At 56.8% G+C, this 57,671-nt stretch carries 47 protein-coding genes and 1 tRNA gene (2 of these 48 only partly in view); 28 read left to right on the top strand and 20 right to left on the bottom strand.

Features of this window, described 5'->3' with window-relative positions; genetic code table 11:
* On the bottom strand, nt 1-710 hold the start of the coding sequence (locus Pan181_RS22210; protein WP_145250357.1) for a DEAD/DEAH box helicase. The gene continues 1,711 nt to the left of window position 1, outside the view; the window shows 710 of its 2,421 coding nt (coding positions 1-710); its start codon is at nt 708-710; its stop codon lies beyond the left edge, outside the window.
* 238 nt (nt 711-948) lie between these two features.
* Here Pan181_RS22210 and Pan181_RS22205 point away from each other — a divergent pair, with 238 nt between their 5' ends.
* Nucleotides 949-1,368 carry a GlsB/YeaQ/YmgE family stress response membrane protein gene (locus Pan181_RS22205; protein ID WP_145250354.1) on the top strand — a complete coding sequence of 140 codons (420 nt, stop codon included), beginning with the start codon at nt 949-951 and terminating at the stop codon, nt 1,366-1,368.
* A gap of 188 nt (nt 1,369-1,556) precedes the next feature.
* Nucleotides 1,557-2,165, top strand: a complete 609-nt coding sequence (locus Pan181_RS22200) for a hypothetical protein (RefSeq protein ID WP_145250352.1) — start codon at nt 1,557-1,559, stop codon at nt 2,163-2,165.
* Nucleotides 2,166-2,279: 114 nt separating this feature from the next.
* Here Pan181_RS22200 and Pan181_RS22195 read toward each other — a convergent pair whose 3' ends face one another.
* Both Pan181_RS22195 and Pan181_RS22190 read right to left on the bottom strand, forming a co-directional pair.
* Nucleotides 2,280-2,993, bottom strand: a complete 714-nt coding sequence (locus tag Pan181_RS22195) for an FKBP-type peptidyl-prolyl cis-trans isomerase (RefSeq protein WP_145250349.1) — start codon at nt 2,991-2,993, stop codon at nt 2,280-2,282.
* Nucleotides 2,994-3,103: 110 nt separating this feature from the next.
* Nucleotides 3,104-3,703: a peroxiredoxin gene (locus Pan181_RS22190; RefSeq protein WP_145250346.1), complete on the bottom strand. Its 600-nt coding sequence runs from the start codon at nt 3,701-3,703 to the stop codon at nt 3,104-3,106.
* Between the two features lie 341 nt (nt 3,704-4,044).
* Here Pan181_RS22190 and ffh point away from each other — a divergent pair, with 341 nt between their 5' ends.
* Both ffh and Pan181_RS22180 read left to right on the top strand, forming a co-directional pair.
* On the top strand, nt 4,045-5,505 hold the full coding sequence (gene ffh / locus Pan181_RS22185) for a signal recognition particle protein (protein WP_145250343.1): 1,461 nt from the start codon (nt 4,045-4,047) through the stop codon (nt 5,503-5,505).
* An 84-nt stretch (nt 5,506-5,589) separates the two neighbouring features.
* On the top strand, nt 5,590-6,837 hold the full coding sequence (locus tag Pan181_RS22180; RefSeq protein ID WP_145250340.1) for a hypothetical protein: 1,248 nt from the start codon (nt 5,590-5,592) through the stop codon (nt 6,835-6,837).
* A gap of 54 nt (nt 6,838-6,891) precedes the next feature.
* On the opposite strand, the gene Pan181_RS22175 is transcribed toward Pan181_RS22180, so the two are convergent.
* Complete coding sequence (locus Pan181_RS22175; RefSeq protein WP_145250337.1) at nt 6,892-7,581, bottom strand: J domain-containing protein; 690 nt, start codon at nt 7,579-7,581, stop codon at nt 6,892-6,894.
* Between the two features lie 24 nt (nt 7,582-7,605).
* Nucleotides 7,606-8,862, bottom strand: coding sequence for an endonuclease/exonuclease/phosphatase family protein (locus Pan181_RS22170; RefSeq protein WP_197528597.1), 1,257 nt, complete (start codon nt 8,860-8,862; stop codon nt 7,606-7,608).
* Between the two features lie 175 nt (nt 8,863-9,037).
* On the opposite strand from Pan181_RS22170, the gene Pan181_RS22165 reads away from it, so the two are divergent.
* Both Pan181_RS22165 and Pan181_RS22160 read left to right on the top strand, forming a co-directional pair.
* Nucleotides 9,038-9,625, top strand: coding sequence for an SAM-dependent methyltransferase (locus tag Pan181_RS22165; RefSeq protein ID WP_145250331.1), 588 nt, complete (start codon nt 9,038-9,040; stop codon nt 9,623-9,625).
* Between the two features lie 975 nt (nt 9,626-10,600).
* A complete protein-coding gene (locus Pan181_RS22160) occupies nt 10,601-11,116 on the top strand; it encodes a PH domain-containing protein (protein WP_145250328.1) in 516 nt (171 codons plus the stop codon).
* A gap of 16 nt (nt 11,117-11,132) precedes the next feature.
* Here Pan181_RS22160 and Pan181_RS22155 read toward each other — a convergent pair whose 3' ends face one another.
* The 4 genes from Pan181_RS22155 to Pan181_RS22140 all read right to left on the bottom strand — a co-directional run bounded on the left by Pan181_RS22155 (nt 11,133) and on the right by Pan181_RS22140 (nt 15,076).
* Nucleotides 11,133-12,005: a S1 family peptidase gene (locus Pan181_RS22155; RefSeq protein ID WP_145250325.1), complete on the bottom strand. Its 873-nt coding sequence runs from the start codon at nt 12,003-12,005 to the stop codon at nt 11,133-11,135.
* A 1,092-nt stretch (nt 12,006-13,097) separates the two neighbouring features.
* Nucleotides 13,098-14,090: a 3'(2'),5'-bisphosphate nucleotidase gene (locus Pan181_RS22150; RefSeq protein WP_145250322.1), complete on the bottom strand. Its 993-nt coding sequence runs from the start codon at nt 14,088-14,090 to the stop codon at nt 13,098-13,100.
* Nucleotides 14,091-14,217: 127 nt separating this feature from the next.
* Nucleotides 14,218-14,289: transfer RNA gene (locus tag Pan181_RS22145), tRNA-Gln, on the bottom strand.
* Between the two features lie 124 nt (nt 14,290-14,413).
* On the bottom strand, nt 14,414-15,076 hold the full coding sequence (locus tag Pan181_RS22140; RefSeq protein ID WP_145250319.1) for a redox-sensing transcriptional repressor Rex: 663 nt from the start codon (nt 15,074-15,076) through the stop codon (nt 14,414-14,416).
* A gap of 442 nt (nt 15,077-15,518) precedes the next feature.
* Here Pan181_RS22140 and Pan181_RS22135 point away from each other — a divergent pair, with 442 nt between their 5' ends.
* Nucleotides 15,519-17,090: a hypothetical protein gene (locus Pan181_RS22135; RefSeq protein ID WP_145250316.1), complete on the top strand. Its 1,572-nt coding sequence runs from the start codon at nt 15,519-15,521 to the stop codon at nt 17,088-17,090.
* A gap of 112 nt (nt 17,091-17,202) precedes the next feature.
* Here the strand turns inward: Pan181_RS22135 and tadA are convergent, their stop codons facing one another.
* Entirely contained in the window at nt 17,203-17,667 is a 465-nt protein-coding gene (gene tadA / locus Pan181_RS22130) for a tRNA adenosine(34) deaminase TadA (protein ID WP_145250313.1), read from the bottom strand.
* 180 nt (nt 17,668-17,847) lie between these two features.
* Between tadA and Pan181_RS22125 the strand changes: the two genes are divergently transcribed.
* The 8 genes from Pan181_RS22125 (at nt 17,848) to Pan181_RS22090 (ending at nt 22,857) form a co-directional block, all read left to right on the top strand.
* Complete coding sequence (locus Pan181_RS22125; protein WP_197528596.1) at nt 17,848-18,207, top strand: VanZ family protein; 360 nt, start codon at nt 17,848-17,850, stop codon at nt 18,205-18,207.
* 314 nt (nt 18,208-18,521) lie between these two features.
* Nucleotides 18,522-18,635, top strand: coding sequence for a 50S ribosomal protein L36 (rpmJ, locus tag Pan181_RS22120; protein WP_145250307.1), 114 nt, complete (start codon nt 18,522-18,524; stop codon nt 18,633-18,635).
* Between the two features lie 135 nt (nt 18,636-18,770).
* Nucleotides 18,771-19,142 carry a 30S ribosomal protein S13 gene (gene rpsM / locus Pan181_RS22115; protein WP_145252395.1) on the top strand — a complete coding sequence of 124 codons (372 nt, stop codon included), beginning with the start codon at nt 18,771-18,773 and terminating at the stop codon, nt 19,140-19,142.
* Between the two features lie 75 nt (nt 19,143-19,217).
* Nucleotides 19,218-19,613 carry a 30S ribosomal protein S11 gene (rpsK, locus tag Pan181_RS22110; protein WP_145250304.1) on the top strand — a complete coding sequence of 132 codons (396 nt, stop codon included), beginning with the start codon at nt 19,218-19,220 and terminating at the stop codon, nt 19,611-19,613.
* 84 nt (nt 19,614-19,697) lie between these two features.
* Nucleotides 19,698-20,327, top strand: a complete 630-nt coding sequence (gene rpsD / locus Pan181_RS22105) for a 30S ribosomal protein S4 (RefSeq protein WP_145250301.1) — start codon at nt 19,698-19,700, stop codon at nt 20,325-20,327.
* A gap of 91 nt (nt 20,328-20,418) precedes the next feature.
* Complete coding sequence (locus Pan181_RS22100) at nt 20,419-21,411, top strand: DNA-directed RNA polymerase subunit alpha (protein WP_145250297.1); 993 nt, start codon at nt 20,419-20,421, stop codon at nt 21,409-21,411.
* Nucleotides 21,412-21,446: 35 nt separating this feature from the next.
* Nucleotides 21,447-22,124: a bL17 family ribosomal protein gene (locus Pan181_RS22095; RefSeq protein WP_145250294.1), complete on the top strand. Its 678-nt coding sequence runs from the start codon at nt 21,447-21,449 to the stop codon at nt 22,122-22,124.
* A gap of 238 nt (nt 22,125-22,362) precedes the next feature.
* On the top strand, nt 22,363-22,857 hold the full coding sequence (locus Pan181_RS22090) for a hypothetical protein (protein ID WP_391483966.1): 495 nt from the start codon (nt 22,363-22,365) through the stop codon (nt 22,855-22,857).
* Between the two features lie 44 nt (nt 22,858-22,901).
* Here the strand turns inward: Pan181_RS22090 and Pan181_RS22085 are convergent, their stop codons facing one another.
* The 4 genes from Pan181_RS22085 to Pan181_RS22070 form a co-directional block, all read right to left on the bottom strand.
* Nucleotides 22,902-24,290: a sulfatase family protein gene (locus tag Pan181_RS22085; protein WP_145250288.1), complete on the bottom strand. Its 1,389-nt coding sequence runs from the start codon at nt 24,288-24,290 to the stop codon at nt 22,902-22,904.
* A 123-nt stretch (nt 24,291-24,413) separates the two neighbouring features.
* Complete coding sequence (locus Pan181_RS22080) at nt 24,414-26,093, bottom strand: arylsulfatase (protein WP_197528594.1); 1,680 nt, start codon at nt 26,091-26,093, stop codon at nt 24,414-24,416.
* 17 nt (nt 26,094-26,110) lie between these two features.
* Nucleotides 26,111-27,886 (bottom strand): FecR domain-containing protein, encoded by a 1,776-nt coding sequence (locus tag Pan181_RS22075; RefSeq protein WP_145250282.1) that lies wholly within the window; start codon nt 27,884-27,886, stop codon nt 26,111-26,113.
* 81 nt (nt 27,887-27,967) lie between these two features.
* Complete coding sequence (locus tag Pan181_RS22070) at nt 27,968-28,516, bottom strand: sigma-70 family RNA polymerase sigma factor (RefSeq protein ID WP_261342240.1); 549 nt, start codon at nt 28,514-28,516, stop codon at nt 27,968-27,970.
* Nucleotides 28,517-28,979: 463 nt separating this feature from the next.
* Here Pan181_RS22070 and Pan181_RS22065 point away from each other — a divergent pair, with 463 nt between their 5' ends.
* From Pan181_RS22065 to Pan181_RS22025, 9 genes are all read left to right on the top strand, one after another.
* On the top strand, nt 28,980-31,013 hold the full coding sequence (locus tag Pan181_RS22065; RefSeq protein WP_145250275.1) for a sulfatase-like hydrolase/transferase: 2,034 nt from the start codon (nt 28,980-28,982) through the stop codon (nt 31,011-31,013).
* The gene (locus tag Pan181_RS22060) at nt 31,010-32,251 is read left to right on the top strand and encodes a LamG-like jellyroll fold domain-containing protein (protein ID WP_145252393.1); all 1,242 of its coding nucleotides are present in this window, start codon (nt 31,010-31,012) and stop codon (nt 32,249-32,251) included. The genes Pan181_RS22065 and Pan181_RS22060 overlap by 4 nt, the downstream gene beginning before the upstream one ends.
* A gap of 69 nt (nt 32,252-32,320) precedes the next feature.
* Nucleotides 32,321-33,265: a PEP-CTERM sorting domain-containing protein gene (locus Pan181_RS22055; RefSeq protein WP_145250272.1), complete on the top strand. Its 945-nt coding sequence runs from the start codon at nt 32,321-32,323 to the stop codon at nt 33,263-33,265.
* Nucleotides 33,266-33,338: 73 nt separating this feature from the next.
* The gene (locus Pan181_RS22050) at nt 33,339-36,437 is read left to right on the top strand and encodes a dockerin type I domain-containing protein (RefSeq protein WP_197528592.1); all 3,099 of its coding nucleotides are present in this window, start codon (nt 33,339-33,341) and stop codon (nt 36,435-36,437) included.
* A gap of 28 nt (nt 36,438-36,465) precedes the next feature.
* A complete protein-coding gene (locus Pan181_RS22045; RefSeq protein WP_145244956.1) occupies nt 36,466-36,930 on the top strand; it encodes a helix-turn-helix domain-containing protein in 465 nt (154 codons plus the stop codon).
* The gene (locus tag Pan181_RS22040; protein WP_145244957.1) at nt 36,918-37,565 is read left to right on the top strand and encodes an IS630 family transposase; all 648 of its coding nucleotides are present in this window, start codon (nt 36,918-36,920) and stop codon (nt 37,563-37,565) included. Before Pan181_RS22045 ends, Pan181_RS22040 begins: the two co-directional genes overlap by 13 nt.
* Before the next feature lie 106 nt (nt 37,566-37,671).
* The gene (locus Pan181_RS22035; RefSeq protein ID WP_145250266.1) at nt 37,672-38,745 is read left to right on the top strand and encodes a DUF1559 domain-containing protein; all 1,074 of its coding nucleotides are present in this window, start codon (nt 37,672-37,674) and stop codon (nt 38,743-38,745) included.
* Between the two features lie 55 nt (nt 38,746-38,800).
* Nucleotides 38,801-39,238 carry a transthyretin-like family protein gene (locus Pan181_RS22030; RefSeq protein ID WP_145250263.1) on the top strand — a complete coding sequence of 146 codons (438 nt, stop codon included), beginning with the start codon at nt 38,801-38,803 and terminating at the stop codon, nt 39,236-39,238.
* A gap of 87 nt (nt 39,239-39,325) precedes the next feature.
* Complete coding sequence (locus tag Pan181_RS22025) at nt 39,326-41,920, top strand: glutaminase family protein (RefSeq protein ID WP_231943669.1); 2,595 nt, start codon at nt 39,326-39,328, stop codon at nt 41,918-41,920.
* 30 nt (nt 41,921-41,950) lie between these two features.
* Here the strand turns inward: Pan181_RS22025 and Pan181_RS22020 are convergent, their stop codons facing one another.
* The gene (locus Pan181_RS22020; RefSeq protein WP_145250233.1) at nt 41,951-42,838 is read right to left on the bottom strand and encodes a hypothetical protein; all 888 of its coding nucleotides are present in this window, start codon (nt 42,836-42,838) and stop codon (nt 41,951-41,953) included.
* Nucleotides 42,839-43,194: 356 nt separating this feature from the next.
* Between Pan181_RS22020 and Pan181_RS22015 the strand changes: the two genes are divergently transcribed.
* Both Pan181_RS22015 and Pan181_RS22010 read left to right on the top strand, forming a co-directional pair.
* Nucleotides 43,195-44,340 (top strand): hypothetical protein, encoded by a 1,146-nt coding sequence (locus tag Pan181_RS22015; protein WP_145250230.1) that lies wholly within the window; start codon nt 43,195-43,197, stop codon nt 44,338-44,340.
* Nucleotides 44,341-44,745: 405 nt separating this feature from the next.
* The gene (locus Pan181_RS22010) at nt 44,746-45,687 is read left to right on the top strand and encodes an IS5 family transposase (RefSeq protein ID WP_145244898.1); all 942 of its coding nucleotides are present in this window, start codon (nt 44,746-44,748) and stop codon (nt 45,685-45,687) included.
* A gap of 480 nt (nt 45,688-46,167) precedes the next feature.
* On the opposite strand, the gene Pan181_RS22005 is transcribed toward Pan181_RS22010, so the two are convergent.
* The 5 genes from Pan181_RS22005 to Pan181_RS21985 form a co-directional block, all read right to left on the bottom strand.
* Complete coding sequence (locus Pan181_RS22005; RefSeq protein WP_145250227.1) at nt 46,168-46,632, bottom strand: hypothetical protein; 465 nt, start codon at nt 46,630-46,632, stop codon at nt 46,168-46,170.
* Between the two features lie 34 nt (nt 46,633-46,666).
* Nucleotides 46,667-47,323, bottom strand: a complete 657-nt coding sequence (locus Pan181_RS22000) for a cysteine peptidase family C39 domain-containing protein (RefSeq protein ID WP_145250224.1) — start codon at nt 47,321-47,323, stop codon at nt 46,667-46,669.
* Complete coding sequence (locus Pan181_RS21995) at nt 47,320-47,931, bottom strand: DUF6931 family protein (protein WP_145250221.1); 612 nt, start codon at nt 47,929-47,931, stop codon at nt 47,320-47,322. The genes Pan181_RS22000 and Pan181_RS21995 overlap by 4 nt, the downstream gene beginning before the upstream one ends.
* 9 nt (nt 47,932-47,940) lie before the next feature.
* Nucleotides 47,941-48,195, bottom strand: a complete 255-nt coding sequence (locus tag Pan181_RS26695; RefSeq protein ID WP_261342260.1) for a PAAR domain-containing protein — start codon at nt 48,193-48,195, stop codon at nt 47,941-47,943.
* A 63-nt stretch (nt 48,196-48,258) separates the two neighbouring features.
* On the bottom strand, nt 48,259-51,603 hold the full coding sequence (locus Pan181_RS21985) for a type VI secretion system Vgr family protein (RefSeq protein WP_145250216.1): 3,345 nt from the start codon (nt 51,601-51,603) through the stop codon (nt 48,259-48,261).
* Between the two features lie 376 nt (nt 51,604-51,979).
* Here Pan181_RS21985 and Pan181_RS21980 point away from each other — a divergent pair, with 376 nt between their 5' ends.
* Both Pan181_RS21980 and Pan181_RS21975 read left to right on the top strand, forming a co-directional pair.
* Nucleotides 51,980-56,785, top strand: coding sequence for a vWA domain-containing protein (locus tag Pan181_RS21980; protein WP_231943667.1), 4,806 nt, complete (start codon nt 51,980-51,982; stop codon nt 56,783-56,785).
* A 53-nt stretch (nt 56,786-56,838) separates the two neighbouring features.
* Nucleotides 56,839-57,671: the 5' portion of a carboxypeptidase-like regulatory domain-containing protein gene (locus Pan181_RS21975; protein ID WP_145250210.1), read on the top strand. 3,769 nt of this gene lie beyond the right edge of the window; only the first 833 of its 4,602 coding nucleotides appear in the window; it begins with the start codon at nt 56,839-56,841; its stop codon lies off the right edge, out of view.

Genomic DNA, 57,671 nt, shown 5'->3' with positions numbered 1-57,671 from the left:
CTCACCAGTTCGCCAGGATTAGCGATCGTTGCGCTGGCCGAAAGGTAAACGGGATTCGAACCATAGTGCCGACAGATTCGGTCGATTCGTCGCAGCACCGCGGCCACGTGGGCGCCGAGAATACCGCGGTAGGTATGCACCTCGTCAATGACGATGTACCGCAAGTCGGCGAACAGCGTTGCCCACTTGGGATGGTACGGCAAGATGCCTGCATGCAGCATGTCGGGGTTGGTTAGCACCAAGTTGGCTTCGTTACGAATGCGCCGCCGCTGGGCGGTGGGGGTGTCGCCGTCGTACACACCAGGGCGGACCCTCGCGGCCATCGCCTGATCGCCTTGCACGAGCGACAGCAGTCCCTTGAGCTGATCTTGTGCCAGGGCCTTGGTGGGAAACAAATAGAGCGCCCGCGCGTCGAAGTCGTTGGTCACCGCTTCGAGAATCGGCAGGTTGTAGCACAAAGTCTTGCCGCTAGCGGTGCCGGTGACCACCACCATGTCGCGATCGTTGCGGGCGGCTTCGAGCGATTCCACCTGGTGTGTGTAGAGCGACTCGATGCCATGGCGATCCAGCAGCGACGCAACCAGCGGCGACAACGGTTTACTGGGCTCGGCGTATTGCCCCTCGCGGGCGGGGAGATGCTCGAGGTGTTCGAGTTGCCCCGCGTAGTCTCGACGGCTTTGCATCCGCTCGAGCAATTTTTCAACATCCATGGCAGCTTTCCTGGCCTTGATAATCGGTTGCTCCCTCCCGCACTCGATACTGCACAAGCGTCAACCTTAACATGGGGACGCCAGCATCGGCAAGGTCGGGAGATCGCCAGACTCGATGGCCCCCACAGGGAGCCAAAGTGTCTATTCCCCCTATTCGCCCGACTTGCACTCACCTTGCTCGAAATTCGCCGAATCTGTAGAAGCAGTGGTCGAAACTCCCTCGCTTTCCCCTCATCGAATGAACAGGGTTCCCAACATGGATGGCTGGCAACTCTCACCTGAAATATATCAACTAGTAAACGACATCTTCGTCTGGATTGGCTTTGGCACCGTGGTCGGCGTGGTTTCGCGGGCGTTGATGCCTGGGCCTGATCCAGCGGGTGCTATCACCAACCTAGCGCTCGGCGTTGCCGGCACCGTGATTGGTTGCGGCTGCGTGGGATTCTTCGTCGACAGCGGACGAGTGATGCCCACCAGCCCGCTCGGCATGATCTCGGCCGTCCTAGGGGCGTTTCTGCTGCTCGGCTGCTTTCGCATGTATGGCGATCTGCTCCCTTGGAATCTGCCGGATCCTCACGGGCCGAGCGATGCCTCGGGTTCGCGTACTGCGTACGACGCCTACCGACCGCGTTACGGGTCGGCCGATTACGAAGATTAACCGAGCTAGCGGCAGGCCGCTGGAGTGACAGCTGCGCCGATTGTACCTATTGCGCGACGTAACCTCTTATTATTGCTAAGGTTAGCGATACCGCTCAGGTCGTGTTTATTTGCCGCTGACGGAGTTGCTGATTAGAATTAAGTCGACGGACTTCGTTAATCACCACTCCGCCCGAAAAGGCAATTTTGATGTTGTACAAAAGCACGTACCTACTGGCTGTTGTGTTGAGCCTCGGTATTGCCGGTATCACTCATGCGCAAGAGTTTGACTTCGGAAGCAGTTCCGAGGCGAGTCGCTACACCAACAACTTGCAGCGAAATTTGAAAGGCGACTCCTTCAAAACCAACCTCTTGTTGAACGACGTTGCCGTGAACAACGGTTTCGGCGTGGCCTACACTCGTGCTCCGAAATCAAGCGTGAACCTCGACAAGGGTTCACAACTGGCCGCTCCTCGACAGAGCGCCTCGTTTGGAGTTGGTTCCTCCAGTACGCCGAAGCCATTCTCGTCGGTCTCAGCGGATCCAACCGTGAGTCCCTATTTGAATATGTTCCGCGACAGCCTCGATGGTTCTGACGACCTGAATTATCAGACCCTCGTTCGCCCGCAGTTGCAGCAACGCTCGATTAATCAACAGGTCGAGCGGCAAGCGCAGGCGATCAATCGCCAAATTACCGCTCTGTCGGCCCGCAACGCTTACAATACGACTGGCGATGCGAACGCGATGCCTACAGGTCACACATCGGCGTTCCTCTACCACTCGCACTTCTACCCTCAGAAGGCCCGCAAGAAGAAGTAACACCGCGAGCAGCAAACCAAAACAACAGCGGCGGCAAACTCATAGGGAGTTTGCCGCCGCTTGTTTATTGGTGGTTGAGTCACTCTGTGCAGCGACTCTCGTGTAGCTCGCTGGCTACGGTAGCTGTCCGTCGGCGACTTTTAGCAGCTCGATATCAAAGATCAGCGTTTCGTTGGGACCAATACCGTCGCGGCCATTCTCGCCATAAGCCAAGTTGCTGGGGACGAAGATCCGGTACTTGGCTCCTTCTTTCATCAGCTGCAGCGCTTCGGTCCACCCCGGGATCACTCGGTTCAGCGGAAACTGAGCTGGCTGGCCCCCTTGAGTGCTATCGAAGACCGCGCCGTTGATGAACGTTCCATGGTAATGGCACACAACCACGCTAGTAGCTTTTGGTGATTTGCCAGTGCCTGGCTTAAGTACTTTGTATTGCAGGCCGCTGGCGGTGGACTTCACCGCAGGGTCCTTGGCGTTCTTGGCCAGGAATTCTTGCCCAGCCTTGAGATTATCGGCAGCCATTTGCTTCTGAATGCGCATGGCGAAGACCATCATCACTTGATTCATCTCTTCGTCGGAACGCTGCGCCGGCTTGCCGGCTTCCACTTCGTTGATGCCGGTTTGCAGGGCCCGCATATCGAGCTTCACCCCAGCCATCTTGGCGTCCTGACCGATGGAGCGTCCTAGCGAGTAGCTTACGATCTGCGAGAACTGCTCGGGGGTCAGGTTTTCGGCCGGGGCGGGAGATTGGCCGGGGGGCAAGGTATCCTGCGCATTAGCAGCGAAAGGTAACGCAACAAGCACAGCAAGGGCAGCAAGCAAGCGAGTCATGCCGGGGGGCTCCAAAAAGGTAGGCGGGTAAAATGCGTCAGGCCATGACGAGCACCAACGTACCACGTCATGGCCTGACGGTAGATTGTAACGCAAACCTGCAGACGGCACTAAGCGCCGGCGCCGTAGGTCGACGAGAAGAATTCTTTGCTTCCTTCGGGGTCGGCTTTCATGCTCTTTTCGCCAGCCTTCCAGTTGGCGGGGCAGACTTCGCCGTGCTCTTCGTGGAACTGCAACGCGTCGACCACGCGAATCGCTTCGTCCACGTTACGACCGAGCGGCAGGTCGTTGATCAGTTCGTGGCGAACAATGCCTTCTTTGTCGATCAGGAACAACCCACGCAGGGCAACGCCACCGGAGAGCAGCACGCCGTAGTCTTGCGAGATTTGCTTGTTCAGGTCAGCTACCAAGGGGTACTTGATCGGTCCGATACCGCCGGCTTCGCGGGGAGTGTTGCGCCAAGCGAAGTGCGAGTAGTGGCTGTCGACGCTAGCACCGATGACCTGCACGTTTCGCTTTTCGAACTCTTCCATTGCTTCGCTGAAGGCAATGATTTCGGTCGGGCAGACAAACGTGAAATCGAGCGGGTAGAAGAACAGCAGCACGTACTGGCCGCGGTAGTCCGACATCTTCAGTTCTTTGAACGAACCGTCGGGCATCACAGCTTGCGCGGCAAAATCGGGGGCTTCGGTCTGTACGAGATGGGCCATGGTAGTTCTCGCTTATCGAGGGTGAGTAAAGTGTATTGGCGACGAAGGACGCTAGATTCTACGGCGATGCTGGCGACCTCTCAAGCCAGTGTAGGGCGGTTTGCCATGCATACTACCCCTGAAATATGCATGGTTGTGATGCAATCTGTGCATTGATTTTCCAGTAGTGCTTGCGTACGTTTCCCTAGCCGACGAGCCAAGTCTCGTTGGACGCCTACCCGCACCTGGCGTAGCTCGTCGGCCAAAACAGAGCCCCATTTCAAGCCTCGCCCCCACCGCGAAACTGCGTTAGAATACGGGTTTCGACCCATCTCGCCCCCAACCCCGCACCTGTATTCCTTATGTTCGAATCCCTCCAGGATGGACTTTCGTCGGCCTTCAAATCGCTGCGTGGGCAGGGCAAGCTGTCCGAATCGAACATGCGCGACGGGCTCAAGCTGGTCGAGCGTTCGCTGCTCGAGGCCGACGTTAGCTTCGAGGTCGCCCGCCATTTCATGCGGAATGTCACCGAGAAGGCCATCGGCGAAAAGGTGCTGAAGTCGCTCAACCCGCAGCAGCAGGTTGTCGGCATCGTGTACGAAGAGCTCAAAGAGCTCATGGGCCCGGTCGATCACTCGCTGCACCTGAAGAACAAGAAGGACGTCACGGTCCTCATGATGTGCGGCCTGCAGGGTGCCGGCAAAACGACCACCTGCGGCAAGCTCGGCAAGCTCCTGAAGGATGGCCAGCGCAACCCGATGCTCGTCGCGGCCGACTTGCAGCGTCCTGCAGCGATCGATCAGCTGCACGTACTTGGCGAGCAGCTCGGCATTCCCGTTTATAGCGACCGCCAAGAGAAAGACCCGGTGAAGGTCTGCAACGACGCGGTCAAGGCGGCCAAGAAGCAGGGTGCCGACGTCGTGATTCTCGACACCGCTGGCCGACTGCACATCGACGACGAGCTGATGAAGCAGCTCGAGCGGATTGACAAGCAGTGCCATCCCGAGCAAATCTACCTGACAGTCGACGCCATGACCGGTCAGGACGCGGTGAACAGCGCCAAGGCCTTTAACGAGGCCTTGGAAATCGATGGCGTGATCATCACCAAGCTCGACGGCGACGCCCGCGGCGGTGCCGCCCTGTCGGTCAAGCATGTAACCGGCGTGCCGATCAAATTCATGGGCACCGGCGAGAAGCTCGACGCGCTCGAGCAGTTCCACCCCGAGCGCATGGCCCAACGCATTTTGGGACAAGGCGACATCCTCTCGCTGTTCGAAACGGCCCAGAAAGAGTTCGACCAGGAGCAGATGCGGGAGCAGGAGGAGAAGCTCAAGAAGGGCGAGTTCACCCTCGACGACTTCCGCAAGCAAATGGCGATGATCGCCAAGCCTGGGCTGATGCAAAAAATGATGGGCATGATGCCTGGCATGGGCGCGATGCGCGACGCGATGAGCAGTTTCGACGAGTCGGAACTCAAAGGCCTGTTCGGCATCATCGACTCGATGACTCCGGCTGAAAAAGCCAATACCAAGCTCATCGACCAAAGCCGTCGACGACGTATCGCCGCTGGTGCGGGTTGCGAGCCGCATCAAGTGAACGAGCTGATCAAGCAGTACGACGCCATGGCCCAGGTCATGACCAAAATGGTCGGCGGCAGCATGCGCGACCGCATGAAGATGCTCAACGAAGTGCAGGCCGGCATGGCCTCGGGCGGCGGCCTCGGCAAGCAAAAGCAGGGAACCGGCAAACGCCTGTCGAACGCTCAGAAGAAGAACAACAAGAAGAGTAAACAAGCCGCGATGAAAAAGCGGAAGAAACGATAGCAGCCAGCACCCTGTCACTGCTTACAATTGAAGACAACCCACATGGTTAGGTTGTCCAATACTCGTTCGCAAATATGGGTCATCATGCGTCTACTCTACTGCTTTCTGGTGCTATTCGGCCTTCTAATCTCAAATGCCCCTGCCTTCGGTCAGGAGTCGTCCGCTGTTGATCCGCAAGTTCAAGCATTTGCAGAGCACGTTGCGGAGTTGATTAAACAAGGAGACCCGAAGGCGATTGAAGCAGTATGTGATATTAAGTACGACTTCAGACAAATTGCCGGAGATACTGAGTTCCATTTCCAAGATAAAGAGAAGTGGATCCAATCGCTGACGGAGAAAGCCAAACTCCTCCCTCCTCTCCATACTCCACTGTTGTTTCCAGAACAGACCGTAGAGTCGTGCCAACTTATAAGTGTCAGGAAGGTGAAAGACTCCCACCTGGCGATCGAGCGCGTATTCACCGACGACGGAACCCTCACTTACCTCTGGTTGACGATCTCTCCGAAAGAAGCGGGCAGCTTTGCCGTCGTAGCATGCGAGAGCACCTTGAGTGGCGGCGAAATATCCGCATTCATCAGAATGCTTTTAACCCGATACGCTCCCTGGGAAACCCCCGATGGAATGATATCGGATCAGGCCGAAAATGCACCAGCTCTTAGCTTAGAGAAGAGATATGTGTATGGGATGCTTCAGGCTCTCAAAAAAATGGATCTCCTGTCAGTAACGCAGTTGTACATGCAATTGCCACCGGAGATTCAAGACCTACAGTCACAACCATTGATTGCTATGGTTGCATTGCAATCTGCCCTTAAGTTAAATGAGGTCGCCCAGTCGCAACAGATAGAAGGACTCAAACAGTTCTCTGCGAACACCATCCAGCGTGCGGTTCAGCAGTGTCCGAAGTCGCCATCCATTGCATTTTATTCCTGGGACTGGTTCCTCGAAAACGGACAGCCCGATGTGGCACTGGAACAACTTCAGGTTCTAAAGCAGGAGATTGGTAACGACCCTTACCTTGCGCTGAATGAAGCCGAAGTGCTAGTTGCGAAAGGAGAAACTCAAGAGGGGTATGAACTGGTAAAGCAAGCCATGAAATCGCTGGGCGACATCCAGACCTGCTATCTGATTGCAGCGAGCATTTACGCCCGAGGGGGCGACTACAAGTCGACAACTCACTGGCTCGAACAAGCTGAAATCAAGTTCGATACAAAATACCATCTCGACGACCTCTCAGACACCGCCTGGAAATCGTTTATTGAAAGCCGTGAGTACCAAGAATGGCAAAGCAAGAGCAGCAAACCAGCAGCAGGCGACGAATCGAGTGAGCCGTAAGCTATAGCCAATCAACAACTTGCCTCATCGATTCACGGGTAAGCCCAGCTTCCCCTACTCCATCCGCTTGCGAATCGTCGCGACAATCCGGCGCTTGGTCCACCAGCCGACTTTCGTGTCGCTGATGTCGAGTTCCATGAGCGATGGCAAGCGGTTCACCAGCGATTGGGCAGCGGCCGAGCTAATCGCGTTGCCTGTCAGGTTCAATCGCTCAATGCCTTTGAACACGGTGATCTTGTCGACCGCTGCGTCGCCGAGTCCGCAGTGGGGTAGCTCGAGTCGGGTGAGTCGGTGCATGGCGGCCGGCGCGGCGGTCATCGAGGTCAGTACCGCATCGGCGGTTTTCGGCTCGGCGTTCTTTAAGCCCACCGCCAGGATGGTCTCGGTCAGCTCAGCAAAGTCGCCAAACGATCGCCGAAGCCAATCGATGCTGGCCGTCTGCACGGTGGCCCCCAACTCTCGCAGCTGTGAAGCCAGTACGCGCGACTCCAGGTACTCTTCCATGTGGTTGCCGATCCACCGCAGCGAGTCCCCTTTGATGCTCAAGAACTCTTGCGCCTGTAGGTAGGCTTCGTGCACTTCGCGAAACGCTTGCGGGTCGCCCCCCAGGTCGGGATGCACCTCTTTGACCTTCGACAGATAAGCGTGCTTCACGTCGTCGGGTGCGTAGGGGGGAGCCAGCCCGAGCTTCACCATGAAATCAGGGCGACCATCTCTGTTGCGATGTACTTCCGCTGGACGCATCAGGGGAACCTCAAAGGGATACTTTTAGAGAGAGTGGAAACGCTTGGGGAACCTCGCCAGCGCCTTGGCGGCGATTCCCACGGTCGCCAGAAACACAGCTAGCATTATACCATCCGGCTCCGGAACGGCCGCTATGCCATTGGTCATTTCGGCCCAGGCGGCACTCCCCTGCTGGTCGATAAACGCCCGCTTGAACAGCGAATAATCGGCAAAATCGTTCCGATAGTCCCCGTTCAGGTCGCCGAGCGCACGGGCTTCGTCGAAGGAGAGTCCACTCAAATCGGCCCGCTGATTGTCGCGCAGGATCACCCAATCGGCGGTGTCGAGCAGGCAGTCGCCGTTTAGGTCGCCGAACACGAAGCAAAAGTCGGAGTCGATCAGGTACTCGACCACCACTGCGCGGTGATCCGCGTTGTAGCCGGCGACTTCGATATCGGAGATGCCATCGCCGTAGTCGGGGCCGATGATCTCCGCAGTGCTCGGCGTCACCCCTATGCCGCTGTGGTAGACGATGTCGATGCGGTCGTGCACTTCGTCCCTCGACTGATTCGGCGGCGGATAGCCAGGAGTCCACGTATACCCCGGGTCGTTCACTTCGTCGGGCCGCACCGCCCGAAACGAGTCGGTCATGCCCGCGGCGACGATTTTGCTCGACGCGGGATAAGCCACCTGCAAGTCGTAAGGCCGCAAGGTAGCTGTGGCTGCCTCGGCGGTCCAATCCAAATGGGAGGGCTCGTTGAAGTCGCCAGTGAAGAACACCGGCTGGCCGCTTTGGAGGAGCGATTGCATCTCGCCCAGGTAGCTATCGACCGTCGCCCCGCGGGCTGCCTCGGCCGCAGCAATCACGGCCGCTTCGTCCATCGGCAACGCACCATCGCGAAGGTCGTAAGGCTGATAGGGATAAGCTGCCAGGTGCGAGTTGAACAGCCAGACGTCGGTTTGCTCGGCGAGCGAAATCTGCACCCCGCGACCCGAAGTGGTTGTATTGACGATCGGGAAACGGCTAAGCACCTGAATGTCACCGCCCGACTGCTGTTGGTAATACATGCCCAGCGCGCTGGCGACCTGCTGCCCTGCGGTGTTGCCCATCTCCTGCAACCCAACAATGTCGGCCTGGCTGGCTTCGATGATCTCGACCAGCTTATTGCGCCCGCCCGTCGTATTTTCGCCCGACCACACATTGAACGTCATGATCCGAAGCGGCTGCCCCGCCGCAGGCTCATCGGCCTGGATACAACGGCAAACCATGATGCAGCAGAGCAGAGCGAGTGTTCGGAGCATGGCATTCATGAAGGGCTATCGAGAGGCATTCAGCTAGTTTCCGTCCGAAACCACTTCGGACACCGGTTACCACGATTGTACCGCGGGTTGCTCCCTCGATAAAATCCACAAACAAGCACCACGAGCCACACCGCCGCGGATGGAAACAGCCGCCGAACTCCCTGGGAGCAACCACATGTGGGACGAACGATTTGACACGCCGGAGTATGCCTATGGCAAGCAGCCGAACGACTTCCTGGCCGCCCGCTACCAGGCAATCCCCCTCGGGCGGGTGCTGAGCCTGGCCGAGGGCGAGGGCCGCAACGCCGTGTTTTTGGCCTCCCAAGGGTATCAGGTCACCGCGGTCGACTCGTCGAGCGTCGGGCTGGCCAAGGCTCGCGAGCTAGCCGCCGAGCGTCAGGTGACGATCGAGACCGCCGTCGCCGATCTGGCGACCTACGACCTCGGCGAGAACCAGTGGGATGGCATCGTCTCGATCTTCTTCCCCCTGCCGGCTGAGATGCGCACCGACATGCACCATCGGATCGTCCGCTCCCTGAAGCCCGGTGGGGTCTATCTGGTCGAAGCCTACACGCCCGAGCAACTCAAACACGGTACCGGCGGCGGTCCCTCGGCCGACAATAAGCTGACCAAGCAGCTGCTCGAAGCCGACCTCGCAGGCCTGACGTTCGACCACCTGGAAGAACTCGAACGCGAAGTGATCGAAGGCACCTACCACACCGGCCTGGCCGCAGTGGTACAAGCCGTGGCACGGAAGGGGTAAGTGAAAGCAGTATTAGTGCTATCGATGGGTGCGGTGCTTGCACCCATCGATTGGTGGAACAAGGAAATGGGAAATGATAATGTCATCACAACTCATCATCGAATTCCCAATGCGCATTCTCGCAGAGTACAACGGCGGTCTTAGCAACCTCGATGAGACTTTGGACGATAATATCACGTGGTTACTCGGCCGGCCATTCGACGAAAATGGTACACCCTTTCAGGTTGAATGTTTAAACAGGGTACCGGCAACACCCGATTGCAATGATCCGCTTGTGCGATACAACGTGCAGGTGGAACACGAAGATGCCAGACTCTGCGCAAGCCAAATTGTCGCAACTCTGACCGCCGAAGGATACGTACGGGGGTGCACGATTCGGACCCTAGATGGTCAAGTGTTACATGTGGATTCAGATACGGCAGACATCCAACTGCGACGGCAACTTCGCAGAGATTCGAAATAGCAGGCGCGAGAATCGCCGCCCCAGGCACCATTGCCCCTTTCCGCCTTTCGGATGCCACTGTCCAACCGGCCAGCCGCGGAGCGGCGCGCTAACTATAGCCCAGGGCAAGTGGTCGGCGAGTTCCACGAGCCAATCACGCAGCCCTGGGTAACCCACGCGAGAACCATCAGCGGTCGAGCGAGCGACGATCCACTAGTCGGAATGACGCCGAGACCGCAACTCAGCCGCGATGAATCGCTTTCGTCACGTGCCCTGCAGATCCAACGACTCGGTAAGATAAGTCTGTCGTTTCCATACACCGGGCTACGCCAAACGCCTGTGATTACAGAAAGCTCCGTGCCGCAGGCACCCTTGCATCTCTCTCTTACAACCTGCTCCCTGCACCCGCCTACCAGGACTACTTGTACCACACCGATCCGAGCGTTTACCTTAGATTATCCGGCAGATCCCTAGCTTGGTGCTAGCAGAGCGTCGGGCGGTGGCTTGTTTTCCGTGCATTCGCAGAGAGTTCGATGAATCAAAACCAACCGATCCGAGAAGTCCAACCGGTGGTGATTCCAGCGCAGTACTTTGTGTTTGGCCCGCTGGCCTCGGCCTTCTTCGCCTTGTTTCCGGGCTTCTTCACGTTCATCATCAGCAACATGATCGCCCGGTCGTTTGATCCGGTCATCCAATATGGCTTGATCGTCTATGTCTTGTCGTTCCTCGGTTTCATGTGGCTGATGTACCTCAAGTGCTTTATCGAGCCGCAGAAAACGGTCTATCGCATCTACGAAAACAAGCTCGAGTATAGCGAAGGCTTTCTAAACCGGCAGCAACGCACGGTGGTGTTCGACCAAGTGGTCGACGTTCAACTCAACGAAGGCCTACTGCAGCAGACCAGAGGAGCAGGCAGCATCACCCTGACGACCCAGCAACTCATTTCGACCGGCGAAGGCAAACTCACCAACCGCAGCGTGGTGCTCAGCAACATCCCGAACCCGCAAGAAATCTACGACCTGTTGCGCGACCTGGCGATCGGCGAGTAGTGGGGAAATTCCCCGCTCATTCGCTCTCGCCTTGCTCCCCAGCTTTCTCCTCCGTTAGCGGCTCCGACTCCTTAGCCGGTGTTTCTAGCTGCTGGATGGTTTCGCGAACGTAGCAAGCATGCAGCACTCCGCCGAGGTGCATGGGGTGGTGCACCAGTTGCTCGCCATATTCGTTGGTGGTCCGCACGTCGTAAAAGTTTCGCGTGAGCACCATGCCGACGACGAGCGGAGTTTGCTGCTCGTTGGTCGCAATGAACACCGGCCCGCCGCTGTCGCCGGCGAAGGTGATGAAATCGGCCAGGAACGTGGGGTGGAGATCGGTCGGCAACCGAGGCGAGCTGGCGAACATTCCTTTCCGCGCGACCGAGAAGCCGGCCTTGTTCGCTTCGAAACGCCCCGGATAAGTCAGCACATACAGCGGGCTGCAGACATCCACGCCCGAGGCCGCTAGCTGTTCACTACTGGCCAAGCACGACATCGGCAGCGGAGCAATCGGCACTGGCACCTCGTCCGGCAACCGCAGCACCGCAACGTCTTGCTCGGCATGGCGAGTCCACAGCGGGGTGTCGCCCTCGCGAATCTTCACGGTGAAGTCCAACCGCTCCCAGTCTCCCGACTCCAATTCCTTCCGCAGCACCAGCGTGGCGGTCGGGCCTGAGGTTCGCTCCAACGTGTGCGCGGTGGTCACCAGATAGTAGCCGGCCGACCCGTCGCTACCCTGCACGAGGAAACAGGTGGAGGTCGAATCGGGATGGTAGAGCTTGAAAGTCGCTGCGTACATCTGAGTGGCAAAGTTTTCGGCCCACAGCGGCCCGCCATAGCCAACCGCACAGAACACCACCAGCCAACTCCCCCACGCCCCGCGAACCCCGTTTAACAGACGAATCATGGTTGCCTCGATCGTAAGAACCCATCACCGCAGGATGCCCAGCCCACGATAAGCGATTGGGGCCTTGGCATCGTTTGAGCATAATCCACCGCCGAGGAGTTTGCCATTCGCTGGGGAAGCTCTCCCTCCAGCCGCGGAGCGGCGGCAGCGCGTCGCCTGGGACGCGAGTCCCAGGTAACAGTTTCCTTCTAGCCACGGATGGACACCGATTTTCACGGACGGGGTAGCCTGTCGACCTGTTGGGCTACGCCCACCGACAACTGGGCGTGGTGCGTTTTTGCGAAGTGGCCATGCGTCATGCGCCCAGCTGTCGGTGCTACCCAGTTGCCGAATTTGAAACAGTAAGGAGCGTTCTCCGCTTCCCACCTCCCCGGGCCTGATAGCCCGACCCTCCGCCAGCGGAGGGTGAATTTGGTGCTTAGATTCTCTCCATTTTTCACTGGGAATTGGCCACCTATGGTGCTCTAATGGACAGGTACTTTATAGCTGTCGGCTATCAGCTATCGGCTGTTGGCTTTTTAGTGATTGGAGGTGAATTAGATGTAATGTTTATTTTCATGTCAGACTACTAGCTTCGCGCAGGTGAAATGGTTGCTTGCGTGGGCGTTCGCTGCTGCGCGGTTGGTAAAGCGGTGGTGGGGCTGCGTCGCTGGAAGCTTTATTGGCTCTACTCTTTAGGCTGTAAGCAGTAGGCTAGATCCTTCGGGTCGCTGGAAGCTCCCGTCAGGATGACATCCCGCATTCAGAACTCCCAACTTCCACCCCCCAACGTCCAACCAGAATAGTTACCCACCCATGGGAATCTATTTTGGGCACTTTCGCAGGAGGTATTGATGCAACTCATTGCTGGCAAACGACTTGCGATAGATTCCCAGCGAGAAAATAGATTCCCACTCGATGCGTTTTTGGGAATGGGAATCTATTCCGTTGTGAAAACCACTGGTTTTATAGCGTGGGTGCAGATTCAATTTTCCCATCGGTGGGTAATTTGGGAATCTATTGCCCAGTGTTGGGAATCTTTTTTGCACAGCGATGGGAAACTACCTCCCGCAGAGGGGGAGTGTTGGGCTGCTGACCGGTGGCCGGGGGTGGTTACGCGCCGATCGATTGCAGGGCGTCGAGTGCCGCTTGGTGCACTTTGCCGTTGGTGGCCAGCACTCCGCGGTTCGTCGCCAGCGTGGTTCCGTGGGCGAAGTCGAGCGGCTTGCCATCAAGGTCGGTCACGGTTCCGCCTGCTTCTTCGACGACGATCGAGCCGGCTGCCTGATCCCAGATGCGTTCGCGGTAATCGGGGCGACTGTGCGAGAGCAAGCGGACGAGCATTTCGCCGCCGCCGGCCGCGAGCACTGCGTACTTGGCCTGGCTGTCCATCGGAATCGGCTCGGCAGTGACGCCCATGGCGGTCGAGAGTTCGCCGAGTTGCCCGGTGTTGGTGTGAGCGGTTTCGACCGAGCGGAAAATGCGAGTCTGGGCGACGTCGTCGGTGTCGGCCACTTGGAGTTGCTGCCAGGTGTCGTCGGCCGGATCGAGCGACGACGCCCAGGTGCCTTGGCCCCGCAGGGCGACCAGCAGCGAGCCGGGCCCGGTGAGGTTCACCTGGCAAGCCGACTCGAGTCCGGGGCAACCGAGCACGCCGAGCACGACCTGACCATCCTCGATCAGCGCCAGGGCGACCGCGTATTGTTCGCCGCGCAGGAAGCCTTTGGTGCCGTCGACAGGGTCGAGGGTCCAGTAGGTGCCGGTTGCTTGGGCGTTGCCATGGTCGATGAGCCGGCAGACTTCGTCGGTGGTGATGCCAGGCACGTTTTCGGCGACGAACGACTGGATGTCGGCCAGCGTCTGGCGTCCTTCGTCGGACGTGGTCAGGTCGCCGGCATCTTCCTCGCCGACCAAGCGGGCTTCGGGGAAGGTCTCGGCCAGGCGTTTGGCAACGATGGCCTGTGCCGAGAAGTCGGCCACGGTGACCGGCGATTTATCGCCTTTGACCAAGGCGGGCGAAACGAGTTGCTGCTGCACCCGACGGGTGAGCAAGGCTGCTTCGCGAACCGCGGCAATGGCAAATTGACTTTCGGCAGTGGAGAACATGGGCAGTGCACTCAGGGATGGGTGGAGCCAGGCAAGCGTGTGATGGAGAGTCCACCAACAGAGCGTGCAAAGGGGCTGGCAGTGCCTGGACGTGAAGCCGGGCCCCGGACATCTCCGCAAAACAAAGCTACCCCGCCAGGACTTGAACCTGGAATGAGGGAATCAAAATCCCTAGTGTTACCGATTACACCACGGGGTATCGAGGTGAGATGCCTATTTTAAACGAGCAGACCAGTTTATCGAAAGTGCCCCTCGTAGCTAAGGGCAACTTTCGGCAGAGTTTGGGCAAGAAATTGACGAATCTTGCCCGGAACTCTCTGTTTCTAGTCTTCGGGAGTCCGATTGGCCACCGAAAAACAGAGCTGCTCCAGCTCGGTAGCCAAGTCTACTCCTATGTGACTGACATTGTCAGGAAGGTTCAGGGTAACTGGGGCAAAATTCAAAATGCCGGAAACGCCTGCCTGAACCAATCGATCGGCCGCCTGCTGGGCGTTCTTGCCCGGCACGGCGAGCAGCCCGAGTTCAATTTGTTTTTCGCGAACCACCAGCTCCAACTCGCCGAGCGAGTAAACCTGCACCCCTTCGACCAGGCGGCCAACTTTCGAGCTATCGACGTCGAACGCAGCGACAATGGTAAAGCCTTGCGAGCTGAATCCTCGGTATCCGAGCAACGCTCGACCAAGGTTACCCACGCCGACCATGGCGACGCGCCATTTGCGATCGGTGCCGAGGATGCGGCGAATCGCGTCGATCAGTTCGTCGATGCGGTAGCCGACGCCGGGCTGGCCGAAGTGGCCAAAATAGGCCAAATCTCGGCGAACCTGAGCGTCGCTGAAGCCGAGTTTCTGGCCGAGCGTACCGGAGCTAACGGTCGATTCGTTGAGCCGGAGATGCTGGAGTTCCCGGAGATACAGACTCAACCGGCTGACCACCGCCTTGGGCACCTCCTTGGGATCGACCAGTTCGTTCTTACGGCGGTTGGACATACTTGGTGGATCGCAGGGGAGGATGCGGAGGGAGTGGTGGTCGCCTGTACGTCGTTCAAGGGTGCCGCACGGGTACCCCAATCGTCAAGGCGTGATGGTCGGATTCGCAGGAATTGGGCCGGCTTAAGAGGACTGACCCCGATCATCGACGAGCGCGGCACTTTGAGCAAGTTCGCCACATTCGATTCGACCGGTACGACCCGCCCCCCTAGGTAGCTGAATCGAGTGTAGCGAGCAGGCGCTAAGTGCTTATAAGGCAATGTGTTACGACTCGGAAAAGGCCTCCGAAAAGCAAAAACAGGAACAACAGGAAGGAAGTGGAAAACAGGAGGTTTAGCTAAGGGATGCTGGCACTGACTCCCGAATCTAATACGGACGGGCACCACCCGCTTTGACCAACCTACCCATACTTCCCATTTCGTTGCTGAGGAGGCAAGAAACCATGAAACGCGCTATGAGTGCGCCGCTTGTCGCGGTGCTTCTGTGGGCGGCCGCTTCGCAAGCTGGCGCCGACTGTTGTGGAGCGTCGAGCTACGAGGGTTGCGACCCTTGCTGCCAACCCCATTACCACACTGTGTACCGTACTCGTTACAAGACCGTACACGACAAAGTGGAAGAAACCCGTTACCGCACTGTGTCGGAACGAGTTCCTTACCAGAAGACGGTGACCTACACGAAGCACGTGAAAGAGCAGCGTCAAAAAGAAGTGAACTACACGGTTATGGTCCCCACCTACGAGACCAAGACCCGTACCTATACCGTCAATAAGCCGGTTTGGGAAACTCGCCAGAAAGAGATTAACTACACGGTCATGCGTCCCGTTTGGGAAACCAAGACCCGCACCTACACCGTGAACAAGCCCGTGTGGGAAACTCGCCAGAAAGAGGTGAACTACACGGTCATGGTCCCGACTTACGAGACCAAGACTCGCACTTACACTGTGAATAAGCCGGTTTGGGAAACCAAGACCCGCACTTACACGGTGAACAAGCCGGTCTGGGAAACTCGTCAGAAGGAAGTGAACTACACGGTCATGCGTCCCGTTTGGGAAGAGAAGACCCGCACCTACACCGTGAACAAGCCGGTTTGGGAAGAGCGTTCGCGCGACGTAACCTACTACGTGCGTAAGGCTGTTCCTTACACCAAGACCGTCACCTATAAGACCGGTCATTGGGAAACCCAGCAGTACACCGTGCCTGGTCCTACCCGCACCAAGATGGTCCGCACTCCGGGCAAGTGGGTTTGGAATCCTGACACCTGCAGCTGCTGCTACCAACCTGGTTGCTGCGAGAAGGTGTGCGTGCAATGCCCACCCAAGACTTGCTGCAAGAAGGTTTGGGTTTCGGAATGCAAGACCAAGGACGTATGCTGCACCAAGTACGAGTGTGAAGCTCGCACCAAGACTTGCACCTACAAGGTTTGCAAGATGGTTCCTGAATGCAAGACCTGCACTTACAAGGTCTGCAAGATGGTTCCTGAGTGCCGCACCAAGACTTGCTGCTACAAGGTTTGCAAGATGGTCCCCGAATGCAAGACCTGCACTTACAAGGTCTGCAAGATGGTACCCGAATGCAAGACTTGCACCTACCAAGTTTGCAAGATGGTTCCTGAATGCCGCACCAAGACTTGCTGCTACAAAGTTTGCAAGATGGTTCCCGAATGCAAGACCTGCACTTACAAGGTCTGCAAGATGGTACCTGAGTGCCGCACCAAGACTTGCTGCTACAAAGTTTGCAAGATGGTTCCCGAATGCAAGACCTGCACCTACAAGGTCTGCAAGATGGTACCTGAGTGCCGCACCAAGACCGTGTGCTACAGCGTCTGTGTTCCACAGACCTGCGAAAAGACGGTAACTTGCTACAAGACCGAATGCCGCAAGGTTCCTTACACGGTAACCAAGTGCGTACCTCGCAAAGTTTGCGAGCAGGTCCCCTGCAAGGTGCTGTGCACCAACCCAGCTTGTGCTGGTCAAGAAGCAGCTGTTGCTCCTAGCAGCGACTGCGGTTGCAACTAAGCAGTAGCAACACGACAATTGCCTCGCTTCTGTTGTAGGGAAGAGAGGTTGGTCAATGACACCGACAGCGGTCCGAATCCATCTGGGTTCGGACCGCTTTTTCCATTGATGCTTACTTGTTACGGCGAGCTCGGAAGAACGCGCGAAGCAAGTCGCCGCACTCGCCGGCCAGCACGCCGGAGGTCACGGCCGACTCGTGATTCAGTCGCGCGTCGGTAAGCAACTGGTAAAGCGACTCGACCGCGCCGGCCTTGGGATCGATCGCTCCGTACACCACACGAGGGAGTCGCGAGTTGACGATCGCGCCTGCACACATCGGACAGGGCTCGAGAGTTACGTACAGCGTGCAGCCAGCCAGCCGCCAGCTACCCAGCGCAGCAGCGGCCTGAGTAATGGCAATCATCTCCGCGTGAGCGGTTGGGTCGTGCAGCGTCTCTCGCTGGTTGTGAGCGGCCGCAACGATGTCGCCATCGCGAACGACCACCGCACCGACCGGGACCTCGCCCACCTCCACAGCGGCCGCGGCCTGGCGGAGCGCTTCCCGCATGAATCGCTCATCCTCGGAATTCAACAACATCGAATCGACACCCTCACCCACAGCTCGCCAGGAACTAGAATCAAACATGGCCGAACCCGGCCTGACTGTGCATTGTACTGATTTGAACCACTCCCGGTTAACGGCCGCGGCCTGCTCTCCATGACGCCCCCCTCCCCTACCGCTGCAGCAGCAAAACGAAGCACCCCGCCTGCAACTCGCATGGCGGCCCTTCTCTTCTATCTGCTGCTGCTCACGCTCGTCACGCACTGGCCGCACTGGGAAGGCATCCCCAGCCCGCCGAGGTTTGAATTCTGGGATAAAGTCGTCCATTTCACCGCCTATGCCATCCTGGCGTACCTGGTATCCTGGCGGTGGGCGCCCGACACATCCGAGCGCTGGGGCAGCTGGGGAATTTGGGCAGCCCTGGCAATTATCTCGTGGGGAGTTTTCGACGAACTCACGCAACCCTACTTCAATCGCACCTGCGATCCGTACGATTTACTTGCCGACGCACTTGGCACATGCACCGGCTTGGCAATCTATCAAGTTCGCCACATCGGCACGGGAGAAAAGACGTAACCTATTTACCAGTAGCATGTTACAACCACCCGAATCACGGATGCACTCAAGCCGCACTGGCTGCTCCAGCCCTGCTAATCAGCACTTTTTACCCTTTCCACAGCCTCTGGTAGCGTGATAGCAACTGGATGGCAAAAAACGTACCGCTGCTCCCTTGCAGTCCCTAGCAAACGCCAATATATTCAAGCGTTTCCCCTCGTAGGGACATTCCCGCCCGGGCTCCACCTTTTCCATCGGTGCCCGGTGGTTACAGTTAGCGATCATCCGCGTGGCATAAGTATTGTCAGCGGAACCTTTAGTGGAGGCATGGCGCGATGAAAGTCCGAGCCAGCGTGAAGCGTATTTGCGATAAGTGCAAGATCGTCCGTCGCCGTGGCGTGGTACGCGTGGTTTGCGAAAACCCGCGTCACAAGCAGCGTCAGGGCTAGTCGTCGCTGAGCATTCTTGCTGAGCAGGATCGTCCTGCAGCCAGAATGACTCGCGGGCGCCCGCAACGCAACCTCCCCACCGATATACCCATTTAGTACACCGTTCCAACCAGGACTCACGTTATGCCACGTTTGTTGGGTGTCGACATCCCTGCCAACCGGCCCGCTGCGATTTCGCTGACTTACCTCTACGGGGTAGGCAACAAGACGGCTCGCGAGCTTTGCAACAAGGCTGGCATCGAGCCGACCGTTCGCGCTTCGGAGCTAACCGAAGACGAAGTCGCCCGCTTGGCCGCGTTGCTCGACAAAGACTACGTGGCCGAAGGTCAGTTGCGACGCCAGGTTAGCCAGAACATCACCCGTTTGCGTGACATCGGTTGCTACCGCGGCATTCGCCACCGTCGTGGCTTGCCGGTCCGTGGCCAACGCACCAAGACCAACGCCCGCACCCGAAAGGGTCCGAAGAAGACCGTGGCTGGTAAGAAGGGCGTGAAGGACCTGCGTTAGTCCTGATAACAGCAAACTCAAACAAACCACTACACAACAACGTTCATTCGTTACTAACACGGAGAACATTGGCGCATGGCCAAGCAATCGAGCAATTCCAAGACCAAGAAGCGTGTCAAACGCAACGTGGCTGTTGGCGTCGCCCACATCGTGGCAACGTTCAACAACACGACGGTCACGATTACCGACACCAAAGGCGATACCCTCTGCTGGGCGAGCGCTGGTACCAGCGGTTTCAAAGGCAGTCGCAAAAGCACTCCCTTTGCCGGACAGTGTGCTGCCCAGCAAGCGGCTGAAAAGGCCAAGAAGTTCGGCATGCGTGATGTCGACGTCAAGGTACGTGGTCCAGGAAGTGGCCGCGAAAGTGCGATCACCGCACTCGAAGCAGCCGGCTTGAAGGTAAAGAGCATCGAAGATGTGACTCCCCTGCCCCACAATGGTTGCCGTCCTCGCAAGAAGCGGCGCGTGTAGTACTCGGCCTGTGGTCTTTTATTTTCAGGCCAGCAGCACGCCATACATTTCCCACATCCAAGACCCAAGACCCTATACCCATTCATGGCCAGGTACACCGGACCCGTTTGTCGACTCTGCCGCCGCGACGGCATGAAACTGTTCCTCAAGGGCACTCGTTGCGATACCGCCAAGTGTGCGTTCGAACGTCGTGATTCGCCCCCAGGCATGCAGCAGACTCGCCGTGGCAAGCTCACCGACTATGCGATTCACCTTCGCGAAAAGCAGAAGGTCAAGCATTACTACGGGGTGCTTGAGCGTCAGTTCCGTCGCTACTATTCGGAAGCAGAGCGTCTGAAGGGTAACACCGGCGACAATCTGCTGACGTTGCTCGAACGTCGCCTGGACAATGTGGTACACCGCCTTGGTTTCGGCTTGAGCCGCTCGGCCGCTCGCCAACTTGTAAACCATGGTCACATCACGGTGAATGGCCGTGCGGTAGACATTCCAAGCTACCAGGTACGTCCTGGTGACGTGATTCGCGTCAAGAACAAGGCCAAGAGTCTGGATCGTGTTCGCCAAGCTTTGGGCGAAGGTAGCGGTCGCGACATCCCTGATTACCTGTCGGTGGATTCCGAAGGAGTTCCCGAGGGTATCGTGGGTCGCTTGCCGAGTGCCGACGACGTATCGTTGCCAGTACAAACGCAACTGATCGTCGAGCTCTGCTCGCGTTAATCGCAACTGGAACATAAGACACAAGGTTGGTCGGGACTCCGACCAGACACTAGGACGCTACTTTCTGTCCCCTACTTGTGGGAGGTTATCGATGCATATTCGTTGGCGCGGACTGGAACTCCCCAGCGTTGTTGAATGCGAACAAGAAACGCTCACCGGCACTTATGGCAAGTTCACGGCTGAACCGTTCGAGCGTGGTTTTGGCACAACGGTTGGCAATGGACTGCGACGCATCCTGCTGTCCAGCCTCGAAGGTAGCGCGGTCACCCAGATCAAGATCCAAAATGCCCAGCACGAGTTCACCACCGTGCCTGGCGTGTTGGAAGACGTGACCGACGTTGTATTGAACGTAAAATCGCTGGTGGTAAAAAACCACAGCGAGTCGACCAAAGTGCTGCGTGTCGAACGCAACACCGCGGGCGAGATCAAAGCTGGCGACATCGTAACCGACGAATCGGTTGAGATCATCAACAAAGATCACGTACTGGCAACCCTGACAGACGATGTACCGTTTGTGATGGAAATGGTCGTCGAGAACGGTCGTGGTTACGTGCCCGCTTCGGAGCACAGCGACAACGTTCAAGAAGTCGGCATTATTCCGATCGACGCTATCTTCAGCCCGGTGTTGCGAGTGCGATACCAGGTGGAAGAAACCCGCGTTGGTCAGAAGACGAACTACGACAAGCTGACCATCGAGATCACCACCGATGGTTCGGTTGGTCCCGAAATGGCTTTGGTTGAATCGGCCAAGATTCTTCGCAAGCACCTCAATCCGTTTGTTCAATACTCGAGCCTGGGCCCGCAAATCCGCACCCCGGTTCGTACGCCTTCGAACGACGGAATCGATCCTGGCTTGGAAGCCAAGCTCAATCTTCCGATTGCTGAACTCAAGCTGTCGGTACGAGCCAGCAACTGCCTGGAAAGCGAAAACATTATGACGGTTCGCGAGCTAGTAAGCCGCAGTGAGGATGCACTGTTGGAAGTTCGCAACTTCGGCGAGACAACCCTCACTGAAGTTCGTGCGAAACTATCGGAGTTGGGACTGCACCTTGGCATGCGTGTCCCCTCGCCCGCGAGCGTTTAGTAATTTGAACACCTTTATTTGCAAAGACTAGAGTCATGCGACATCGCCGCCAAGGCCGCAAACTAGGCCGCAATCCGAAGCATCAACGTGCTTTGCTCCGCAGCCTCGCCTGTGAATTGATCTTCACCGAGCGTAGCAAGGAGCACGTACTGTTCGATAAGTCGCTGGATCCCAACGCTCCGAATCCACCTGCAGTCGCTGGTCGTATCACGACGACCGTGCCGAAGGCAAAGGAAGTTCGGCCGTTCATCGAACGCTGCATTACCATTGCCAAGAAGGCTCAGGCCCCCATGGAAGCTGCGGCTGCCCTGGAAACCAGTGCCGACTATCGCAGCAGCGAATGGCAAACCTGGCGCAAGAGCGACAAGCACAACGAGTGGCAATCGGCGATCGCACCCGTCGTGGCTGCACGCCGCCGGTTGATTCAACTGCTCGGCAACCGCGAAGCGGCGAATCTGCTGATCGAAGAGATTGCTCCTCGCTTTGTTGATCGCGACGGTGGCTACACCCGCATCATTCAACTTGCCAAGCCTCGCTTGGGCGACGCAGGTGCTCAAGCCATCATCGAGTTTGTCGGCAAGAACGATCGCGTGGTTCAAAAGGCGGAACGCCCGACTTTCGACGAGGGTGAAGAAGCCGAAGAGACCGCACCAGCCCCTGCTGCCGAAGAAGTAGCCGAGACGGAATCGGAAACCGAAGAGGAAAAGAGCTAGCACTGCTATTTCTGGCATCTGCTTTTAGTTCATTTGCTCTGGCGTGAGCCACGCGAATTGACCATAACCAAACACGACCAACTTGCTAAAAGTTGGTCGTGTTTTTTGTTGCTCTTAGGTGATTCAGCCAGCTATGCCGCGCAAGAGATCCGACCGTTCTGGATTCCACTTCACGAGTGCGATACGAGCGATCTGCGACGACATGACACGTCGCGTTCCGCTTCTTTCCCATATCGACATGCAACGCGTTGCTGTGGGCTTTTGCCAAGCCCGCAAGCGGGTTCCTCACGGACTGCAAGCGTCCCTCACGCCATTACGATTCGAAGGCGGAGCTCGCACCAAGGTCACGCGTGGGCGGCTATACACTTGCGAGACGATACTCGATGCGTCCGGGCGGGAGTACTTGTACTTGCTGCAGTTCTATTTGCCGCGGTTTTTGGATCATTCGCTCGGCGAAAAGCTAACGACCGTGGTTCACGAGCTATGGCACATCAGCGAAGAGTTCGACGGGGATCTTCGCCGCCATGACGGGCGATGCTACGTACATGGGCCATCGCAACGGGAGTTCGACCGCACCGCCGCCCGACTGGCAGGCGAGTGGCTGGCTTCGGACCCACCGAGCGAACTCTATGCTTTCTTGCGGTACAACTTCAAAGAACTTCTTTCGCAGTACGGGCAGGTATTCGGCGAGCGCTATCCGGCACCGAAATTGATCCCCGCTAAGTCGGCTTAGTTAGCATGAATGGATAAGGCGTTTCAGTGGTTGAGCTCGCTTGCTTACGGGCTCACCAGCCCAGCATCACCTTGCTGCTTCATCCACTCAGCAAGCTCTTTTTTCAGTTGGGCAATCCGTTCGCTCTGGTCGGTTGATTCGATTAGATTGGTGAGTTCCCACTTATCTTCCGACACGTGGTAAAGCTCCCACTCGGGGCGATGATGGTAGCGGTCGATGATCGCTTGCGCATGAGGGTCGGTCTTGGCCAAAGCGTACCATTCGTTCCAGTACTCTCCAGCCAGTGGCTTACGGTTGAGATCTGAATGGTTGGTGTGCTGGCGTTCGGGTGCGAGGTTGTGAATCAGCTTCCACTCACGTGTTCTCACGCTCCGCATCGGATACTGATTCATCTTGCCATCGGCCGTGTGGGTGGTAAAGATTCGCTCACGGTGCTCTTGCTCACGGCCCAATAGCACGCCCGCAAACGAGCGGCCATCGAGACCAGCCGGAACTTCTCCGCCGCCGAGTTCAATGAGCGTAGGGATCAGATCGATCCAACTCACCATGGCATCGCTGGTGATGTCGGCTTCGATATGCTGGGGCCAGGTAACGATGAGCGGAACGCGAATGCCATAGTCGTAGACATTCCACTTACCGAACGGCCATTGCGAACCGTGATCGCTGGAGTGGACGAACACGACGTTCTCACCAAGTTGCTCGCGGGTTAGCTGGCGAAGATCACCAAGGTAGTTGTCCAAGCGTTTGATTTCTTCGTAGTAGGCGGCCCGATGATCGCGAGTGCTTGGGGTGTCGAGATGATGCGGAGGGAACTCCACCTCGGCAGGATCGAACGTACTTTTCGCTGCCCAGGGAACGTGTGGATTCGTGGTTCCCACGAACAAGCAGAGGGGTTGCTCTGATTCGCACTGCTTCAGATACTTGGCTACCACTTGGCGGAGCCGCCCCAACTCGTGCACTTGTTCCGCGTGATCGAATCCGTAGAGAGCTTGCGTGTTGTAATGGGCGACCTTTCCAAAAGCGACTACCTCGTAGCCAGCTTGTTTCAAATCGGCAACCAAACTGTGCGTTCCAGGGCGCGGTACCGAGTGGTTTGCTTCAGCTCCGTTGCGTGCAGGGCACAATCCCGTAAGCATGGCCGCCCGGCTGGGAGCACAGGAAGGCGACGCGACAAATGCGTGCGTAAAGGTCATGCCCTCCTTGGCCATCCGCTCAAACTCAGGTGTAGGGATGTTGTCGTTGCCGTAGAGGCTCGAATCGAACTGCGAGTGATCGTCGGACAGGTAAACGACCAGGTGAGGAGGATTTGCCGCCGCCTGAACACTCGGGAATAGAGCGAACGCTAGCAGCATCCAAACAATGTTGGCAACGATTTCAGACAACCGTCGCAGCGACTCCGTTACGAAGGACTCATTACTACGTACAACACTCACGTTATGGCTCTCTTGGAGAAGGTCAGGTAATGAACGACTGCTTCAACATGAGTTGTGAGGAGCGCAAGCTACGCGCAGCGATGCCGAAGGCATCTGCCCCCCTGCTGAATGGCGATTGTTCGCCTAGTTGCCGGCGGTCGAGACTTCGGTGGTCGATGCTTCCTCTTCACGAAGCGAATCTTGCCAGTCGGACCAGGCACCGACGAGTTCCTCGAGTTTGCGAGGCTCGGTGCTTGCCAGGTTGTTGGTTTCGCCGGGATCAGCAGCCAGATTGAAAAGCTCCCAATCACGTCCTGCCCGCTTCGAGGCCTTCCAGTCGCCGAACCGCACGCCGGCACCATCGCCGTGCTGGAAGAACAGATGACGTTCGTCAGAACGTTCTTGTCCAGCCAGTACGGGGGCCAGGCTAACACCATCTTGAAGTGTCGCAGCAGCGGGCTCGACGCCCGAGAGTTCGTAGAAAGTGGGGGCGATGTCGATCACATGCCCCACCTGGGGCACAAAGCCTCCGGTCGCTGACTTCAGGCCTTTTGGCCAATGCACAATCATCGGCGTGCGACAGCCACCTTCGTACGATTCCATCTTCCAGAACCGCAGCGGAGTGTTCGTAGCACTGGCCCAGGTGTGGCCGATGCCGGTGTAGCTTTGGTCGCTGCCGAGTTTATCACGATTCTCTGCATCGCGAAGCTCATGGTCGCGCATCGCTTTGTGACCATCGCGAGTTCCGCCATAGCGATCGTAGCCTGGGCCGCCTGGGATTTCAGGCGAGGCTCCGTTGTCGGTCAAAAACAGGATGCAGGTGTTCTCGTAAGCGCCCGACTGCTTGAGCTTGGCAATCAACTGACCGACGCCTTGATCGACGCAATCGACCATCGCTGCGTGCACGGCCATCTTGTCGGCTTCGAACGCTTGCTGTTCGCTGGTAAGCTCGCTCCATGCTTTGTTGTCGCCGGATAGTTCCCCTAACGCGACGGAACTATCAAATAGGCCCATCTCTTTTTGTCGGGAGAAACGCGATTCCCGGAGGGCGTCCCAACCTTCGGAGTACTTACCACGGTACTTTTCAATCGTTTCGGCAGGCGCCTGGATCGGCCAGTGCGGAGCGGTATAAGCAACGTACAAGAAGAAAGGTTTGTCGGTGGAGGTTGCCTCGTCGATGTACTGCATTGCGTGCTGCGTAATCGCTTCGGTGGCGTAGTAATCGTCAGGGACTTCGCGGACCGGGGTTTCGCCCTCGGTCAAACTAAAGGGATCAAAGTGGTTCACCACGCCCCACACGATGCCATAAAACTTGTCGAAACCGCGACGGGTGGGGTAAGTGTTGATGTTACCAAACGGCACATTGAGCTGCAGTTCGTGATTCATCCACAGGATGCGTTTCGGGCCAGTCGGACGATCGGGCAGGCGAGTCAGATGCCATTTGCCCGACATTGCCGTGGTATAGCCTCCGCGACGCAGGTTCTCGGCCACGGTAGGCACTTGCGTATCCATCGAGCGGCCGAAGTCACGCATGCCAACCCGCTCGGGATAGGCTCCCGTAAGCAAGCTGGCACGGGTTTGGCAACAGCGCGAGCAGTTATAGAACTGGGTGAACCGCAGCCCGCCGTCGGCCAATTGGTTGAGATTCGGCGTATCGACTTCGCCGCCGTAGCAGCCGAGGTCGGAATACCCCATGTCGTCGACCATGATCACGACAAAGTTTGGCCGAGACTCGCTGGCCGAATCTTCGGCCTTGGCGAGGGAATCACCAACGAAGGGGAAAACAACGATTGCGAGAAGAGCTAGCCTGACAACCTGCAACATGGAACACATCCGCCTAATTAGTCGCTAGAGGCAATATTCTTGCCTTTGGGAGGAGAACGATACTTTTCGCTAAGCCATTGATGAATGCCGAGCACGTCGGAATTGGCAAGCGGCTTATCGAAAACAACAAACTCTGAGATTAAACCAGTGAAGCCAAAACCTTGACGTTCGAAGTGAGCCCCCAAGAATCGAGGGGCTGAGGTCGATTGCAGCTTCGGGGCATCGTGCGATACCGCAACGGTCTCGCCATCGAGCCAAAGCGTGGCCTGCGAGGCTTCCGCATCGTAGGCATAGGTGACTACATGTACCCCATTATCCAAAGGTTGCATCGTACGAATCGTACCAACGTCGACCGGATCCAACTGATCTTTCAGGAACCCACGGTGCACCCGCGATTCGAGCGTTAAGTTTTGATTGACCTGCAGTACGGTATGGGGAGGCCCGTTAAGGTTGAGTAGCTGAACCCCTAGGTGTCTGTATTCTTTGCGGCTGCGAATGTGGTCTATGGCTGCTTGAGAGTCTAACCGGAAGACAACCACCGAGGTGCTGGAAGAGCCGAGCGTCAGCGGTTCGGTAACCATGCCTTCGTTGCCGGTGAACTTCAGCGAAGGATGCCCATTCATTCTGTCGGCCAACCATCGCGGCCGCTTGCTGGCTTCCACTTGCCAGGCGTCGATGGCCTTGTCGCCGGCAGCTGGTGCCAAATTACCCCAAGCGTATGCCCTGCCAGCGGGGTCGCACTGAATGGCTTGGCTCGCATCGAACCATAGCACCAATTGGTCAGTCACGGGAATCGCACTCGTGTCCCGCGTGCCCTGGTTGGCAAGCGTCCGCATGAAGCGTTGGGGATCAGAAACTCCTTCTACGTCCACTCCGCCCGGCTCGAGCCGAGTCCACGCCTGCCCTTTATTGAGCAGTACATGCTCAGCGGCTTTTGATTTTGTCGAGGTCGGTTCGGCGCGAACTTGCCCTTCGAACACGTGGGTCTCGACGCTGCCATCTTCGCTGATGATCATGCCGAATTCCGTACCAAGATCGATGAAGTCGCCCGCGTGTGTTTCGATACGAAAACCGCGCCCCTGTTCTGGCACACGAGCACTTAGCGAGCCTTGAATCAGCTGACCACTCTTATCCGAAGTCGCGACGAAGGCCGTACGTCCGCTAAGTGTGACAATCGGGCCGGAGTTAAACTGAAGCACGAGCATGCCGCGCGAGAGGTTGATTTGCTGACCAGCGTGAATGGCTGCCGAACTCGAAGTGCTCCAGCGATCCACCTCCCAGTCGCAATCGACCTTGCGAATTACCGTAGCGACACTATCGGCGGGCGTATTGGCGACCACTGGCGATGCCGTAACACCCTGCGAGGTGTCAACCGTCCTGACCGGTGGTTGTTGCGGAATAAGCACGAACGCCAGCATGGTAGCCAGCGATGCGACTGCAATGCTCCAGGCTAGCACATTCGAGCGGTGGCTCGCCTTGCGGGCTTTCTCGACACTGCCTGGGGTCGCGTGTACGTATACCCCGTCGCTGCCGGGGGTTTGATATTCGTCCGACGGACGCACGTGCTGATCGAATTTCTCGTCGATCGCCTGCATCGCACGCAACTCTTCGACCGAGAACGCGCGCACGGGAGCCAGCGACTCGGCCAAATCGGCGTGAACCTGCATCAGCTGCAAGTACTTTTCCACCGCTTCGGGGTCGTTCTGCAACCACTCCTGCAAGGCTTCGATATCAGCAGGATCGGCCTGCTGCTCGATGAGCTTGTTGATGAGTTGGTCTTTGCTGACATCCATAGCAGATCTTTAACCCAAGGAAACTCTAACTTTGCCTGTAAACTCTGATCGATTTTGTGTTTTGTCTGTCACCCGAACTACTTACGATTCTGCCGATCGCTGGGCGGCCTGCACTCCGCGTTGCACGCAATCGGCCAAGGTACGCCTGATTCTGGTTAGCGACTGCGACACGCTGTTTACTGGTCGACTCATTTTATCCGCTAATGCGTTCACCGAATTGCCTGGCTGGTAACGAGCCATAATGAGCGAGCGATCGCTTTCGCGGAGCTTTCGCAAGCACTCACCCAGCGCATCCAAGCGATTTGTCGATTCGGCCGAGGCATTGGAAAAACGAATCGCCAATTCCTCGAGCATCTGCGGATCAAGGGTGGCAATCTGACGAGCACTGCTCCGACGGTAGTTCAGCACGGTTCGGCGAGCTACGCCGCGTGCCCACGCCAAAAAAGGCAGATTCTCGTCGTAGTCCGCAAACCGCTTCCACAACACAATGTTCGTTTCTTGCAATAAATCCGCAGCGACATTCGGGTCGTACACCAGGGCAAGAATGTAGGCGTGCAAGGCCCGCTGAGTTTGCGCAAAGAGCCTGACAAATCTTTGCTCTTGCGGGGTTCCTGCCTGGTCGCCACCCATTCTTGCCTGCCCTGGGGATGCGGTTAATATCGCACAATTGAGGAGTGTTTGCGACCGCATAATGACCCGACTGCGATGCAATCCTTCTAATAATAGCTTGTATCCAGGTCCGCGAATCTGATTGGAATTTCTAAGAATATCCTCGGAATGCTACCTGCGATGGCAGATTTAGGGTGCGACATGCTCCTGTCTAGAAATCTTGAGATTTTCACAAAACCAGACTCAGAATCTGGCAACTTGCCACCAATAGCTTGTTAACCGAGGCCATAGCACGGCGAGCACCTCTCGTCGTGATGGTTTGCTTCGGCCATGAAATCCAAAGGCTTTAGGCGGCCTCATCTGCAACACCTTTAAAGGGTGTTTCAACTCCTTATTGGCGGAACTCGTGTTTATCTACCTTGGATTACTCCATCATCGGCTATGCGCCGGTCGGTGGATTGTTGCGGCTATCGGCTGTCTGCTTATGCTCTTTGCACAAGTAGCCAGGGCGGATGAACGTCCGAACGTCCTGGTGATCATGGCCGACGACCTCGGCTACTCCGACACTTCGCCCTTCGGCGGCGAGATGAATACCCCCGCACTCGAGAGCCTCGCCTCGAATGGCGTGCGGATGAGCAACTTCTACGTCACCCCGCGGTGCTCCAACACCCGCGCTAGCCTGCTCACAGGGCAGCAGTCGCACGCAGTGGGACTCCCGAACCTGGCGGGGGATGGAACGCAACTACCGAAGAACCACGTGTTCATCAGCGAGGTACTCCAAGCATCCGGTTACAACACTTATATGTCGGGCAAATGGCACCTGGGCAACACCGAGAACTTTGGTTCCGTTCCCGATGGTCATGTTCGCGACCCACGGGTGCGCGGGTTCGACCATTACTGGGGCTACACCGAAAACCATAGCCAAGACAACTTCCAAGGCAATTACCGATTGCTTTCCGACGAGATCCAAGAACGCAGCTACACTACCAGCGGCGACGGCCCTGGCGAGCCTGGCACCTTCTACCAAACCGACGCGATCGGCGACTATACGCTCGATTTTCTGCAGCACAGTCGCGACAAAAATAGCAGCGACGGCACCGATAACCCATTCTTTACCTACGTCGCGTTTGGCTCCCCCCACTTTCCCCTACAAGCCCGCGACGAATGGGTCGATCCCTTGGTCGAACGCTACGAAGTCGGCTGGGATGTGTTGCGCGATGAGCGACTTACCCGCATGCAGGAACTTGGGCTGATTGACGAGAGCGTTGCCCTCTCCGCCCGCAGCGATGTTGCCAACACCAATCATGGGGAAACCCTGCATCAGATTCGCGCGTGGGACAGCCTCGACAGCGACCGACAATCCGATCTGACTCGACGCATGGCGATTTACTCCGCCATGGTCGAACGAGTCGACTACAACGTGGGGCGTATTCTCGACGACCTCGAAGCGCATGGCGAGCTCGACAATACCATCGTCGTGTTCCTTTCAGATAACGGAGCCGACGGCGAGTGGCACGAGTTTGGCAAGAACGCCAGCGAAACGCCTCGCACCGGGGCAGCCCTCGATAGCATGGGGACCACGACCAACAGTGCAGATAAAGACATCTTCTATGGCACTGGCTGGGCCAATGTTGGTTCGACTCCTTACCGAAATTACAAGCACTACACCCACGAGGGTGGAATCAAGTCGCCCGCGATTATCCAGTGGAACAACGGGCTCAACGCTTCGCTGGCAGGGCAGATCAGCACGCAAGTTTCCGATGTGCGGGACCTGATGCCAACCTTGCTGGCATTGACTGGCAACGAGTATCCCGACGAGTGGACCGATCTCTCTGGAACCACCTACCAGACGCAACCTTTGCTGACCGAGAGCCTGGCCGACTTCCTGACCACCGGCGCGTCGCTCGACGATCGCCAACTTGGCTGGGAACACGAAGGGAACCGTGCGTTTCGCGTTGGCGATTGGAAGCTAGTCTCCAGCAACTTTGGCAGCACCTCTGGCGGGGCTGGCATCAACGAGTGGGAACTCTACAACCTGGCAGACGATCCAACCGAAGTGAACGACCTGGCCGGCAATGCAGCATACCAGGAACAGTTTGACTACATGCTGGCGGGCTACGAACGCTGGGCTTACCAGAACAAAGTCACCACCACGTTGCCTTGGTCGGCAGCCGACTTCAACCTGGATGGTGAGCTCACCACGGAAGACATCGAAGCCTTTGTTAGCGGCTGGCTCAAGGTAGCCGCTCAAGGAAGCATGGAGACCTTCGCCCGCGGCGATGTCAATCTCGATGGCGATACGGACATCGATGATTTCCTCCTGATGCGGAAGGCATTCGAACTCGGCGGTCAGGGGCAGCTGATCGCCGAGTTCGATGCGAACCAGCAAGTCCCCGAACCCTCGTCCGTGGTCATGGCCTCCGCCCTTCTGGCAGGCCTTCTTTTGTGCACCCGCGTGGCACATGAGCACAACCAACAACGTCTTATTGAATTGAATCCTCAAGGAGTGGCACAATGAAGACAGCTACTTGGCGGAACGCATCCTCAGTGCTGGGTGCGTTTGTTTTCGCTTGGCTGGCACTTCCCACACTATTTGCCGGGGCCGACTACACGCTCGACCGCTGGTATCGCCTGGGCGACGATCCGAGTGAAGGTGCTTTTGCAAACAGCAGCGTGTCGATCACCTACGACAGCTCGGGCTTGCTGGGCCAATCTCCTTCGCAATTGGCCGACCTCGAAGCGATTGGCTCGCCGCTCTATGTCGACATCTCGGGCGATCGCCCCCATGCGAATGCGACGCTTGATAACTACGCCATTTCGTTCGACGGTGCGACTCAGTACCTGCATGGTCCGAATCTGAACATTCCGTACGAATCGACCAAGCCCAACTTCTCTTACACCGGCACCGACGATCGAGGCTATCAATTGTGGTTCAAAATCAACACTGTCAGCGATGCGTACCAACACATGCTCGACGATGGCGACGAGCATTCGGCGATCATCACCCCCGCTGGTGATTTGGGCTTTGAGATGCGATCGAACGATGGTGGCCAAGCGAGCGTTGGCAGCCAAACAGCCGCTGTTGCTAACGAGTGGGTTCACTACGCCCAAATTCGTCCCGATGGAGCCAACGGTGGTGCTCTAGGTTATATCAATGGCCTGGCAGCCGTATCGCAGTCGGCTATCTACGACAGCTCAAGTCTGGAACTTGCCATTGCTGCGGATGCCGAAGACGACACCCTGGGTGGCACCGCCTTCACACCGAGCTACAACGGGCTGATCTCCGATATCGAGATGTTCGTGTTCGGCGAAGGTTATGGCGACTACAGCTATACCACCGACAACGGCTACTTTACCGACGTCTTTCTGCCCAGCACCGCTGGCTATTCTTACACCGACTCAAACCAGGATGGCCACAACGACAACGCCTGGATCGCTGGCGACATCAACTTTGATGGACAGCTGAACGTCGACGACGTGATGGCCTTTATCGCCGGTTGGAACTCCGACAACGCAGGCACTATCAACGGAAACGGCCCCTCGTTCGGCGATTACCAAACGCTCGGACTTGGCGACCTCGATCTCGATGGCGATACCGACGTTGACGACTGGCTGGTCCTCCGTGCAACCGGAGTTACCGCGGGAGTGGGCTCGCTTTCGGATTTGCTGGAGGGAGCAACTGTTCCCGAACCAACCAGCCTGGTTTTGCTAGCCGCCGGACTATTCGCGATGGCCTGCTATCGCTCACGAGTTTAGCTCATACCGCATTGTTCTTATCGCTTGATTGGCATACTTCACTTTTCTGCAGCTTGGGAGATGACGCTAATGTTCAACACCTGGAAAACCTACCTCAGCCTACTAACCCTTGCATTCACTTTACCTGTTGCCTCGTCGCAGGCCGCGGTGGTGTTTATGGACACTTTTGACCGCGATACCGAATTCAACCTCAACGGCTCCATGACCGGCATCACCAACAACACAAACGACGCTTTTGCCGAAGGGGTGTACGCCAACGGTTTTGTCGACGCGAACTATCCTGGAGCTGGCGCAGATGGAATTGCTTCGAATGGTGGATCCGCAAAGATCGACTCGAACGAACTACGGCTAGCAGTCGGCCCCGGAACTTCCAATACGTTTGTGAATCACAATTTTGTCAACCTCGATTCGACTGTCTTTAATGTATCTCTCGACTTAACCGGCTACGGTGGCGGCGCTACCAGCGGTCATGGCGGTGGATTCGCCATCGGCATGAGCCTCGACGAAGCCCTTAGCACCGGCGACGCTCAGAATGGCAATACCGCGGCCGGCGATGGCGACTTCAAGATGCAGGATGGGTTGCAAGATGGCGGCAACGAAGTGTCTGACGTGTCGGTAAGCGACTTCTGGGCAGTACTGCGTGGCGATGGCTTTCTGCAGTGGGGAACTAAAGGTGCGAACTTCCCGAAAGTAGATGGTGAGTTTGGCGAGGGGCACTTGGGGAGCGTTGGGGTCGATGCCAACACCGGCACCATCGAAGCCACGTTCATCGCTCCGGATTTCAACGACGGCACAAACGTTCGCTACTTCCTGTCGTTCAACGACACGATTGTCGACGCCGGTTCGTTCGTCTGGACCGGCACCAATGAGAACTACATCGGCATCGACGCCCGCCATGGCAGCTACGTCGGTTTCGACAATTTCTCCGTTAGCGTGCCTGAACCTTCCACGCTGCTAATCGCAGCCGTCGCGGCTTTTGGCCTGGTGGGATATGGCCGCTGGCACACAAATTAACAACTTACCTAATCACAGATACCTATTCACTGATCTTCCAGAATGGCGACGACGCCGCAGAGGATTACCGAAAATGACCCGCACGAGTAAATCACTTTCAACCTTCGCTGTTGCGGTAGTTGCCGTACTGGCGATCAGTGCGAACCACGCGAATGCAGTCGTGTTGTTCTCCGACACATTCAACCGTACGGATGCGAACGACTTGAACGGAGAACTCACCGGCATCACCAATAACACCGGCGATGCCTTCGCCGCTGGCGTTTACGGGCACGGCCATGTCGACCCCAATCAACCCGGCGTTCCCGACGGAGTCGCCGCGAACGGGGGTGGTGCTTCGATTGCCTCGGGTGAAATGCACTTGGCGGTAGGTGCAGGCACTTCGAACGCCTTTGTGAATCACAACTTCATCGACTCTGCCATTCTCACCGATGGCGGATTCAGCATTTCGATGGACATCACTGGCTACGGTGGTGTCACCTCGAGCGCGGGGCACGGCGGGGGCTTCGGCATCGGCATGAGTCTCGACGAAGTGCTAAGCACCGGCGATGCACAAAACGGCAACACCGCCGATGGCGAATCGGATTTCAAGATTCAGGATGGTTTGCAGGATGGTAGCAACCAGGAATCGGACGTGGCCGTCAGCGATTTCTGGGTGATGCTGCGAGCCGACAACCTGCTTCAGTGGGGCACCAAAGGCCACAACTTCCCAGGCAACGCCGGCGTGTTCGGCCCTGGCCATCTAGGCAGTTTGAACGTGGGACAACAAACCGGCACTCTGCGTGCCGATTTCACCGTGTCGGACTTCAACGACGGCTCCGAGGCAATCTATCGGCTTTACTTCGAGGAATCGCTCATCGACACCGGTACCTTCCAGTGGACCGGCGCCGACGAAAACTATATTGGATTCGACGCCCGCCACGGCAGCTACGTTGGCTTCGACAACCTTGTGGTCGAAAGCAAGGAACCGCCACCACTGCCAACGCTTACCGTGAATCGCGACACCGGAAACGTCACCCTTACCAATCAAGATCCTTCGTCACAACAATCGTTGGTCATTTATTCCATTCGTACCGAGACCGGTGGTTTCGACCAGAGCCAGTGGTCCACGATCGAATCGCAAGGACTGGATACCAACGACACCTGGTTCTCGCTCACCGATGAGAGCGCTACTTACCCCACGGATATCTCCGAAGGAACTCTCGGAGCCTACTCCCTAGGAGCTAATGGAACTTCGAACGATTCCATCGACTTTGGCAACATCTGGGTACCAAGTCCCTACGAAGATCTGACGATTGAGGTACGCGACGAGAATGGCATGACCGTTCCCGTGGTGGTCGTCTACACCGGCAACGATGGCGAGTCGCTTACGCTCGGCGATTACAACCACAACGGCGAAGTCGACGCGCTCGATTGGCCGACAGTTCGCGACAATCTCATCTCTGACGTTTCGGCACTGTCGCTTTTTGAGCGCTATCTGAATGGCGATCTCAACAATGATGGCAGAGTCGACCAACTCGACTTCCGTCGATTCAAGACGCTTTACGAAGCCGATCAAGGAGAAGGTTCGTTCGCCGCACTAGTCGCTGGCACTTCCGTTCCTGAACCCACAACCGTGGCCCTGCTGCTGGGGTGCTTGTCGGGCGTTATGCTCTACCGCAAATCTCGCAACACCAACTGGATTGCGATGGTAGCATTGGCCTTAATTGCCATAGGTTCGGGTGAACAAGCACAAGCAGTCAGCTTATTCGCCGATTCCTTCGACCGTGCAGACAGTCGAAATATTGATATCTCCACCACCGGCATGAGCGGATCCGTGCTGTCTTCGTTGTCGGCCGACAACGTATACACTCACGCTTACATCGATCCCGCGAATGACCCTGGTCCTCAGGATGGCGATGCAACCAACGGCGGCGGCGCCCAGGTGCTCGCGAACGAGTTACAACTCGCTGTGGGAGCTGGCACATCGAGTGCCTTTATCAATCACAATTTCACCGATGCAGCGATACTTAGCGATGGTGGCTTCAGCGTGTCGGTCGACGTGACCAGCATCATCAACAACTCGGGCCTCAACCAACACGGCGGCGGCTTTGCCCTTGGCATGACCCAAGCCGAAGCGCTCAGTCCTGAAGATGCGTACCGCGGTGAACAAGACTCTCCAGTGATGACTAGCGGCTTGAACGACTTCACTCCCATCGGAGCAGGAGTTCAAGACTTCATCGTCAGTGATTTCTGGGTCGTATTACGCTCGAACCAAACGCTCGTCTGGGGCAGCAACACCGGAACCGTGCAAGGTCTGAACGTTGGAGCCAGTACGGGTACGATTACCGCTAAGTTTGCTACCACCAGCTTTGATGCCGGACAAGACATCGCCTACGAGGTCTTCTTCGATGGCACTTCGCAAGGTTCGGGGGTCTTCCGCTGGACCGACGATTCAGCCAACTACATCGGCCTCGATGCTCGCGATGGATCCGGGGTATCGTTCGACAACCTGTCGATCGAATCGGTAACCGACGCCAGCATCAACACGCTGCAACTGGTTGTGAACACTACGACCGGTATCGTCTCCATCGCAGGTGGCGACAACGCCAACACGCTGGACTTCTACGAGATCAGCAGCCCTGGCATGGGGCTCGTCGATGGTAACTTCACCGGCCTTCAAGCAGCTGCTGGATACCCGGATGGCACCGAATTCGGCGCCGGCTGGGAAGTCAACGGCGTTCAGACTCCCTCGCTTCTTAGCGAATCGTATATCGGTGGTTCATCCACCATTGCCAGCGCTGCCACGGCCGCCTCGCTGGGAGCGATCTACGACACCGCTTTGGATTCGCGCGACGTAAGCCTGACGTTCTACGACACCGATGGCAATGCCTACACCGGATTCGTGGAGTACGTCGATTACCTGCTGCCCGACTTCAATGGCGATGGCATGGTGAATCTCGCTGACTACACCGTGTGGCGCGACAACCTTGGCCGTACTGGGGCCAGTCTCTCGCAAGGCGATGCCACCGGCGACGGAACCGTAGATGCAGCTGACTACAGTGTATGGAAAGCGAATTTTGGCATCGCCGCTCCTGGAATGGCTACCTTGCCGTCCAACACCGCAGTGCCAGAGCCTTCGATCTTGTGGATCGTTGGTTTGGGCCTCGCTGCAGGACTAGTACGTCTTTCCTGAAATCCATTCCGCTGCTATATGCTGCGGAATGAAAAAGCACATTGTTTGCCTGGACCACCAGGCCCGTGGAGGTTTGGAGCAGCTAGCACGCTCAGGCGCCCGCGCGGCGCAAGTGGTGCGTCGCTGCCAGATATTATTGAAATCGGACTCGGGATGCACCGACGAAGAGATCGCCGAGCATGTGGGCTGCACGACGCGCAACGTCCGAGCCGTCCGAAAGCGGTTCTGCGAAGAGGGCGTCCAGCGGGCGGTGTACGATGCGCCTCGCTCGGGCCGCCCCCCAGAGTTCACCAAGCGGCAGCAGCAACAGGTAATCGCCCTGGCGTGCAGCGAGCCGCCCGAGGGACGGGCTCGCTGGACGCTGGAATTGTTGTGCGAGCACGCGGTGAAGGAAGGCTTCGTCGATTCGCTCAGCGTGACGGAGGTCTCGCTGTGGCTCAAGGAACACGACCTGAAGCCGTGGCGAAAAAAACTTGGTGCGTGCCCAAGCTGAACGACGAGTTCTGTGAGCGGATGGAGGACGTCCTCGAGCAGTACGAGAAGCCGCTCGACCCGAACGAGCCGGTCGTCTGCCTCGACGAGCAGCCCTATCAGAGGGTCGACGACGCGCGGCCGCCCGAGCCCGCGGCACCCGGCAAGATCGCGAAGCAGGACTACGAGTACCGCCGCTGCGGAACCTGCAGCGTGTTCGTGGCGGTCGAGCCGAAGGCGGGCAAGCGATTCGTTCAGGCCAAGCGTCACCGCAAGCGAGCCGACTTCGCCCGGTTCGTCCGCGACCTCTTGAAGCGCTATCCCGACGCAGAGCGGGTTCATCTGGTGATGGACAACCTCAACACGCACAACGAGAAGTCGTTGATCGAAACCTTTGGCGAGGAGGCGGCTCGGCCAATGCTGGAGCGGATTGTGTGGCATTTTACCCCCAAGCATGCCAGTTGGCTCAACATGGCCGAGATCGAAATCTCGGCCATACAGCGACAATGCCTGGGACGTCGGTTGGCTTCGCTCGACAAGGTTCAAAGCGAACTCTCCCACTGTTCACGCGACCGCAATCGGAAGAAAATCAAAATCAATTGGACCTTCCATCGAAAAGACGCCAAACGCGTCTTCCCTGAACTCTATAGGAAATGACTTCCGGGACGACGTACTAGTCTGTCGTCGACAGTAAAACACAAGCACTTCATGGACGAAGCGAAGGAGCTTGTCCTCGATGCTGCGATAACCGAAGGGACATAGAATGACGCATCTTCTCAACCTCCCGAAGAACAACCCTAAGCGAGCTTTCGGATTCACGCTCGTTGAGCTGCTGGTCGTGATTGCCATCATCGGCATCCTAGTCGCGCTACTGTTACCGGCAGTACAATCCGCCCGCGAAGCGGCTCGTCGCATTCAGTGCTCCAATAACCTCAAGCAGTTCGGCTTGGGCATGCTGAATTACGAATCGGCGAAAGGTTCCATGCCGCCGGGCGTGGAGGTATTTCAGGACCCCGGCACTGGCAAGCCCCGCGTTGCCTCGGGCACCGCGTTTGTCGACCTGAAGTACACGTGGTCCATTGCCATTGGTCCCTACACCGAGCAAGGGCAAATCTTCGACAACCTGGACGACACCCGCTCGATCAGCGATACGGTGAATCGACAGTTCCTGCAGCAAGAGCTGCCAATGTTTCTCTGTCCCAGCGACCCTGGTCCGGAGAATTACAGCGGTACCCCATTTCCTCGTTCCTCGTACAAGGGGCTCAGTGGTGGCGCTGCCGGCACCACGTCGTGGGGTCGCGTTTACGATGTGATCAACATCGGTAACAACAGTTCCACGACACTGGTGAAAGACGATCGTGGAAAAGAAAAGCGTGGCGTTCTCACCGTGGTTTACGAGCCAGCAGGCGTGCATCCGGTAAAGCTACGCAGCGTGACCGACGGCACCTCGTCGACTGTCGCCATTACCGAATGGCACGTCACGCGTTCCTACAAGGCGAGCAATCCTAGCAACAACATTTATCACGCAAGCTGGTCGGCCCCCGCGGCTTTTGCTTCGCTCAGCACCGCGTTCATCACCCAAGACCTTCACGCAGCAATGTTCGGGCTCACCGACTTCACCGCTTGCAGCAGTCTGGGCATCAGCCCTCACTGGCTATGCGAAGAAGGCGTTGCTTCGTTGCACGCAGGCGACGTCCTGCAGTGCGTCTATGCCGATGGTCACGTCGATAGCTTAGGGGTCGATACCGATCGTCTGGTCTGGCAAGCACTGGCCACGATTCGCGGCGGTGAGGTGGGCGCAGCTACTGACACCACGTCGACCGTTCCCGACAGATAAACCTCCCACGTCTCGCCCGTCTATTCCCGTCCTCCCAAAGCTTGGATTCTCTCTCATGCAGCGACTTTCGACCCTGATCATCGGGCTAGGTCTCCTGGTGCTTTCAGGTTGCAGCAACAACGAACTGAGATACGCCCCCGTGGAGGGGGTGCTTACTGTCGACAACAAACCGATTGCGAAAGCTCAGATCGTGCTTTCTTGTGACTCGGTGGAAGTCGAAGGGGCAGCCCCCACCTCGCGGGGCGTGACCGACCAATCGGGGCATTTTTCCCTGGTTTCGATTACTCCAAACAAGCAGGTGATCGACGGAGCGGTGGTGGGAGAACATCGAGTTACGGTGATTACCAAACTTGAAGACATGAATAGTCAAAACCAACCGGTGGTAGTCCGCAAGGAAATGCTTGGTTCAGAGTACACAAATGGGCAAAAGCTCACGCTTTCTGTCCCCGCTAGCGGTACCACCGACGTACGATTCGATCTAAAATCGAAGTAAGAGATTCGACGAGTTGCTGCTCTCAGGCGGCAACCACACCGTGGCCAGTCTGTTCTCTTGGCCACGAGTTTCATTGAAGTCCCTACCGTGAAAGCCAGCTACCACATGTTTGCCCGCTCGTTCAACCAGGCAGTTCTTCTGAGCCTTACCCTCGTTTGTTACAGTACCCTGCCCTGCTTTGCTCAAGAAAGCGTCCAGCAGGAATGGACTCCACCAGCCTACCCGCTGGTGGCATGCGATCCCTATTTCAGTATCTGGTCCCAAGGCAAGTCGATTGTCGACACCGACACCACTCACTGGACTGGCAAGTCGCACCGGCTGGTAAGCCTGATCAAGGTCGATGGCAAAGTGTACCGCCTGCTTGGCGACACGCCCGAGAGACTCCCCGCGTTCAAGCAAACCTCGCAACAAGTATTGCCCACCACCAGCGTGTTTACGCTCGCTGGAGCAGGGGTCGAAGTCACCCTGAGCTTCACGACTCCCGCGCTGCCTGAGGATATCGACCTGCTCTCTCGCCCCATTACGTTCGTCACTTATGAAGCGAAGGCGACCGACGACAAGGAACACGAAGCTCAGCTGCTGTTCGCTGGTTCGGGCGAGATTGCCGTCAATACGCAGAACCAAATGGTCAAGGCGAAGCCAATCGAGATCGAAGGAGCTGCCGGCCTGACCGTAGGCTCTGTTAGCCAAGACATCCTCGGACGCCGAGGGGACGACCTGCGAATCGACTGGGGATACTTCTATCTGGCCGCAGAGCAATCGCAAATCGCTTCGACTGCCATTTCTACCATGCGACAAGTTGGCAAGCCTCTTTCCGGTGAACAGCCGGAGTCGTTCGACGGTGAAATCGCCGGCGGTCGGGCTGCTCTGTCTCTTTGCTTCCAGCCGATCAAGGTTGGCAAGTCGCCGACCAAGCAGTGGCTGCTCTTGGCCTACGACGACATCTACTCCATTGAATTCATGCGTCATCCGCTGCGGCCTTACTGGCGTCGCAATGGCCTCGACGGTGACGGCCTGGTGAAGGAGTCGCTGCAAGACTACGCAAAGCTCATGGCTCGCTGTGAGAAGTTCGACCAAGAATTGATGGCCGACCTGAAGGCCGCTGGTGGATCGCAGTACGCCGATATCGCCGCGTTGGCTTATCGTCAGTGCTTTGCCGCTGGCAAGTTTGCTGCCGATGCAAACGGCCAGCCGATTCAATTCAGCAAAGAAAACCATTCGAACGGCTGCATTGCGACTTCCGATGTGTTCTACCCAATGTCGCCGCAGTTCATCCTGTTTGGCCCGTCGCTGGCGAAGTCGTTCGTCGCCCCATTTATGGAATACGCGAACAGCCCACGCTGGAACTTCGACTTTGCTCCACATGATCTCGGCACCTACCCCAAGGCCAACGGCCAGGTGTACGGCGGTGGTGAGCGCACCGAAGAGAACCAGATGCCGGTCGAAGAGTCGGGCAACATGCTCATCCTCATGGCAACCATCGCCAAGCTGGATGGCAACACCGAGTTCGCCGACAAGTACTGGGCCAAGCTGGAACAGTGGGCTGAGTACCTGAAGGAAACCGGTTTCGACCCCGAAAACCAACTTTGCACTGACGACTTTGCTGGCCACATGGCCCATAACGTGAATCTCTCGGCCAAAGCCATCTGCGGCCTCGGAGCTTTCGCTCAACTCTGCGAACTGCGGGGCGATTCGGCCAAGGCCGACGAGTACCGCCAGATCGCCGAGCAGTACGCCGAGCAGTGGGTGGAAGCGGCGAAAGACGGAGATCACTACCGCCTGGCCTTCGACCGCCCCGACACTTGGAGTCAAAAGTACAACCTGGTTTGGGATCAGATTCTCGGCTTGAACCTCTTCCCGCAAGACGTGCTTCGCTCGGAAATGGACTATTACAAGCAGGTGCAAAATAAGTACGGTCTCCCATTGGACAATCGTCGTGAGTACACCAAACTCGACTGGATCCTCTGGACGGCCACTCTCACACAGAATCAAGACGACTTCGAAACGCTTGTTGCTCCTGTCCATCGATTCTTAAACGAAACTCCCAATCGTGCTCCGATGACCGACTGGTACGAAACCAAGTCGGGCAAGAAGGTTGGCTTCACCGCCCGTCCTGTCGTGGGTGGCGTGTTCCTGCAAATGCTCTACCAGGGCGATGTCTGGCAGAAGTACGCTTCTCGCGACCAAACCAAAGCGAGCGGCTACGCCGACATGCCGAAGCCTCCCAAGGTAACACTGAAAACGGCCAGTGCCGACAGCACTCCCGTGAAATGGCACTACACCACGCAAAAGCCCGCCGATAATTGGATGGATGCTGATTTCGACGATAGCCAATGGCGTGTAGGTCGCTCCGGCTTCGGCACTCGGGATACTCCGAACGCCTACGTGGGAACTACCTGGAATACCTCCGATATCTGGTTGCGTCGTACGTTTGATCTCGACGAAGTATCGCCTGAACTCAAGCTACACATGCATCATGACGAAGACGCGGAGGTGTATCTGAACGGGGTTCTGGCTCGTCGCAACAGCGGCTATTCCACCTCGTACGAGAACCTAACCATCGCTCCCGAAGCCCTCGCGACGCTCAAACCAACGGGCAACGTGATTAGTGTGCATTGCCATCAAACTCAAGGTGGTCAGTACATCGACGTCGGCATGGCCACGGTTGAGTACGAAGACTAACGCACCGAAGCTCCCCCTCTACGGGAGAGCTTAGTCGGCCGATCTTCCCCACAACTCGCTTAGCGATCCACCTCGCTGAGCGGGTACCGGGGGAAGCTCCACGGGACGAACCGTCGTAGTCTGCTCGAAGCTAACCTGCTGCGCGTCCTGCGATCCTTGCGTCGAACCCAAAGGCTGTTCAGGCGGAGTGGTTGGTACCAACTCCGTATCGTCGCACGTTTGGCAACACTGCAGGGCCTGCAATGCCATCATTCGTACACGCGTCGACTGTTCGCCCGGATTACCATCGGCATCCGATCCGGCCGCGCAGATCGTCAATGCTTTCACCACAGCAGGCGAACGACAGCTGCAACCCAGCAGTACCTTGGCTGCTTCGAGACGCACGCACTCGCTACGATCGGCACGGAGCGAGGCGATCAAAGCCCCTTCGGCCTCAGGGTAATAGCGGCAATCCACTCCCGCCAGGTAGGCAACCGCCTGCTTACGGATTTCGGCCTGCTGTTGCTCGGCCTTGATCTTGGCTGCGGCCGCTACCGCTGGAGGTGGCGGAGGAGGCGGCGCCGGCACGCCACCGGGGCTAGCTCCGACCGGCGCACTGGCATGAAGCTCCAGCGCCCGATCGAATTCGTTCCCCTTGCAACTCGGAATGATCCCGCCGGTCATCTTCGAGAATGGCTCGACCATGTTCGCAAGCATCTTGCCTGCGTTGGAGTTCTTGCATCGCAGCCGGCATCGGCGAAGCATCTGCATCGTTCCCGCATAGAAGCCGGGCGATTCGGCAGCAGCAGCCGCCGGCACGGCAGTCGGCAGTTCCTCCGCCCACCCACAGGAGGTAAGCAGAGCAACGGCAAGCGCGCAACAGCTCAATCGGTTGAGACAAGTTAGGTGATGCATGCCTTTGCTGTTCTCTATTTGCATAGGATTGCGTGCACTGCTAGCAGCGATTGCAGGAGGTTTGGGCAAGATATTTCACTTACACCCGTTGTATCGGCAGTTTGCCACACTTATTCGCCAGTGAAGGACGATACTTCTTAAGAATAATGCCATCGACCGCCGGGGTGTTCTGCGCGCCAACGGGGGTCAAGGCAACAGTCAACCATTTGGATTGTTCTCCATCGCTATCGTTTATGAAGTGCTTCTCTTCGATTACTTGCCAGCTCTGTAATCTCTGGTGGTTGCCAGTGGTATTGCTGTGCTTATGCCTGCAGGGAATCACGCACGCTGAAGAGCTTGGTGCCATCCGAATCGCAAGGTTGCCTCCTCCACCAAAGGATATGGCTACCCCGGTAGAGGCCGACGACGAGGAACCGGTTCTGCTGATCCCCTACCCTACTACCGAGGAAGTACCAGCACCGCTAGCAAGTCCGTTCGAACCGCTTCCCGAAGTGGCTCCTTCGTCACCATCGTCGGCTGGTTCGCTGAATATTCCAGGGTTGGCGGACATCGAATTTGCTCCTCTCAGTTGCTGTAATTGTTGTGGATCCCAGTGCGGGCAGTCGTCGCACTTCTGCAACGAATGCCAAGACATGGGACGATACGGGCGATTCCTTCGCTCCATCTATCGCGGCATCTGCTGTCCTGATGCTTGCTATGAACCCTGCTGGACTCCACTCGCAGACAGTGCGTTCTTTACCAACTCGGTGCGACCAGTCAACCAACAACGGTTTCGCTGGGACTTCGCCGAGGACATGCGGAATCCGGATCGCTCCGAATATTTTTGGGCAAGAGCCGATGGCTCCGGGTTGGGTCCCACCCCAGTAACGGACAGTTGGTTCCGCGGCCTCGACTACGATGAACTCTCTCACACCATCGAAGCGGCTCACGGCCCCATTGGCATCTGGTTCGAGTACACCTATCGCGCTCTCGATACCGATACCGGCCATTTCGCTGGCTTCGGCGACATGTCGATCGGCACCAAAACCTTGTTGTTCGATACCGAACTGGTGCAAATTGCCTCGCAGTTCCGCACCTACATTCCGCAAGGATCGAGTCGCGAAGGTCTGGGAACCGGTCATACTTCACTGGAACCTTCCTTGATCGCAGGGCTTAAACTCTCTCCCAAGTCGTACTTGCAAGCCGAAGTGGCTGAATGGATTCCGCTCGGAGGCGATAGCGTCTACGCCGGTGCTCTGCTCCGATACGGCTTTGCCTACAACCGCACGATATTTCAGCCGCATCCCTCGATCCCGATCATCAGCACCAGCGAAATCACGGGTTGGCATTTCCAGGATGGGCAATTCACCGACTCTTCGAGCGGTGACATGCGTCCTTCCAGCGGCGGGGACTACGTGCATGGATCCACGGGACTTCGCTTGTTCATTTGCGACCGGGTCGACTTCGGCACAAGTGCGTCGATGCCGCTCACCGGCGGCAGCTGGAGCGAGACCTGGTTGCGAACCGAATTGCGAGTCCGATTCTAAGGAATCGCGTCGCTCGGAATAGATTCCCACTGCTGGGCAAATAGATTCCCAATTTTCCCACCGATGGGAAAATTGAATCCGCGCCGACTCTACAAAACCAGTGGTTTTCACTCTCGAATAGATTCCCATTTCCCAAAACGCATCGAGTGGGAATCTATTTTCCCGCTGGGAATCAATCGCAAGTCGTTTGCCTGCAGTAAGTTGCATCAACACCTCCGCGATAGTTGCCCAAAATAGATTCCCATGGGTGGGAAACTATTTTGAGGAGGAGTCAGGAAACAGGATTCGGGGGTCAGGGGAGTTTGGGATTTATGATTTCTGAAGGCCTTGTTGAACAATTAGTCACAAACCTCCGTAAAAACTAACGTGGAATGGAACCACGTACCTTTTTTACGGAGATCGAACATGGCTACGAAAGAAAAACGAACCTACAAAGTCACGAACTGGAAGGAGTATAACAAGTCGCTCATCGAGCGTGGAAACATCACTATTTGGTTTAGCGACGAGGCGTTGGAGAACTGGGAACATCCTAACGACCAGACAAAAGTCGGTCGCCCTTTTGTCTTCAGCGATACGGCGATCGAGTGCTTGCTGACGATTCGCGAACTGCTGAAACTTCCCTATCGGCAGACTGAGGGATTCGGCCGCTCGCTGGTGGCGATGTTGGGCGTCGAGGCAGCGATTCCCAATTATTCTTCGCTCGCCAAGCGAGCCAGCAAGCTGAATGTTTCGCTCGATATCGCTAACAAGAGGGGCGACATCGATATCGTGGTGGATAGCACCGGCATGAAAGTGTTTGGCGAGGGCGAATGGAAGATGCGGACGCATGGCAAGTCGAAGCGGCGGACATGGCGGAAGCTGCATTTGTCGGTGAATCCTGACACCCGCGAGATTGTGGCGGAGATTTTGACCGAGAACAGTTGCCACGATGCCGATGCGGTTCCCGAAATGCTGGAGCAGGTGGAGCAGCCCGTAAAAAAGTTTCACGGCGACGGTAGTTACGACAAGTGGAAGGTTTATGAAGGGCTGGAATCCGAAGGCATTGAGCCGGTGATTCCGCCGCAGCACAACGCCAAGATCAAACAACATGGCAACTCTGCGGAGGAGCCTTTGCCCCGGGACGAGGCAATTCGTCAGATTCGACGCAAGGGGCGTAGGAGTTGGAAAGAGGAAGTGGGCTATCATCGTAGAAGCTTGGCGGAAACGACCATGTACCGAGTGAAACAAAGCTTTGGGAGCCATCTCAAAAACCGAGTATTCGAAAACCAACAAACGGAAGCCCGCTTGCGCTGTAAAATCATCAATCAATTCACCCAACTCGGGCTTCCACAGTTCGAGTGGAGTTAGTCAACAAGGCCATTTCTGAATGATGATTTCTGACTTGCGGATGTCATCTTGAGGGAGCTTCCAGCGACTGAAAGATCTCAGCTCGCCATTTAGAGCGTGTCACCAGCGACGCAGCCCCACCACCGCTTTACCAACGCGCGCAGCAGCGAACGCCCACGCAACCGAATATTCGCCTGCGCGTCGCCAGTCGTCTAAAAAAAATATGCATCACATCTCGCAACCTCCTATCACTAAAAAGCCAACAGCCGAAAGCTGATAGCCGAAAGCCTCACACACCTGTCCATTAGAACACCACAGATGGCCAATTTCCAGCGAAAAGTGCGACATTTGCACGAGTGTTTTTCCCACGAACGCGCAGGCGAGAACGATACGCTTGCCCGCTCCCTTGAGCTTGCCAGCAAGCGATGCACCGTGACCGAAATCGCTGGGTTTCCTGGTGCTGGCCGGCGGAGAATGCGGCCGGAGTATTGCGAGAGGAACCTACGAAGGCAACGTCCGCATCCCACCGCTTGCAGACTCATCCCAGTGCCAGTCTTCAATCACAAACCGGGCCCCTTCGAGTGGTGCGACCTTCACAACGGGCGTTGCGACTCGAGAAAGGAGTTCCGCTCGTAGCTTATCGCCTAGACTCGCATCGATCGCATTCGGTTGCCCATTCGGTGGTGCGGGCTTGGGGGGCGACTTCAGCTTCGCTCTCGCTTGCTGAATAGCCTTGGCATTCGTGGCCGCCTTCTCGGAGTTCTTTTCCCGCTTCTTGGCAACTTGTTCGGTCGCCTGCTTGGAACTTTCGTGAAGACTGCCGACACACTTCTCCAGCGAAGTCGCCAACCGCGACATCTCGTTGCGGAGCGCAGTCGTGGGCATCGAATGCGACACGTGCAGCAGATCGCCTGTCAGCTTTGCCAACACGGATTCAAGTTGATCGGTGGCCGGATTGTTGCTCATGGCTTTATTTCTTCGTTCCTTGCGATCGGTTCGCTCACCATCCAGTACGTAGCGAAGCATCACAGTGAGGACAAAAAAGGCATTCCCAACAGGGATCCCACTCAGCAATCGATACTCCTAAGTCGCTAGCCAGAGGCACCACTTGGTTGCACCGGGGACAAAGCAGTTCTTCCGATTCCCAAGCGGCGGTCGCATCGCCAATCGCAACGATCACTCCACCAGTGTGTTCGCTTTGGTCGGTGGTGGTTAGCCACAGCTTTCTCCACAGTTCCCTGGATACAGATTGATTCGCGGCAGTTGCCGGATTATGAATCACAATCTCACGTTCGGTTTCGTCGACGACAATCGAATAGTGCCCAGCAGGATTCGTTCCACTAAGCTGATGATTAACGATACCAATACGTTGCGAATGCAATACTTTTTGCAAGGCGACAGATGGATCTGCGGCCCGCAGAACCACCGCGTCGAGTCCATAGCGGATTGCATGTGACGCAAGCCTGTAAGCACCAACGGCCTGATTCGGTGCCAACCCGTGCGACAACTCGCGCCAGATATCCTCGATGGCCGTCGGCTTGCCGAGCGTGTGATAGGCCATCGCCAGCACCGCAGCCCCACAAGTGCGGGCGGAACCATCGATCGTCCGTTGCGGTAGGTAGTGAACCTCCCTTTTCGGTTGGATGGCGACCGTCATAGCATCTCCTGCGGTCGAACTGGCAAGTCGGCGAAGCGTGTTTCGGCCGCAAATCGCAGTGCTTGACGTTGCTGGGGAACACTCGCCGAAGTGATGGCAACGACCGCGCAGCTGGCAAAATGGCCCGTGATATACGTGGGAGGTTCCACCGCAGGGCAATCGGGGGGTGCGACCGATCCGCCCGACCAATATACGGCCTGAGCGAGCAATGTCGCTGGGGCAGCGGGAGGCAGTTCACGAACTTCTTGCTGTATTTGTCGCCGCAGTTGATCGTCGGGCGCTAGCACCCAATTGGTAACCGAATCGATCACCGCCAGTTCCACCGGAGTCGCTGTCTCGCGCAGGTGCGCCCACACCGAAGTGGTCGCCCACCAGATCGATTTTTGCTTCGGCAACCAATGTCCTGCGAATCGCAACGCGGGAATCCACGCTTCGCTATCGACCAACTGGTGGAACATCTGATCGGCCGACATGCTGTCGGTGAATTGTCCTGCCACTCGTCGACAGGTGTCGCAGCACTGTGCAAGGTCGACCAGCACGCGCGAGCGTTCAGCCTCTTCTTGCTGAGCGGCGTTTCGTTCATCGATCGTGACTGTAGATGTCAACATCGCTTCCGATTATCCAAACAGTACGGCTGGAGCCCCAACGACGATACTACCCCCGTGCGCGGTGCTGTCCCCCATCCGCGCGGCTGGCTTACCACCAACGATCACGGTCGAGCTTCCCATCGCAATCGTGTCGGGGGGGCCGACGCATACGGCCGAATCCCCCAGCAAAGCAGCAGGCATGCCGGCCACCAAAACGGTTGGGCACCCTGGGCCAATCACGGGCCCACCCACATGCGGAATGGGCGGCACTCCCGGTGTTACCATCGGGCAGACGTGCATATCGGTGATTCTTGCGGCAGGTACTCCCATCGCCTTGCGGATCCTTCGTTAGTTGATCATGGTCATGGCACCCTTCAGGGTTGCCGAGGCCGAGGCTTCGATATCGATCATCGCCCCTTTCTGATTGAGCGAAGCACTGGCCGTGTGAGTGATGCTCTCGGCCGAGGTCGATTGTTCCGCGGCCGCGAGTACAAACTTGCTGCTACCGCACTCCATGGTAATGCCCGAGGAGTTCAGCTCGATCGAAGCCCCCGGCCCGCCACCGAACGACAGTTTGATACCTTCGGCAGTCATCGAAATAGTAGAGCCCGAATCGCCACCGATGTTCAGCTTAAGCGTATTGGGATCAAGCGACGCGTTGCTGCCGCTATCGCTGGGGCCACTGACGAGTTGAATGGAGCCTTGATCGCCAGTACGGACGCTCACTTGCCCGACGTCGCTACTACGCCGGATTTGCAAGCTGGCTGGCCCACACACCATGGTGGCTTGCCCCGTGGAGTTGATGGCAACCACCCCGTTGTCGTTGCCCTCCCCTCCCTGGGCATCGAGATGAATCAACGAGGCATCCGTATCTTCTTCGTCGGTTGATCGTGCCCGAAACGAAAGATGCCTGGCGCTGGTGGATAGCAATCCGTCGTACGACTCGTACACATTGGCTTCGTCGGGGCCAAACGAGACATCATCGGTCGACACGGTCCCGTCGTCGTCATCGCTTGGGCCACTGGAATCGGAGGACTGTTCGTCTCCCGACTCGTCCCCCTCCTCCCCTTCGTCTTCCGTCGAATCCACAAACGAGGAGGTATCGCCCACCGCACTGGCATCGCTGTTGGCTGTAGCGGTATCTGCTTCGCCAGTGGACGACAAGGCGGTGCCCCGTTCGGTAAACGCCGAGGCTAAATCGAGTATCAAGCTCTGATAATCGGCGTCGAGTGAGTCGGCTTGCGAAGTCAGGCTCGACGCTTCATTCTGCGTTTCCTCGCCAGCATCGCACTCTCCGCACGCCTTTTCGTACTCGACAAGCAGATTGAACAGCACCCCACTCGCCCCGCGAGGCCCCAACGCCCGCACTAGGTTTTCCCAGGCCGTGGGGTCGTCTTTTTGCAGGCGCCAGCCGAGCAGCGTCAGGGCCGTCGATACCGAGGCGATGCCAGCGACCCATGCGGTGCGGGGATTCGATGCGTCAAACGCGTCGCTGCTCCGCCGCACGATTTCGCTGCCGTGGCGAATGGTTGTTGATGGACCATAGTGCAGCGTACGCCGCGACCCGAACAGCCCCGACGTATCGCCCATCGGGATGATCAGATCTTGCAACTGCTGAACCGTGTCGTCGGCGATCCATCCAGAGGGATCAAGAATGAAGCCCAGCTTGCCACCTTGAACCACCTCGCTAACGGTACCGAGTGGGAACCCGCCGACCACGCTCGCCGCATGCCCGAGTGTGACGGCGATGTCGGCCTCGAAGCTCGCAGCGAGCCATTTCTTACTCCAACCTTTGGTCTTGTCCCATTTTTGGCCGAGTGAGTTAATCAGTTGTCCGGCGGGTTGCTCTTCCTTCTTTTCGGTCTCATCGGCTGGCGGAGCTTCCGCTTCCGCCGCCGGGCCGCCACCCCCACCGCTGGAGAGCGTGCTATACATGGTGCCAAACACGCGCACCGATGTCCCTCGCACGAAGCTGTGGTTGCTCTCTTCGCTAATGAGTACCGCGTGCGACTCGGAATGCAGCTCGAGGTGCTCGTTCTTCAGCTCATCGTGGAAGCTAATGCCATTGAAATTGGAAGCGGGGTTCCCTTTGACGCTCGATGAGCGAATACCGCCAACGTGAGCCTGGTCGGGCATGTCGAGCGGCGGCATATTGCGGCTGTTGTACACGCTGCCTACCACGATCGGACGCTCGGGATCTCCGTGTTCGAAGGCCACCAGCACTTCGTGCCCTGCGCGGGGCCAGAAGTAAGCCCCCCAGCGCGGCCCCGCCCACACCTGCGCGACACGCAACCAACACGAACGCTGCGATGCCTTGATCTTGGCCGAGTCTTTTTCGTCGGCGGCACTGTCTTGATCTTGCGCGTCGGAATCGTCTGCGTCGAGCGGCTTCAGCGTGGGTCCTTCGCGTCGATCCCAAGGGAACCACACCTTCACGCGGCCGTACTTATCGTAGAGCTGGTCTTCTTCGGTCTCGGCAACGACAAACGCAGACTGTACGCCAGTGACGATCGGCTTCCGGAATCCCGCAGTCGGTACGAACGGCACCGACGAAGGCAAGCAGGAAAAGCTATTCGCGTACTTCAGCGGCGAGTCGCTCGGCGAAGATTGCTTTCCAATGCCGAGGTCGATTTTGTGTTCCAGACGGGTAACCAAATAGGTTCCGTCGGCATTGAAATGCCCGTCGAGCGTGAACTTTCCACCGACGACCAGTAACAGTTGATTACTACTCGACTGAATATCAAAAGCCGAGTTTTGTATCGCTGTGGTTCGCCGCTGGGCTAGTTCCTTCGCAGCGTCTGGAATATCGGCCACTTGCTGACGAACCGACAAATCGGCCCCGACATCGTCGGCCCATACGACGCATTGAGCTGGATATTGAGCAACCTGCCGAGTGGATTCATCGGCGTTGATGGGATGCTCGACGGTGCCGTAAGTCCGTTTAACATCCTTGCCGATCGATTGCTCCGTCTCGAAGGTCTCTCCCGCATCTTGAAAGTGACTGTCACGCAAAGAAACTGAGGTGGTCACCAACCGCTGCGTTTTCTCCCATGTTTGGATGCACGCTTCGTCCTGCACTCCCCCTTTAAGCTTCGTATAAGGCACGCTCTCCAGGGCATCGAAATCGTTCAGCTGCGTAGAATCGTCACGAATCAACAGCTTGTGGCTGTCATCTTCGTGCGAAAACAGATAGAAGATGCCTTCCTCTTCCATCACCCGACTCACGAAGGCAAGGTCGGTCTCCCCATATTGAACACAGTAGTTGCGGTCGCGATGCGTCTTGGTGAGCGAGATATCTAGAGACAGGTCACCGCACACTTCGCGAATGATCGATTCGATGCTGGCATCTTGGAAGATGCGGTAGTTTGACTGCAAGCCGAGCAGGGCGAAACTGGGTTCGAGTGTCGCAGTGTAGTGACAGAACTCCTCATCGCGCCCAGCCTGATGCAGCGAAGTGATCACCCCGTTCCATTTGCGACTCTCGCCCGAAGGCAAGTCGACGTACACCGTGGCCGAGGTCCCCAGCAACTCCGAAAACTTCAGGTTGTCCGACTCGGCAACAAAACTCAGGTCGAACCGATAGGGCTCGGAGATGGCTTCTGTCCCGCGCACATCCACCAAAACCGGCGCATCCCCCCAATTCGACTTCAGTCGTAGAGGACGTGTCTTCGAGTTGTCGGTGGCTGCGATCATAAGTTTCGACGTGGATCATGGCGTGGTGCCTGGGCGCTATGCCTTTGGAAGATCGTCTGCTCCCCGAAGATGGATTCAACTTTCAATGACGACTCGATTGGAAACATGGACCTCGTACGTAGTATTCGACGACGTTGCGATCTACCTCGGTTGTGACGAATTAAGCGTTCCTAACGGTTAAGTGTGTTAGTTACCGCTGGCCAGCAGTGGTTTGGAAGCTAGATTTCAACTCCCTATGTCCACTCGGTGCTGAAGAAACGCCCTTCCTTGGCACGTCCCCTCATAGCGTTAGTCCATTCCTATGCTTCGCCGATTCCAAGCACTATCGCCCGCAGAGCAGTACCGAGTTCGACGCCGACGAGCAATTGGACTTGGCATGGCGGCGTTGGCCCTGTTCTCCATCTGTTGGATTGGTGGTGCGGTACTGCTCAACCCACCGAGAACTGTAGCGATTGTTGCCTTGGGAAGTTCCTACGAGCAGAATCTCGCTATTCCACCCAATGCCTTTGGATGGAATACCTTGGAGGATCTTTGTCAGTCGAATGAAGTAGACAATCAGCAATTCTTCTATGGGCGGCATCTTCACAGGTTACCCGATGCTCCGCTGCGAGTGACTCGCCAATTTGATTGGCAGCGAGCGCTGACTCCCACCGAGGGTCACGATGCAATCATATACCTCTCGATGCATGGTGCTGCGGATCAGCATGGTCCCTATTTGATTGCTGACGATGCGGTTGGGCTTGGAGAAGAAAGCGATAAGGTGCGTCTCGACGGACTCTTCGCCGCACTAGCCGAACTGCCGGAGGAACAGCACAAACTGTTGCTAATCGATGTCACCACGCTGCGTGGCGTCTGGCGTCTGGGTGTTCCAGCCAACACCTTTGCTTCCGCATTGCAACAATACGATCCCCGTATTGCGGAGATACCGAATTTAGTCGTGGTATGCTCCTCCTCCGAAGGGGAGAAGTCGTGGGTTAATCAGCCAGAGCAACGAACCAGCTTTGGCTACCACTTGCGTCGCGCGCTTAATGGACTCGCTGTCGACTCGAATAACGACGGGCGGATTACTGCCGAGGAGGCTTACAACACCGTCGGCGATCGGGTGAACTCGTGGGCACAGTCCCACGCCCACGCCAACCAACAACCAGTCCTCCTGCCATCAGGCGATATCGGCACAACTCGCGCGCAAAGCATGCAGCTTGGCCTGGCCCAAACAAAAGAAACACAAGAGCCCTCTGTAGCCGACAACACTTGGGATTCTTTGATAACCGAGCAATGGCACTATGTGTCACAACTCCAGCACGAATTACAGTGCCCTGAGTCGGTTGCTCCGCAGTTGTGGAATAGCCATCTAGATCGACTAATGCGACTCGAGGAGTTCGCCCAAGCTGGCAACCGAAAAGCAGTCGAGCGGCTTCAAGGTCAACTCATGGTAAGTCGCACTCAACTCGAGCGACTGGCCAGCCGGCATCAGCTAGCATGGGATCCGCTGCGTGGTACCTCAAGCACTTCCCCAGAAATCGCACAATGGATCGACCGACTCTGGACGACTCCAGTGCAGCAATTGCCTGCTCAATGGGAGAAGGCGGCAAGTGCTCCCACTATCGACACTAAACGACTTCGTACCCAGCTTTACGAACGCATCCTCACTGCTGTTGAGCAGAGCCCCACGGCAAACTTGGATCGAGCGGCTCGATTAATTCGCTTGTCCGAGGATCCTACGAACCCTCGCCCGAGTTCGATCCATTTTATCGCAATGCTCGAGAAGCACCTTCCAGCCAGTTCGCGAAGCGCTGACTTCGATGCATTGCTGAGCGCTGCGATCTCCTGTCGCAGCAAGTCATCGCAACTTCTCCGTAGTTCCCAAAAGACGGGAGTACATGTATCCGCCGTGCTTCCTTGGGTGGAGCCTGCGATTCTCGAGCTCGATAGCAAGAGACGCTTGTCTGAGGACTTGCTCTTTGGATTGCCGTTGAACCAGGAGCAAGTATTGGATCAGTTCACTAACCTGAACCAACAATACGATGCGATTACAAAACGAATCGACACGGCCTATGCCGCCTGTGAGACCTACGATCGAGCGATGCTTACACTACCACGCTATATTGATTGGTGGTCTCTGGTATGGCATGACCTCGATGACTCACAGCACGACATCCAGCCGACTACGCAGGCGATTATCGCCGCTTGGAATTTTGCTCACGAGCTGGGCACGGTTATCGATGATTTGCGAAACACACCACTCGAGTCAATCGATCTCAACTCCACCCAAGCGGAAGAGCATCATCTCGCTTCCGCTGCCACTCAACTCGCCAACAACTACCAAACAGTGGTGATGGCGTATCAGCAATGGCAACACTCCCTCGATGCTAAGACAGGACCAGTGTTCTGGAATAACTGCGATGCTGCTCTGATGATTCCAACACTCGACGTTGAATCGAGGCTGCGACTGCTTACGATCCGACGCCCTGCTTCCGCTGCCCGACAATCGACTCACGACAAGCGTCTATCCCTCACGGCTCAAAGCGAGGACAATGACGCGATCAAAGCAAGTACGCATCGTCGGATGCAGTTAATGGCAGCCGCTTTCGACCCGGCGAGGCTAGCCAAACACGGATATCTTTCCACCGAGTCTGCTGACGCTTTTTCGCAATTGCCCGCCAACACACGTGCAGGCACGCATTTAGATTCGCTCATTCAATTGGCGCGGCAATTGATGCTTGCACGCACCACGAGCGTGCGGGATACAGTATCCGACATCCAGAATGCGGAACAACTTACCGGATCGACCCTACTAGAATGGGTAAACTTGAATCATCGGATGCAACAATTACTTGTGACTTCCGAGAGACCTGACTTCCTGGTCGGGGCAAGTAAAACACAAGAACGATCGCGGGCACGCTACGCACTACTACTCGGCACACGCACCTTAATTGGCCGCTGGAATGGGTTATCCGACACAGCACCTCCTTACTACCGACAAGCCACCAAGGCCTATCTTGTTGCCGCTCGGGGTTGGAATCCCCATGAACCTCAATTGGACTCATTGGAACGGCTTGTTGCCCAACCCTGGGACTTTACGATTCGAACGGCGGATGATGGCTCTCCCATCTACATCACAGGATCCGAAAGCCTTCCTATCGGCATCCAACTGCTAGTCTCAGGCGTAGAGTCAGGAAATGCCCAAGTATGGGGAGATGCGGATTCAGGGCTCTCGCTTAGTGCACCTGCCACCGGAACGCGACTGAATGTATCTGTAGGCGAAAACAAGCGGACGTCCCAGGGTAGCGTTGTGCTGAAGAGAACAATCACCCAGCCAGTCGCTGACTTCCTGCCCTCCAGCAACAGCCAAGCAGAACTCCGTGCCTTTTTCCGTGGACATCTGGCTCGCGTTGCACTCGACGCTACGTTGATCAACACTCCTCACTTTCGCTCGGTGAAGCTTCCTCCTCCAAGAACGACCGCGGTGGCGATCCTTGATGGCAGTCCTCCTGTTGCCTCGAAAGCATCCAACTTTGCCATAACTTTCGTAGTCGACGCCTCGGGAAGTATGGGCCCGACTTCTGATGGCAAGTCTTTCAAGTATCAACAAGCAGTCGAAGCACTTAAGAGCATCCTGCAAGACCTTCCCAGTGGTGTGCGAGTGAGTGTCTGGGTGTTTGGAGAAGCAATCGGGCGGAATAAGACTGTCGACAGGCCAGAACAGACCATTCATCGACTAATGCGCCCGATAGCTTGGGACCAGAATGACACAAAGGTGCTCGACGAACTTGTTTCCTTGCTGTCGAACATCGAACCATGGAACGAATCTCCCGTGGCCGATGCAATCGTTGCCGCCCGCCAAGACTTATTTGGGTTCAACGGGGAGAAGATGATGGTTGTGCTGACGGATGGGGAGGACAATCGTCTGGCGACAGAAACCGGAATCACCAGCCCCCACGAGCTTAGCCAAGTGCTACCGCTGGCATTGGATGGCACTGGAATTGCTCTGCAAGTATTGGAGATGTCCAACTCTCCGACAAGTCAATCGGACTCTACAGAGCCATTTCGCTTACTCGATCAACTCAATCCCCCAGGCCGTTGGTGGGTGATGGACGAACTGTCGTCACTACAAGGGTTGCTCCACGACGAAGCATTAAAGAACCGCCTTATCACGATCACACCTAAGAATGGCAGTGTCTCGACTGCGAAGCCGATCACGCTGAAACGAAACCTTCCTACCGAACGCGTGCAGTCCGACTTACTTCCCGCAGGACAATACCAAATCGAAGCGGAGAACCGGATGCACGCTGTGAGTGTTATCGAAGGCGATACGCTGCTACTTCAATCGTATTCCGGCATGAATGGAGAAGCATTCCGGCGTGTTTCGATTGCCGATACGGACCATGCCACATCGGCGACCGTCTCCGCCAAAGGTGGAACAGCGACTCTGTTGAAACGACGCGCCCCTTCAGAAGCTCCAACCGAAATACTGTTGTCGATTGAGTCCTCTGACTTAGACGGAAAATCACCACTCTCTGTTCCTCATTGCGACACTCTTTGGCTTGAATACTACCCTGATGCGTCCTCTCACGCTTCCCAACCGCTAGCATGGACTTCTACGTTTGGTTATCCAGCCCAGTGCTGGAGCTGCCTGGCCGCTTCCGATGGCTCGGTGACTAACTCCCGTTCCCCAGCACGTCTCAAAGTATGGTGGATTAACTCTGCAACCGAGCCAAGCGCAGTGCAGTTACGGCGAGGATTTGAGTTCTCGGTCGTCAGCCAGCTGGCAGGGACTCACTGCAAAGCAGTCGGTGACACTGTGACGTTTTCTCGCGTTGCCTGCGAATTGGAGACCTTACCCACTTCACAGGGAACGATGGAGCCTCAATTTTGCCTGAACGTGGAGCTTTCTCACCCAATAGGGTCGATGTTTCAAGTTTCACTTGAAGGAATGACTCCTCAAGGTCAACAGCACGACTACTACCCCTCGATCGGCAGAACCACGGCGAAGTTTTGGCCGGTAAATTCCGCTCAATTGGACCAACTGGTCACAGGCGTTTCAATCGTTGCAATCGATGAACTTAAAGCGAAAGCAGAGCAGGCAGGCAGTTACGCCGAACTAACTTCGATGGGTACGTTCCCTACCGGTGAAATCCCGCCTGCGCCGGTTATAGACTTCAGTTCGGCTCCAACCCAATAAAAGGGCGGAGCTTTTGTAGAGGCGGCCAGCACGATTCCGCCCCTCCGCGCCTCATGACTACCGAGACCGCGTTGCCGACCAGCAATTCTGGCCAGCAGGAATCTAAGCCTAAGCATCCCCTGTATCGAAAGAAACAGGGCCATATCGTACTGCACCTCTTAGCCATCAGTGTCTTACTGGGGCTGCTGCTCGCACTTACGACGCAAATTGCCGCGCCGACCTCATGTAAGTTCATTGCTGCATGGTCGCCTCACCTGGAATCGTCGTTGGTGCCCGACAACCTGGCAGCGGCAAACGATCGTCTTGCCATTCAGCAGGGCGATTACTTTTCCAACGAGAGTTTTCAGTTTGAACCAAGCCTGTCTTCCTCGATGTTGCGGCGGCAGTTGTTGGCAGAGGACATCGATTCGGATCAGCCGCTGGTAGTTTATCTGTCGGCTTTGGCATCGGTGGACACCAATAACCAGCTTGTATTGATGACCAAGGACTTTCAGCCGCTCGGCCAGCAGAGCGAGGGAATCCCTCTCCTTGAGATTCTCTCGTTGCTTGCACAGAGTACCTCTCAACAGAAACTTCTAATACTCGACATTTCTGCGGCCTTAGAGTCGGGACAAGCCGGCTTGTATCCTGAAGAAATCACCGATCGAGCGATTACCGCACTCGCCAAAGTACCTGATGACTATCGGCTAACTCTCGTTTCCAGCGGTGTTGGCCAGAACGCTCAACCACTGCTGGGAACTGGACGAACGCTCTTTGGGTATTTCTTCGAGCAAGGCATCAGTGGCTGGGCGGATGGATTCAATGACTCTGCCATCAGCGATGGTCGGGTATCAGCTCGCGAAGTGGCTGCCTATGTCACCAACCGTGTCGACGGCTGGTCAGTCTC

This window comes from Aeoliella mucimassa (assembly GCF_007748035.1).
Taxonomy (GTDB): domain Bacteria; phylum Planctomycetota; class Planctomycetia; order Pirellulales; family Lacipirellulaceae; genus Aeoliella; species Aeoliella mucimassa.
Note: the sequence above shows the minus strand (reverse complement) of the source record. Positions and strands in the feature narration are given on the sequence as shown.

Coding starts and splice junctions, on each gene's coding strand:
- Pan181_RS22205 (WP_145250354.1), top strand. CDS start 949: ATGAACAGGGTTCCCAACATGGATGGCTGGCAACTCTCACCTGAAATA.
- Pan181_RS22200 (WP_145250352.1), top strand. CDS start 1,557: ATGTTGTACAAAAGCACGTACCTACTGGCTGTTGTGTTGAGCCTCGGT.
- Pan181_RS22195 (WP_145250349.1), bottom strand. CDS start 2,993: ATGACTCGCTTGCTTGCTGCCCTTGCTGTGCTTGTTGCGTTACCTTTC.
- Pan181_RS22190 (WP_145250346.1), bottom strand. CDS start 3,703: ATGGCCCATCTCGTACAGACCGAAGCCCCCGATTTTGCCGCGCAAGCT.
- ffh (WP_145250343.1), top strand. CDS start 4,045: ATGTTCGAATCCCTCCAGGATGGACTTTCGTCGGCCTTCAAATCGCTG.
- Pan181_RS22180 (WP_145250340.1), top strand. CDS start 5,590: ATGCGTCTACTCTACTGCTTTCTGGTGCTATTCGGCCTTCTAATCTCA.
- Pan181_RS22175 (WP_145250337.1), bottom strand. CDS start 7,581: ATGCGTCCAGCGGAAGTACATCGCAACAGAGATGGTCGCCCTGATTTC.
- Pan181_RS22170 (WP_197528597.1), bottom strand. CDS start 8,862: ATGCTCCGAACACTCGCTCTGCTCTGCTGCATCATGGTTTGCCGTTGT.
- Pan181_RS22165 (WP_145250331.1), top strand. CDS start 9,038: ATGTGGGACGAACGATTTGACACGCCGGAGTATGCCTATGGCAAGCAG.
- Pan181_RS22160 (WP_145250328.1), top strand. CDS start 10,601: ATGAATCAAAACCAACCGATCCGAGAAGTCCAACCGGTGGTGATTCCA.
- Pan181_RS22155 (WP_145250325.1), bottom strand. CDS start 12,005: ATGATTCGTCTGTTAAACGGGGTTCGCGGGGCGTGGGGGAGTTGGCTG.
- Pan181_RS22150 (WP_145250322.1), bottom strand. CDS start 14,090: ATGTTCTCCACTGCCGAAAGTCAATTTGCCATTGCCGCGGTTCGCGAA.
- Pan181_RS22140 (WP_145250319.1), bottom strand. CDS start 15,076: ATGTCCAACCGCCGTAAGAACGAACTGGTCGATCCCAAGGAGGTGCCC.
- Pan181_RS22135 (WP_145250316.1), top strand. CDS start 15,519: ATGAAACGCGCTATGAGTGCGCCGCTTGTCGCGGTGCTTCTGTGGGCG.
- tadA (WP_145250313.1), bottom strand. CDS start 17,667: ATGTTGTTGAATTCCGAGGATGAGCGATTCATGCGGGAAGCGCTCCGC.
- Pan181_RS22125 (WP_197528596.1), top strand. CDS start 17,848: ATGGCGGCCCTTCTCTTCTATCTGCTGCTGCTCACGCTCGTCACGCAC.
- rpmJ (WP_145250307.1), top strand. CDS start 18,522: ATGAAAGTCCGAGCCAGCGTGAAGCGTATTTGCGATAAGTGCAAGATC.
- rpsK (WP_145250304.1), top strand. CDS start 19,218: ATGGCCAAGCAATCGAGCAATTCCAAGACCAAGAAGCGTGTCAAACGC.
- rpsD (WP_145250301.1), top strand. CDS start 19,698: ATGGCCAGGTACACCGGACCCGTTTGTCGACTCTGCCGCCGCGACGGC.
- Pan181_RS22100 (WP_145250297.1), top strand. CDS start 20,419: ATGCATATTCGTTGGCGCGGACTGGAACTCCCCAGCGTTGTTGAATGC.
- Pan181_RS22095 (WP_145250294.1), top strand. CDS start 21,447: ATGCGACATCGCCGCCAAGGCCGCAAACTAGGCCGCAATCCGAAGCAT.
- Pan181_RS22090 (WP_391483966.1), top strand. CDS start 22,363: ATGCAACGCGTTGCTGTGGGCTTTTGCCAAGCCCGCAAGCGGGTTCCT.
- Pan181_RS22080 (WP_197528594.1), bottom strand. CDS start 26,093: ATGTTGCAGGTTGTCAGGCTAGCTCTTCTCGCAATCGTTGTTTTCCCC.
- Pan181_RS22075 (WP_145250282.1), bottom strand. CDS start 27,886: ATGGATGTCAGCAAAGACCAACTCATCAACAAGCTCATCGAGCAGCAG.
- Pan181_RS22070 (WP_261342240.1), bottom strand. CDS start 28,516: ATGGGTGGCGACCAGGCAGGAACCCCGCAAGAGCAAAGATTTGTCAGG.
- Pan181_RS22065 (WP_145250275.1), top strand. CDS start 28,980: ATGCTCTTTGCACAAGTAGCCAGGGCGGATGAACGTCCGAACGTCCTG.
- Pan181_RS22060 (WP_145252393.1), top strand. CDS start 31,010: ATGAAGACAGCTACTTGGCGGAACGCATCCTCAGTGCTGGGTGCGTTT.
- Pan181_RS22055 (WP_145250272.1), top strand. CDS start 32,321: ATGTTCAACACCTGGAAAACCTACCTCAGCCTACTAACCCTTGCATTC.
- Pan181_RS22050 (WP_197528592.1), top strand. CDS start 33,339: ATGACCCGCACGAGTAAATCACTTTCAACCTTCGCTGTTGCGGTAGTT.
- Pan181_RS22045 (WP_145244956.1), top strand. CDS start 36,466: ATGAAAAAGCACATTGTTTGCCTGGACCACCAGGCCCGTGGAGGTTTG.
- Pan181_RS22035 (WP_145250266.1), top strand. CDS start 37,672: ATGACGCATCTTCTCAACCTCCCGAAGAACAACCCTAAGCGAGCTTTC.
- Pan181_RS22030 (WP_145250263.1), top strand. CDS start 38,801: ATGCAGCGACTTTCGACCCTGATCATCGGGCTAGGTCTCCTGGTGCTT.
- Pan181_RS22020 (WP_145250233.1), bottom strand. CDS start 42,838: ATGCAAATAGAGAACAGCAAAGGCATGCATCACCTAACTTGTCTCAAC.
- Pan181_RS22015 (WP_145250230.1), top strand. CDS start 43,195: ATGGCTACCCCGGTAGAGGCCGACGACGAGGAACCGGTTCTGCTGATC.
- Pan181_RS22010 (WP_145244898.1), top strand. CDS start 44,746: ATGGCTACGAAAGAAAAACGAACCTACAAAGTCACGAACTGGAAGGAG.
- Pan181_RS22005 (WP_145250227.1), bottom strand. CDS start 46,632: ATGAGCAACAATCCGGCCACCGATCAACTTGAATCCGTGTTGGCAAAG.
- Pan181_RS22000 (WP_145250224.1), bottom strand. CDS start 47,323: ATGACGGTCGCCATCCAACCGAAAAGGGAGGTTCACTACCTACCGCAA.
- Pan181_RS21995 (WP_145250221.1), bottom strand. CDS start 47,931: ATGTTGACATCTACAGTCACGATCGATGAACGAAACGCCGCTCAGCAA.
- Pan181_RS26695 (WP_261342260.1), bottom strand. CDS start 48,195: ATGGTAACACCGGGAGTGCCGCCCATTCCGCATGTGGGTGGGCCCGTG.
- Pan181_RS21985 (WP_145250216.1), bottom strand. CDS start 51,603: ATGATCGCAGCCACCGACAACTCGAAGACACGTCCTCTACGACTGAAG.
- Pan181_RS21980 (WP_231943667.1), top strand. CDS start 51,980: ATGGCGGCGTTGGCCCTGTTCTCCATCTGTTGGATTGGTGGTGCGGTA.